The sequence below is a fragment of the Nocardia sp. NPDC050406 genome, assembly GCF_044459025.1.
In the GTDB taxonomy this organism is placed as follows: domain Bacteria; phylum Actinomycetota; class Actinomycetes; order Mycobacteriales; family Mycobacteriaceae; genus Nocardia.
Map to the genome: position 1 here is coordinate 2164536 of NZ_JBITIM010000002.1, position 46811 is coordinate 2211346.

Annotated in this window: 43 protein-coding genes, 1 rRNA gene and 1 pseudogene (1 of these 45 only partly in view); 25 read left to right on the forward strand and 20 right to left on the reverse strand. The window is 68.5% G+C overall.

Going from position 1 to position 46811, the window contains the following annotated elements:
• Window positions 1-1307, reverse strand: partial view of a VIT domain-containing protein gene (locus ACIBH2_RS23325; protein ID WP_397120641.1) — the 5' portion only. It extends 1045 nt beyond the left edge of the window; the window shows 1307 of its 2352 coding nt (coding positions 1-1307); it begins with the start codon at window positions 1305-1307; its stop codon lies beyond the left edge, outside the window.
• The gene (locus ACIBH2_RS23330) at window positions 1304-1858 is read right to left on the reverse strand and encodes a MerR family transcriptional regulator (protein ID WP_397120643.1); all 555 of its coding nucleotides are present in this window, start codon (window positions 1856-1858) and stop codon (window positions 1304-1306) included. Before ACIBH2_RS23330 ends, ACIBH2_RS23325 begins: the two co-directional genes overlap by 4 nt.
• 188 nt (window positions 1859-2046) lie before the next feature.
• On the opposite strand from ACIBH2_RS23330, the gene ACIBH2_RS23335 reads away from it, so the two are divergent.
• Window positions 2047-3249 (forward strand): argininosuccinate synthase, encoded by a 1203-nt coding sequence (locus ACIBH2_RS23335; RefSeq protein WP_397120645.1) that lies wholly within the window; start codon window positions 2047-2049, stop codon window positions 3247-3249.
• 240 nt (window positions 3250-3489) lie between these two features.
• Window positions 3490-4911, forward strand: coding sequence for an argininosuccinate lyase (gene argH / locus ACIBH2_RS23340; RefSeq protein WP_397120647.1), 1422 nt, complete (start codon window positions 3490-3492; stop codon window positions 4909-4911).
• 73 nt (window positions 4912-4984) lie between these two features.
• Here argH and ACIBH2_RS23345 read toward each other — a convergent pair whose 3' ends face one another.
• The gene (locus ACIBH2_RS23345; protein WP_397120649.1) at window positions 4985-5155 is read right to left on the reverse strand and encodes a hypothetical protein; all 171 of its coding nucleotides are present in this window, start codon (window positions 5153-5155) and stop codon (window positions 4985-4987) included.
• Window positions 5156-5395: 240 nt separating this feature from the next.
• On the opposite strand from ACIBH2_RS23345, the gene ACIBH2_RS23350 reads away from it, so the two are divergent.
• Entirely contained in the window at window positions 5396-5719 is a 324-nt protein-coding gene (locus ACIBH2_RS23350; protein WP_397120651.1) for a DMT family transporter, read from the forward strand.
• Window positions 5720-5729: 10 nt separating this feature from the next.
• Here ACIBH2_RS23350 and ilvA read toward each other — a convergent pair whose 3' ends face one another.
• A complete protein-coding gene (gene ilvA, locus ACIBH2_RS23355) occupies window positions 5730-6959 on the reverse strand; it encodes a threonine ammonia-lyase (RefSeq protein WP_397120653.1) in 1230 nt (409 codons plus the stop codon).
• 203 nt (window positions 6960-7162) lie between these two features.
• On the opposite strand from ilvA, the gene ACIBH2_RS23360 reads away from it, so the two are divergent.
• The 3 genes from ACIBH2_RS23360 to ACIBH2_RS23370 all read left to right on the forward strand — a co-directional run bounded on the left by ACIBH2_RS23360 (window position 7163) and on the right by ACIBH2_RS23370 (window position 9437).
• Window positions 7163-7627 carry an RrF2 family transcriptional regulator gene (locus tag ACIBH2_RS23360; RefSeq protein ID WP_397120655.1) on the forward strand — a complete coding sequence of 155 codons (465 nt, stop codon included), beginning with the start codon at window positions 7163-7165 and terminating at the stop codon, window positions 7625-7627.
• Entirely contained in the window at window positions 7624-8850 is a 1227-nt protein-coding gene (locus ACIBH2_RS23365; protein ID WP_397120657.1) for a globin domain-containing protein, read from the forward strand. The genes ACIBH2_RS23360 and ACIBH2_RS23365 overlap by 4 nt, the downstream gene beginning before the upstream one ends.
• A 62-nt stretch (window positions 8851-8912) precedes the next feature.
• Window positions 8913-9437: a hypothetical protein gene (locus tag ACIBH2_RS23370; protein ID WP_397120659.1), complete on the forward strand. Its 525-nt coding sequence runs from the start codon at window positions 8913-8915 to the stop codon at window positions 9435-9437.
• Here ACIBH2_RS23370 and idi read toward each other — a convergent pair.
• From idi to ACIBH2_RS23390, 4 genes are all read right to left on the reverse strand, one after another.
• Window positions 9434-10015 (reverse strand): isopentenyl-diphosphate Delta-isomerase, encoded by a 582-nt coding sequence (gene idi / locus ACIBH2_RS23375; RefSeq protein WP_397120661.1) that lies wholly within the window; start codon window positions 10013-10015, stop codon window positions 9434-9436. The two genes, ACIBH2_RS23370 and idi, sit on opposite strands and share 4 nt — an antisense overlap.
• Window positions 10012-10911: a geranyl diphosphate 2-C-methyltransferase gene (locus tag ACIBH2_RS23380; RefSeq protein WP_397120663.1), complete on the reverse strand. Its 900-nt coding sequence runs from the start codon at window positions 10909-10911 to the stop codon at window positions 10012-10014. Before ACIBH2_RS23380 ends, idi begins: the two co-directional genes overlap by 4 nt.
• Before the next feature lie 141 nt (window positions 10912-11052).
• On the reverse strand, window positions 11053-12690 hold the full coding sequence (locus ACIBH2_RS23385) for a family 2 encapsulin nanocompartment cargo protein terpene cyclase (protein WP_397120665.1): 1638 nt from the start codon (window positions 12688-12690) through the stop codon (window positions 11053-11055).
• Between the two features lie 15 nt (window positions 12691-12705).
• Window positions 12706-14112 (reverse strand): family 2B encapsulin nanocompartment shell protein, encoded by a 1407-nt coding sequence (locus ACIBH2_RS23390; RefSeq protein WP_397120667.1) that lies wholly within the window; start codon window positions 14110-14112, stop codon window positions 12706-12708.
• 411 nt (window positions 14113-14523) lie between these two features.
• Between ACIBH2_RS23390 and ACIBH2_RS23395 the strand changes: the two genes are divergently transcribed.
• The gene (locus tag ACIBH2_RS23395) at window positions 14524-17475 is read left to right on the forward strand and encodes an AMP-binding protein (RefSeq protein WP_397120669.1); all 2952 of its coding nucleotides are present in this window, start codon (window positions 14524-14526) and stop codon (window positions 17473-17475) included.
• A 71-nt stretch (window positions 17476-17546) separates the two neighbouring features.
• Here ACIBH2_RS23395 and rffA read toward each other — a convergent pair whose 3' ends face one another.
• Window positions 17547-18686, reverse strand: a complete 1140-nt coding sequence (rffA, locus tag ACIBH2_RS23400) for a dTDP-4-amino-4,6-dideoxygalactose transaminase (protein WP_397120671.1) — start codon at window positions 18684-18686, stop codon at window positions 17547-17549.
• On the reverse strand, window positions 18676-19737 hold the full coding sequence (locus ACIBH2_RS23405; RefSeq protein ID WP_397120673.1) for a glycosyltransferase: 1062 nt from the start codon (window positions 19735-19737) through the stop codon (window positions 18676-18678). Before ACIBH2_RS23405 ends, rffA begins: the two co-directional genes overlap by 11 nt.
• 297 nt (window positions 19738-20034) lie before the next feature.
• Between ACIBH2_RS23405 and ACIBH2_RS23410 the strand changes: the two genes are divergently transcribed.
• Genes ACIBH2_RS23410 through ACIBH2_RS23420 form a run of 3 tightly spaced genes read left to right on the forward strand, consistent with a single transcriptional unit; the run spans window position 20035 to window position 23001 of the window.
• Entirely contained in the window at window positions 20035-22305 is a 2271-nt protein-coding gene (locus tag ACIBH2_RS23410) for a hypothetical protein (protein WP_397121009.1), read from the forward strand.
• On the forward strand, window positions 22302-22769 hold the full coding sequence (locus tag ACIBH2_RS23415; RefSeq protein WP_397120675.1) for a GtrA family protein: 468 nt from the start codon (window positions 22302-22304) through the stop codon (window positions 22767-22769). The genes ACIBH2_RS23410 and ACIBH2_RS23415 overlap by 4 nt, the downstream gene beginning before the upstream one ends.
• 10 nt (window positions 22770-22779) lie before the next feature.
• Window positions 22780-23001: a Trm112 family protein gene (locus ACIBH2_RS23420; protein ID WP_397120677.1), complete on the forward strand. Its 222-nt coding sequence runs from the start codon at window positions 22780-22782 to the stop codon at window positions 22999-23001.
• Between the two features lie 4 nt (window positions 23002-23005).
• On the opposite strand, the gene ACIBH2_RS23425 is transcribed toward ACIBH2_RS23420, so the two are convergent.
• From ACIBH2_RS23425 to ACIBH2_RS23435, 3 genes are read right to left on the reverse strand one after another with little or no spacing between them, the layout of a single operon-like run.
• A complete protein-coding gene (locus ACIBH2_RS23425) occupies window positions 23006-23608 on the reverse strand; it encodes a TetR family transcriptional regulator (protein ID WP_397120679.1) in 603 nt (200 codons plus the stop codon).
• Window positions 23605-24396: an ABC transporter permease gene (locus tag ACIBH2_RS23430; protein WP_397120681.1), complete on the reverse strand. Its 792-nt coding sequence runs from the start codon at window positions 24394-24396 to the stop codon at window positions 23605-23607. The genes ACIBH2_RS23425 and ACIBH2_RS23430 overlap by 4 nt, the downstream gene beginning before the upstream one ends.
• Complete coding sequence (locus ACIBH2_RS23435) at window positions 24393-25124, reverse strand: ABC transporter ATP-binding protein (protein WP_397120683.1); 732 nt, start codon at window positions 25122-25124, stop codon at window positions 24393-24395. Before ACIBH2_RS23435 ends, ACIBH2_RS23430 begins: the two co-directional genes overlap by 4 nt.
• Window positions 25125-25346: 222 nt before the next feature.
• Between ACIBH2_RS23435 and ACIBH2_RS23440 the strand changes: the two genes are divergently transcribed.
• Window positions 25347-26405, forward strand: a complete 1059-nt coding sequence (locus ACIBH2_RS23440) for an NAD-dependent epimerase/dehydratase family protein (protein WP_397120685.1) — start codon at window positions 25347-25349, stop codon at window positions 26403-26405.
• 16 nt (window positions 26406-26421) lie between these two features.
• Here the strand turns inward: ACIBH2_RS23440 and ACIBH2_RS23445 are convergent, their stop codons facing one another.
• The 3 genes from ACIBH2_RS23445 to ACIBH2_RS23455 are packed head-to-tail and all read right to left on the reverse strand — an operon-like array spanning window position 26422 to window position 29619.
• Window positions 26422-27456, reverse strand: coding sequence for a sensor histidine kinase (locus ACIBH2_RS23445; protein ID WP_397120687.1), 1035 nt, complete (start codon window positions 27454-27456; stop codon window positions 26422-26424).
• Window positions 27446-28150, reverse strand: a complete 705-nt coding sequence (locus tag ACIBH2_RS23450; RefSeq protein WP_397120689.1) for a response regulator transcription factor — start codon at window positions 28148-28150, stop codon at window positions 27446-27448. The genes ACIBH2_RS23445 and ACIBH2_RS23450 overlap by 11 nt, the downstream gene beginning before the upstream one ends.
• A 5-nt stretch (window positions 28151-28155) precedes the next feature.
• Window positions 28156-29619: a hypothetical protein gene (locus tag ACIBH2_RS23455; RefSeq protein WP_397120691.1), complete on the reverse strand. Its 1464-nt coding sequence runs from the start codon at window positions 29617-29619 to the stop codon at window positions 28156-28158.
• 125 nt (window positions 29620-29744) lie between these two features.
• On the opposite strand from ACIBH2_RS23455, the gene ACIBH2_RS23460 reads away from it, so the two are divergent.
• The 5 genes from ACIBH2_RS23460 (at window position 29745) to ACIBH2_RS23480 (ending at window position 33660) form a co-directional block, all read left to right on the forward strand.
• Window positions 29745-30410: a glycosyltransferase family 2 protein gene (locus ACIBH2_RS23460; RefSeq protein WP_397120693.1), complete on the forward strand. Its 666-nt coding sequence runs from the start codon at window positions 29745-29747 to the stop codon at window positions 30408-30410.
• Window positions 30407-31240, forward strand: a complete 834-nt coding sequence (locus tag ACIBH2_RS23465) for a DUF2064 domain-containing protein (protein ID WP_397120695.1) — start codon at window positions 30407-30409, stop codon at window positions 31238-31240. The genes ACIBH2_RS23460 and ACIBH2_RS23465 overlap by 4 nt, the downstream gene beginning before the upstream one ends.
• A 200-nt stretch (window positions 31241-31440) precedes the next feature.
• Window positions 31441-32529: a molybdopterin-dependent oxidoreductase gene (locus tag ACIBH2_RS23470; protein WP_397121011.1), complete on the forward strand. Its 1089-nt coding sequence runs from the start codon at window positions 31441-31443 to the stop codon at window positions 32527-32529.
• A complete protein-coding gene (locus tag ACIBH2_RS23475) occupies window positions 32526-32942 on the forward strand; it encodes a hypothetical protein (RefSeq protein WP_397120697.1) in 417 nt (138 codons plus the stop codon). The genes ACIBH2_RS23470 and ACIBH2_RS23475 overlap by 4 nt, the downstream gene beginning before the upstream one ends.
• 13 nt (window positions 32943-32955) lie before the next feature.
• Window positions 32956-33660 (forward strand): flavodoxin family protein, encoded by a 705-nt coding sequence (locus ACIBH2_RS23480; RefSeq protein WP_397120699.1) that lies wholly within the window; start codon window positions 32956-32958, stop codon window positions 33658-33660.
• Between the two features lie 11 nt (window positions 33661-33671).
• Here ACIBH2_RS23480 and ACIBH2_RS23485 read toward each other — a convergent pair whose 3' ends face one another.
• The gene (locus ACIBH2_RS23485; RefSeq protein ID WP_397120701.1) at window positions 33672-35192 is read right to left on the reverse strand and encodes a multicopper oxidase family protein; all 1521 of its coding nucleotides are present in this window, start codon (window positions 35190-35192) and stop codon (window positions 33672-33674) included.
• 152 nt (window positions 35193-35344) lie between these two features.
• On the opposite strand from ACIBH2_RS23485, the gene ACIBH2_RS23490 reads away from it, so the two are divergent.
• Window positions 35345-36517: a low temperature requirement protein A gene (locus ACIBH2_RS23490; protein WP_397120703.1), complete on the forward strand. Its 1173-nt coding sequence runs from the start codon at window positions 35345-35347 to the stop codon at window positions 36515-36517.
• Here the strand turns inward: ACIBH2_RS23490 and ACIBH2_RS23495 are convergent.
• Window positions 36514-37233 (reverse strand): DsbA family oxidoreductase, encoded by a 720-nt coding sequence (locus ACIBH2_RS23495; protein ID WP_397120705.1) that lies wholly within the window; start codon window positions 37231-37233, stop codon window positions 36514-36516. The two genes, ACIBH2_RS23490 and ACIBH2_RS23495, sit on opposite strands and share 4 nt — an antisense overlap.
• Window positions 37234-37351: 118 nt before the next feature.
• Window positions 37352-37840: a MarR family winged helix-turn-helix transcriptional regulator gene (locus ACIBH2_RS23500; protein ID WP_397120707.1), complete on the reverse strand. Its 489-nt coding sequence runs from the start codon at window positions 37838-37840 to the stop codon at window positions 37352-37354.
• Between the two features lie 88 nt (window positions 37841-37928).
• Between ACIBH2_RS23500 and ACIBH2_RS23505 the strand changes: the two genes are divergently transcribed.
• The 5 genes and pseudogenes from ACIBH2_RS23505 to ACIBH2_RS23525 all read left to right on the forward strand — a co-directional run.
• Window positions 37929-38624, forward strand: a complete 696-nt coding sequence (locus ACIBH2_RS23505; RefSeq protein ID WP_397120709.1) for an NAD(P)-dependent oxidoreductase — start codon at window positions 37929-37931, stop codon at window positions 38622-38624.
• Window positions 38625-38727: 103 nt separating this feature from the next.
• On the forward strand, window positions 38728-39909 hold the full coding sequence (locus ACIBH2_RS23510; RefSeq protein WP_397120711.1) for an NAD(P)/FAD-dependent oxidoreductase: 1182 nt from the start codon (window positions 38728-38730) through the stop codon (window positions 39907-39909).
• Window positions 39910-39985: 76 nt separating this feature from the next.
• Window positions 39986-40894: an RNA polymerase sigma-70 factor gene (locus ACIBH2_RS23515; protein WP_397120713.1), complete on the forward strand. Its 909-nt coding sequence runs from the start codon at window positions 39986-39988 to the stop codon at window positions 40892-40894.
• A gap of 209 nt (window positions 40895-41103) precedes the next feature.
• Entirely contained in the window at window positions 41104-41727 is a 624-nt protein-coding gene (locus ACIBH2_RS23520) for a DNA-3-methyladenine glycosylase (RefSeq protein ID WP_397120715.1), read from the forward strand.
• Window positions 41728-41798: 71 nt separating this feature from the next.
• Window positions 41799-42224 (forward strand): annotated as a pseudogene (locus ACIBH2_RS23525) (Clp protease N-terminal domain-containing protein); the annotation flags it as partial.
• A 166-nt stretch (window positions 42225-42390) separates the two neighbouring features.
• Here ACIBH2_RS23525 and ACIBH2_RS23530 read toward each other — a convergent pair.
• A complete protein-coding gene (locus ACIBH2_RS23530; RefSeq protein ID WP_397121013.1) occupies window positions 42391-43953 on the reverse strand; it encodes a 2-isopropylmalate synthase in 1563 nt (520 codons plus the stop codon).
• 214 nt (window positions 43954-44167) lie between these two features.
• Here ACIBH2_RS23530 and ACIBH2_RS23535 point away from each other — a divergent pair, with 214 nt between their 5' ends.
• From ACIBH2_RS23535 to ACIBH2_RS23545, 3 genes are all read left to right on the forward strand, one after another.
• Complete coding sequence (locus tag ACIBH2_RS23535) at window positions 44168-44839, forward strand: FadR/GntR family transcriptional regulator (RefSeq protein ID WP_397120717.1); 672 nt, start codon at window positions 44168-44170, stop codon at window positions 44837-44839.
• Between the two features lie 29 nt (window positions 44840-44868).
• The gene (tyrS, locus tag ACIBH2_RS23540; protein ID WP_397120719.1) at window positions 44869-46149 is read left to right on the forward strand and encodes a tyrosine--tRNA ligase; all 1281 of its coding nucleotides are present in this window, start codon (window positions 44869-44871) and stop codon (window positions 46147-46149) included.
• Between the two features lie 575 nt (window positions 46150-46724).
• Window positions 46725-46811: ribosomal RNA gene (locus ACIBH2_RS23545) — 16S ribosomal RNA — on the forward strand; the annotation flags it as partial.

Here is a 46811-nt window from a genome sequence, read left to right on the forward strand (position 1 = left end):
CCCAGGGTGAAAATGCGAGTCCCGGTGAGCTTCGGCGAGATTCGCCGCAGAATCCGGTCCTCGTCGCCGACCTGACCATCGGTGACGACGACTAGCACCCGTTCGCGCTCCTCGTCGGCGCGCAGCATCTCGGCGGCCTCCTCGAGCGGCGCGGCCAATTCGGTGCCGCCGCGGGCCTCGAGGCTCGCCAGCCATCCCACGGCGGCGAACCGATTCCGGTCCAGCGCCGCGACGAGTCCGCGCTCCAGCCCCGTCGGCGCTTCCACCATGTGGTCGAAACCGAGTACGGCGAAGCGATCTCGATCGGTGAGCGCATCGACCACGCGTGCCGCCGCGCGTCGTGCGGCCACCATCTTCCAACCGCCCATCGACCCCGAACGGTCGAGCAGCACCACCACATCGCGTCCGCGTCCCGACCGCGCGGCCGCCAGACTGGGAACCAGGGTCACCTGCACGGTTTCGTCGGCGACGACCGCCGTGCTGGCCAGCGCCGAACCCGCACCGAAGGCCAAGCGCAGCACCACATCCCGATTCAATCGCTCACCGGGACGCAGCCGCACGAGCGTCGTGTCGCCCTCGGACTCCTCGGTCACGGCATGCAGGCTGGAACGCACCGCCACCGGCCCCAGCCCCGCCGCATCGATGGTGGCCGTGAGTGTGAGTTCGACGGGCGAGGGCTGGCCGGGCAGCAGTACGGGCGGAGTGATCCGGCTGGCATCGGGCACCGCATCGGTATCGAGCGCCGTCCCCGATCCGGCCTGCGGCCCGTCGATCGGTTCGCCCGGGATGTAGCGGGGCGGAACCACGAGGGGGAACCGCACTGTCGCCTCGCCGCCGTCCACGGGCAGCGGCCCGGTTAGGACGAGTGTGAGGGTGGCCTCCTCGCCCGGTTGCAGATTGCCGACGGTGGTGGTGAACACGCCGGGACGGTCCTCCTCGGCGAGCGCGGCGCGGTGACCACTGGCAATGGCCTGGTCGTAGGCGTCGCGGGCGGCCTGCCGCTCCTGCAACACCCCCTCGACGAGCCGCCCCGCGAGATCGGCGGTGAAGGACGTGACGGCGGCGCGATCCGGCAGCGGGAAGATGTACACCGCTTCGATTCCGGTGCTCAACGTATTCCGAAAGACCTGCCGCACAGTCGTTGTGGCGACCAAGCCGACGACCGACACGTTCACGTCCATGGCGACCAGCGGCAATCCGGTGTGCCCGTCGGCCGGGCGCAGCACGCCGGTGACGAGTTCGTCGTCGGTGCGCGGCCCGCCGATCCTGGTCAGCTCGTCGTCGGTAATGGCGGGAAGGGTGCTCATACGTGATTCCGTTCTGCGAGGACGAGGCCACGGCGTTCCAGCGTGGCGAGGAGTTCGCGGCCCGCGTCCCGAATGGCGGCGAGATCGTCGCCGTCCAGGGTGCGGGCGGGGGTGAACAGGACGGTGCAGCCCGGCGCGAGCGGCACCCCGACCGACAGTGCCGGGGCTGGCTCGGGAGCGGGACTGGGTGGCGCGCTGGCCAATTCGGGCTCCTCGGCCCAGAACTGCTTGCGCCGCTTGACCTCGTCGAGACGCGCGATGCCCTCGAGTTCGGTATCGGTACGGCCGGTGAGTCGGCGCTGTGCCGCGGCGAGGGTGGCCCCCTCGGCCTGCAATCGCTTGACCGCGATCACCTGCAACAGATGGCGGCGGTCGTAATAGGCGGTCCGCCCCCGCACATCGGCGGGTCGGTCGAGCAGACCGAGCGAGGCGTAGTACCGGAGCATGCGCACATCCGGTACCTCCGCGACCTTGCCGTTGGGCGCTTCGATACCGAGTCGTTCCACGGCCGTCGCAGCTTCCGAGGCCAGTTCCGCGATCGTCCACTGCATAGTGACACTGTCACATTGCTTTAGAACACTGTCAATGAAAATCTCTTGGAGGACCCCGGTTATGAATGGGCTTGCATCGTCATGCATAATCATTTGCAGGACGACGGCGCGGGCCGCGGCGCGGGACGCCGAGCGAGATCGCGGCCGGTCGGCATGACTTATACGCACAATCGAGGAGCACACCGACTATGACCAAGCGCGTCGTACTCGCCTACTCCGGCGGGCTGGACACCTCTGTCGCCATCAGCTGGATCGGCAAGGAGACCGGTGCCGAGGTGATCGCCGTGGCGATCGATCTCGGCCAGGGCGGCGAGGACATGAACGATGTCCGCCAGCGCGCGCTGGACTGCGGCGCGGTCGAATCCATCGTGGTCGATGCCCGCGACGAATTCGCCGACGAGTACTGCCTGCCCACCATTCAGGCGAACGCGCTGTACATGGGTCGCTACCCGCTCGTCTCGGCCATCTCCCGGCCGCTCATCGTCAAGCACCTCGTCGAGGCCGCCGAGTACCACGGCGCCGACACCGTGTCGCACGGCTGCACCGGCAAGGGCAACGACCAGGTGCGCTTCGAGGTCGGCATCGGCGCGCTCGCGCCCGACCTGAAGGTCATCGCGCCCGTCCGCGACTACGCGTGGACCCGCGAGAAGGCCATCGAGTTCGCGGCCGAGAACAAGCTGCCCATCAACGTCTCGAAGAAGTCGCCGTTCTCCATCGACCAGAACCTGTGGGGCCGCGCGGTGGAGACCGGCTTCCTCGAGGATCTCTGGAACGCGCCGACCAAGGACGTCTACGACTACACCGTCGACCCGACCGTCAACTTCGAGGCCCCCGACGAGCTCATCGTCACCTTCGACAAGGGCATCCCGGTCGCCATCGACGGCCGTCCCGTGAGCATGCTCGAGGCCATCACCGAGCTGAACAAGCGCGCCGGACGCCAGGGCGTCGGCCGTCTCGACATGGTCGAGGACCGGCTCGTCGGCATCAAGAGCCGCGAGATCTACGAGGCCCCCGGTGCCATCGCCCTGATCACCGCGCACCAGGAGATGGAAGCCGTCACCGTCGAGCGCGAACTGGGCCGCTACAAGCGCCAGGTCGAGCAGCGCTGGGGCGAGCTGGTCTACGACGGCCTGTGGTTCTCCCCGCTCAAGCGCGCCCTCGACGCCTTCGTCGCCGAGACCCAGCAGCACGTCTCCGGTGACGTCCGCATGGTCCTGCACGGCGGCAATGTCGTCGTCAACGGCCGCCGCTCCGACGAATCCCTCTACGACTTCAACCTCGCCACCTACGACGAGGGCGACACCTTCGACCAGTCCCTCGCCAAGGGCTTCGTCCAGATCCACGGCCTCTCCTCCAAGGTGGCGGCCCGCCGGGATCTCGGCAAGAAGTAGCCTCGACTCCGGACGGCCATGCGGGCGGCGGAAACCCGCCGCCCGGATGCCCTGTGCCACGATCCCTACGCGGACATCCTGCTGAGTGCCGTCGATTCGCCGGACTAGTTCCGTCGGCACGTACGTGGCATCCGCCGATCCGAGGCAGGTGGTCGCCAGTCGCGGCTGCGAGTTGACGGGCGAGGAAATGACCAGACACATACTCATGACAGCGATTCGACCCGGAGGAGACAGCCAGCCATGACCGAGCAGCACGGCACCAATGAGGGCGCGCTCTGGGGTGGTCGCTTCGCGTCCGGACCGGCGGCGGCTATGGCGGCGCTGAGCAAGTCCACGCACTTCGACTGGGCGCTGGCGCCCTATGACGTGCGGGCGTCGAAAGCGCATGCGCGGGTGCTGCACAAGGCCGGGTTGCTGTCGGATCGGGATCTCGCGGATATGCTCGCGGGGCTGGATCAGCTTGCGGCGGATGTGGAGTCGGGGGCGTTCGGGCCGCTGGAGTCCGACGAGGATGTGCACGGCGCGTTGGAGCGGGGGCTGATCGAGCGGGTCGGCACCGAACTCGGTGGGCGGCTGCGGGCGGGGCGGTCGCGCAACGACCAGGTGGCGACGCTGTTTCGGATGTGGCTGCGGGATGCGGTGCGGCGCATCGCCTTCGGTGTGCTCGAGGTGGTCGACGCGCTCGTCGCGCAGGCCGCCGCGCATCCGGATGCGGTGATGCCGGGCAAGACCCACCTGCAGGCCGCGCAGCCGGTGCTGCTGGCGCACCATCTGCTCGCGCACGCGCATCCGCTGCTGCGCGATATCGAGCGGCTGCGCGACTTCGACAAGCGGGCGGCGGTGTCGCCCTACGGCTCCGGCGCGCTCGCGGGCTCCTCGCTCGGGCTGGATCCGGAAGCCATTGCCGCGGAACTGGATTTCGACGCCTCGGCGGCGAACTCCATCGACGCCACCTCCTCACGCGACTTCGCCGCCGAGGCGGCGTTCGTCCTCGCCATGATCGCCGTGGACCTCTCGCGCATGGCCGAAGAGGTGATCATCTGGAGCACACCGGAATTCGGCTACGTCACCCTCGCCGACGCCTGGTCCACCGGCTCGTCGATCATGCCGCAGAAGAAGAATCCGGACGTCTCCGAGCTCACCCGCGGCAAGGCGGGCCGCCTGATCGGCAACCTCACCGGGCTCCTCGCCACCCTCAAGGCGCAGCCCCTGGCCTACAACCGCGACCTCCAGGAAGACAAGGAACCCGTCTTCGATTCGGTCGCCCAACTGGGACTGCTGCTGCCCGCCATCGCCGGACTGGTCTCCACCCTCACCTTCCACACCGACCGCATGGCCGAACTCGCCCCCGCGGGCTTCACCCTCGCCACCGACATCGCCGAATGGCTTGTCCGCCAAGGCGTCCCGTTCCGCGTAGCCCACGAGGCGGCGGGCGCGTGCGTCAAGGCGGCCGAATCCCGCGGCGTCGGCCTCGGCGAACTCACCGACGAGGAGTTCGCCGCCGTGGACCCCGCCCTCACCCCCCAGGTCCGCGAGGTCCTCACCGTGCAGGGCTCCATCGCCTCCCGCAACGCCCGCGGCGGCACCGCCGGTGTCCAGGTAGCCCAACAGCTGGAAGAAGTCCGCGCCACCGCCGCCGAACAGCGCGCCTGGCTGCGCTGAACCCCTACAACGACAGCTGCCCACGGCATCCGCTCTCGGATGCCGTGGGCAGCTGTATGAGCGGCGCGGTCGATCAACCGCGCCGGTAGTTCAGATGTTTGGCGGCCGGTACGGCGGCGCGGCCCGGCGTGCGGACCTTGCCACCGATCGGCTGCTGCTTGGCGGCCTTGCCGCGGCGCTCCCGCCGAGACAATGGCCGCTCATCGGCGGAATGGGCGTTCGGAACCTCGGAATGGGCAGGCACGAGTCCTCCTCGAAAAGTGTGTGGCCGACTCACCGACAGCGGTCGGCCGGAATCGGAATGCCGCAGCGCGGCAAGAGATCACGCGTCGAGTCGAAGCCGACGCGCGGACACGCTCAGAAGTAGAGGGGCAGCCACATGTCGACGACCGTAGCAAGGGCGCGTGGGCGCGCGCATTCCATTTTTCGCGCGCCCGGGGATCGGCGACACCGCCCGAGGTGTGCGGCTGGATATCCTCCCGCTATGACTCTGCTGTTTCTGGCGTTGGCCATTGCCTCCGAGGTGACCGCGACGGTATCGCTCAAGGTATCCGAGGGCTTCACCAAGCTGGTGCCGTCGATCATTGTGGTGATCGGGTACGGCGTGGCCTTCTATTGCCTGTCACAGGCTTTGAAGCGAGGGATGCAGGTCGGCGTCGCCTACGGCATCTGGTCCGCGGTGGGTGTGGTCGCGGTCGCGATCATCGGGGTGCTGTTCCTCGACGAGAAGCTGACGCTGGTGCAGGTCGGTGGCATCGGGCTCGTCATTGCCGGTGTGTTGGCGCTGGAATTGGGTGGGGCGCACTGAGATTCGGGATTCAGTCCTGAACTCGGACGGAGTAGCCCGCGTCGTCGAGGGTGGTGAGGACGTCCTCGCGGTGGGCGGGGCCTCGGGTCTCGAGGGTGAGCAGGACTTCCACCTCGTCTATCTCGAGCCAGGTGCGGGTACGGGCGTGGGCTACGTCGAGGACGCTGGCTCCGGTGCGGCCCACCTCGCCGAGCAGGGCGCTCAGGCTGCCGGGGCGGTCCGAGATCGTCACGCGCAGGGCGAGATAGCGGCCCGCGGCGCTGAGGCCGTGGCCGACGACGCGGGTGAGCAGCAGGGGGTCGATATTGCCGCCGGAGAGGACCGCGCAGACGGGGCCGCGCAGGCCGAGATCCTCGGGCGCACAGGTCATGAGGGCGGCCACGGCGGCCGCGCCCGCCGGTTCCACGAGCAGTTTCGCGCGTTCGAGACAGAGCAGCAGCGCACGCGAGAGAGCGTCCTCGTCGACGGTGACGATGGCCGAACCGTGTTCTGCCACATGGGCGAACGGCACCGCGCCGGGCAGGCCCACCGCGATACCGTCGGCCATGGTCGCCATGCGATCGAGCGGAACGGGTTTGCCCACGGCCAGCGACCCGGGCCACGCCGCCGCCTCCGCCGCCTGCACCCCGATCACCCGCACCGACGGCGCGAGATGATGGAGGGCGACGGCGATTCCGGCGAGCAGCCCGCCCCCACCGGTCGGCACCACCACCGTCCCCACCTCCGGCAACTGCTCCAGGATCTCCAAGGCCACCGTCGCCTGCCCAGCCACGATATCGGGATGGTCGAACGGGTGAATCAGCGTCGCCCCGGTCTGCCCCGCGAAATCCAGTGCGGCCGTGAGCGCTTCGTCGATGGTCTCGCCGACCTGATGCACGGTCGCCCCATACGCCTTGGTGGCCACCAGTTTCGGCAGCGACGCGCCCACCGGCATGAACACCGTCGACTCGATCCCGAGGGTGGTGGCCGCCCACGCCACCCCCTGCGCGTGATTGCCCGCACTCGCCGCCACCACACCCCGCGCCCGATCGGCCTCGGGCAGATTCGCGATGCGGTTGTACGCGCCGCGCGGTTTGAACGACCCGGTGCGCTGCAGGTTCTCGCATTTGAGTCGGATCTCGGTGCCGGTGCGCTCCGACAGCACCCGCGACGACACCACGGGGGTGCGCCGAATGACCGGCGAGAGCAGTTTCGCCGCGGCCTCGATACGTTCCAGGCTGACCAGATCCATGGCCGCCATGCTGCCAGCCGACCCGCCTGTTCGCCCGGTATGACACAGCCGGAACCCCCGGCGACCACGATGATTGCCGAACAATTGCGAGACAAGCCATTTGGTATCCGATAGCCCTGTGTCCCCGATTACATAATCCGCATTCGGTCGCGTATTAAACAGCACATGCCTCGAATGCGCTTTTTCGAGTCGCAATTACGTACCGTGAAATCATGCAGCTATCCCGGTTCACCGATCTCGGACTGCGCGCCATGATGCGGCTCGCGGTCAGCGGCCGAGCCGACGAGCGCGTCACCGCCAAACTCGTTGCACGACAGGTCAATGCCTCCGAGCACTATGTCGCCAAAGCAGTCTCCCGACTCGCCGAACTCGGCTTCGTCGCCTCGCACCGCGGCCGATCCGGCGGCATATTCCTCACCGACGAGGGCCGCGCCGCCACCGTCGGGCAGATAGTCCGCGCCCTGGAAGGCGATGCCGAAGTCGTCGAATGCCTCGGCGAACATCCCTGCCCGCTGGCCGGTAACTGCCGTTTGCGGCGAGTTCTCCGAGACGCGCAGGAGGCGTTCTACCAGGAGCTGGACCGCTACACCCTGGCCGACCTGGTAACCGCCCGCACCGTCGAGCTGCTGCATCTGTCGGCCCTCCCGGCCGCACTCAGGAATCAGGAGACATCATGACGACCGCACTGGATACCGCCCTGGACACCGCCGACGAGCTGGAGCCCGAACACGCGGCGGTCATCCGAGCCACCCTCCCGCTGGTCGGGGCCAAGATCGACGAGATCACCCCGCTGTTCTACCGCACGATGTTCACCGCGCACCCCGAGCTGCTGCGCGACCGCTTCAACCGCGGCAATCAACAGCAGGGCGCACAGCAGCGCGCGCTGGCCGCCTCCATCGCCACCTACGCCGCCCACCTGGTCGACCCCGCGCTGCCGCATCCGCGCGAACTGCTCTCCCGCATCGGCCACAAGCACGCCTCGCTCGGCGTCACCGCCGACGAGTACCACATCGTCCACGAGCACCTGTTCGCCGCGATCGTGGAGGTGCTCGGCGCGGACGTGGTGACCGCCGAGGTCGCCGCCGCCTGGGATCGCGTCTACTGGCTCATGGCCACCACCCTCATCGACGTCGAACAGGGCCTCTACGACCGCGCCGGGGTCGAGCCCGGAGACGTCTTCCGGCAGACCCGCGTGGTGGGACGCGTCGACGAACCCTGCGGCGTGGCCACCTTCGTTCTCGAATCCGCCGACCCGACGCGACCGCTCCCGGATTTCCGTCCCGGCCAATACATTTCGGTCGGCGCGCGACTGCCCGACGGCGCCCGCCAGCTGCGGCAGTACAGCCTGGTCAACGCCCCCGGCACCGGTCGGCTCGCCTTCGCGGCCCGCAAGGTCGAGGCCGAGGCGCAGGCCCCCGCGGGCGAGGTGTCGTCATGGCTGCACGACACCGTCGAGGTGGGGGACGACCTCGAAATCACCCTGCCCTTCGGCGATCTCACCATCGACACCGCCGCGACCACGCCGCTGGTGCTCATCTCCGCCGGAGTCGGCGTCACGCCGATGGTCGCAATCCTGGAGTACCTGGCCGCCAACACCCCGGCCCGTCGCACCGTCGTCCTGCACGCCGACCGCTCCGCCGCCGCGCACCCGCTGCGCGCCCGCGTCCGCACGCTGGTCAGCGACCTGAACAACGCCTACTTCCGGGCCTGGTACGCCGACGAGGGCCACGGTCTCATGGATCTGAGCGCGGAGGAGCTGCCCGCCGACGCGGACTTCTACCTGTGCGGCGGGACGGGCTTCCTCCAGACCGTCCGCGCCCAACTGCTCGCCGCCGGAATCCCCACCAGCCGTGTGCATGTCGAACTCTTCGCACCGAACGACTGGCTGCTCGACGGCTGACCCTCGCCAACGCGGCAGGTAAATGCGCAGGTAGAGCCATTTTCTGGGCTATTGTCGCGGCCGTGACGACCTCCGGGAACAGCGGTATCGCCCTGGCATTCTCGCTCCTCGCGGCCACCGCCCTGGCCGCCGCGCCGACGGCCGCCGAACCGCCCGTCGCGGCAGCCTGCCAGGGCGGTGACTTCCGCTGGACCGCCGTACACGGCGGCATCGATATGACCCCGAAGTGGATGACCTTCACCTCGGTGGGCACCCTGCGCGACTGTTCCGGCTGGCCCGGTATCACCGGCGGCACCTTCACCGGCGTCCACGACGCCATGGCCGACTGCATGCACCCCGCCGACGGACCGATCACCGTGCACATTCGCTGGTCCAACGGCGAACTCAGCACCGTGCACGGCCCGTGGCCGGTGACCATGGCCCAGCCCAGCATCGGGGATCTGGCCATCACCGACGGCGTGGGCCGCGGCAGCCGGGTCCGCATCACCGCGTCCTACGAGATGATGACGCCCGACATGATCATGGGCTGTATGGGACCCGGCGTCCGGACCGGCGTGGGCTCGGTCTCGGCCACCATGCTCGACTAGCGGCCCACCGAACCCGACCGGAAGGCCCGCTCGGCGTAGTCGAGAACCTGCGGCAGCCACGGCGTGTGCGCCTCCGGGGCATGCGCCAGGGAGGTGCGCAGCGCCTCCGGTCGCACCCAGGCGAAATCCTCGATCTCGTCCGGATTCGGTTGCGGCACAACCCCTTCGAGACGCCCGATCAGCACATGATCGTATTCGTGTTCGACCCGCCCCGTGGCCGGATCGGTTGCCTGATACCGGAATTCGCCCACCTCGGTGAGTTCGGCGGTGATGCCGAACTCCTCCCGCAGCCGGATACCCGCCGCCTCGGCCACCGCCTGCCCGGGCTCGGGATGGCCACAGCAGGTATTGGTCCACAGCAGCGGGAAGCGGGTCTTCACCGCGGCCCGCTGCTGCATGAGCATGCGCCCCGCCGCGTCGAACACCATGACCGAGAAGGCGCGATGCAGCCGCCCCGGCGCGGTGTGCGCCTGCGCCACCGGACAGCTGCCGATCGCGCGGCCCCGCTCGTCCACCAACTCGACGGGCAGCGCTTCGCGATCGGTCGCCGTACCGGTTGCGGTGCGTTCCTCAGTCACCTACCCACCTTATCGGCGGCGATCAACAGGTACTGGAAGCTGCCCTCCTTGTACGAGGTCAGGAAGGGCTTCTCCACGCCGGTGGCCAATTCGGAGTGGGTGCGCAGCTCCCAGTACGGGATGGTTGCCGGGGTGAGGTCGGTGACCGCGATGGGCACCAGATTGTTCGCGGCGAGCGCGCGGAAATACTCGCTGCGCGGATGGATATTGCAGCCGTAGTGCGCGTCGATCCAGCTCACCGAGGCCGAACGGCCGCCGGTCACGTCATTGGAGCAGCCGGTGATCACCACATAGCGTCCGCCCGGTTCGAGCAGCCGCGAGAACTCCGCGAACAGTTCGAACAGATCCACGTACATGGTGGTCTCGTTGGTCCAGATGCCGCGCATGGATCCGGCCTCGAATCCGGTGTCCAGCATGTTCTTGAAGTGGAAGTTCACCTTGTCAGTGACGCCACGCTCCTTGGCCTGGTCATTGGCGAATCCGGCCTGGTATTCGGAAATGGTGACGCCGTCGACCCGGCAGCCGAAGCGCTGATTGGCCATGAAACTGGTGCCGCCGCGCCCGGATCCGCCGTCCATGAGCCGGTCGCCGGGGCGCACATCGCCGAGATGGTCGAGCAGCAGGTCGGCCTGGGCGGTCTCGAGTCGGTGCAATTCCTTGACGAGGCGTTCCTGGCGGGTGTCCTCCGGGCCCTCGATGACCGACCAGTCCGGCTCGCCGACGCCGTAGTGGTGGTGGTAGAGCCCGTCCACCTCGCCGAGTTTGGTGTTCACGCGATCGTCATTGGGGTTGTTGTTCCAGTACGCGGCGACGGATTTCTGAAAGTCGGTGCGCAGGACCGGGTTCGCGCTCTCGGCCCCGGGGGTGCCGTCGGCGTCGTGGTGGAGCATGGTCATCGGAGATCATCCTCTCGATCAGGTCTGGGAACTCGGGCGCTGTCGGCTGGAGGAACACTGTGGGCTGGAGGAGCACTGTCGGCTGGCAGGCACTGTCGGGCCGCGTGGAAGCCGTGCGGAATGGCCGGAATACGGTGTGGTTCAGTCCCTTTCGTTGTAGCGACGGCTGTCGGCGTGCCAGGCGCGGTTGCCACCCATCCAGGCCCAGAGCCCGCCCAGGAAGCGGCGCAGTTCGGGCGAGCCGGTGGCCGCCAGGATGGTCGCCTCGGCCTCGAAGCGATGGACGAGTTCGTCGTGTACCACCGCCGTGTACTCGACCGCTTCGCGGCGTGAGCACTTCTCCTCGGCCGCGTACACCGTCGGCAGGTTGAATTCCCTTCCGTTGGAGAGGTCTTCGCGCGCCATGGAGTACAGGTCGTTGACCATCTGACTGGCCAGCGCCGCGGTGGTGGTCACCTTGCGCACCCGGGCATCGGTGTACTCGGCGGCCGAGAGTTCGTAGCCGCCGATGGCGTCCAGCGGTGCCATGCACGGCAGGAAGCTGTGCGGCTGCCGATTGGTGAGGTACTCCCACACCGGCGGCATCCGTCCCGCCGCCCGCCAACCCGCCTCCGCGGTGAGCGCGATGAACCAGCCCGCGATCTCGGTCCGCAGCCGCGCCACCTGGGCAGGGGAGGCGTAGTGCGACAGATGCTCGAAGGAGGTGCGGAAGGCCCGCAGAATCGGATCGGCTTGCAGCGCCTCTTCCAATCGGGCCTGGTAGCGCACCGGCAGGAACACCGGATCCATGGCGGCCATGGCCAATTCGAGTTTGGGCCCGAGTTCGGCCTCGGCGCTGGAGGGGGTGCCGTCCGGGGCGTGGTTGTCGGCATCCTCCTCGCAGTAGTAGTCGTCCACCGACCACTCCGAGACCGCGCATTTGGCGGCGGCGAGCAGTCGGTCCGCGTCGTCGCAGTCGGGATGCGCGAGCATGATCAACCGCCCGAAATCGGCCTTGTGCAGCTCGTCGAGGCGGTTCTCGTACAGGCCGATGTCCTCGGCCCACTGGATGATCCCCTCGTTCACCGCCGCCGCCAGCACCGGATTGTCGCGTACCGGCGGCGGGCAGTAGAGCGTCGGAATCGGCTGGCCTTTCGCCTTCCGCTGCACCGACGCGGTACCGATTCCCGTGGGGCCGTGCGGAATCGGAGTCGTGGCAGCGGCTTCCTCGGGCGGGGCCGTCGGTTCCGTGAGACGAGCGAGGTGCGGCGGCGAACAGGAGGTGGTGCCCAATCCGGTGGGGCGCAGCGGGATTCGGCACAGGGCCGACACCGTGGACGGTTCGATGTCGCCGGACGGCGCCACGGCGGCCGGAGCCACCGTGTCCGTCGCGGAGACGGCCGCGTCGACGAGCGCCTGCGGCGCTGGCGGCGGGGCGCTCGGCAACAGCCGCGCGGTCGCCGAGGTCGCCCCGATGCCGGTGGGGCCGGAGGGAATCGGTCGTCGCACCGCCGCGGCGGCGGTCGCCGGTGCGATGGCCGCCCCGCGCAGAATGCTCGCGGTGCCTAGTCCGGCCGGACCGGGCAGTCGGACCGGCGTCGAACCACTGTGGCTTCGCGCCGATGTGTCCTCTGGTGACTCGGAAGGCCCTGTGGCACTGGGTAATTGGGCTCCGCCGGAGCCACCACTCAGGTCGAGGGTGGCCGGGGGAGCGGCGGTGAGATCGGTCAGGAGTGCGGCGACCGCCGCCGCCACCTCATCGGTGGCAGGCGGGGACGCGGCGCGGGAGAGCACCGACATGGTCGCTCACCCCGGCTAGTCGGTCTGCCGGGCGACCAGCACATTGTCGAGAATGCCGAGCGCATCGGGAACGAGGACGGCCGCGGAGTAATAGCAGCTGACCAGGTAGGAGATGATCGACTGATCGTCGATGCCCTTGAACCGCACATTCAGGCTGGGCTCGTACTCGTCCGGAATTCCGGTCTGGTGCAGGCCGATGACGCCCTGATCCTTCTCGCCGACGCGCATGGCCAGGATCGAGGTGGTCTGCTTGTCGCTCACCGGGATCTTGCCGCACGGGAAAATGGGTACGCCCCGCCACGCCGGGATCTTGCGGCCGTCGACCTCCACCGGGTCCGGGTAGATCCCGCGCTTGGTGCACTCGCGACCGAAGGCCGAGATGGCCTTGGGGTGCGCCAGGAAGAGTTTGGTGCTGCGCCGCATGGACAGCAGCTCGTCCATATCGTCGGGCGTCGGCGGCCCGGACTCGGTGTAGATGCGCTGTTTGAGATCGCAATTGTGCAGCAGGCCGTAGTCGGGATTGTTGACCAGATCCGATTCGCGCCGCTCGTAGAGCGCCTCGATGGTCAGGCGCAGCTGCTGTTCGATCTGGTCCATCGGATCGTTGAACAGATCCGCGACGCGGCTGTGCACCCGCAGCACGGTCTGCGCCAGGCTCAGCTCGTATTCGCGTGGCGCGGAGTCGTAGTCGACGAAGGTGCCTTCGAGTACGGGTTCACCGGAATGGCCGGAGGAGACCATGATCTCGGCCTCGCCGTATTTGTTCTGCGGCCGCTTCGGCGCGGAGGCCATGGCGCTGAGTCGATCCCGCAGACTCGGTGAATTGTCCACCACCTCCGCCAGCGCGGCCCGTGGCAACACCAGAATCGTGGCGGGGGTGACGGTCTTGAGGGTGACCGGCCAGATGGCATTCGAATCGGTGAGCATCTCGTCGCCGAAATAGTCGCCGCCCGCGAGCATTCCGAGTTTGGTCTGCTCGCCGTATTCGCCGGTGCCTATCTTGGCTATCTTGCCGTGCACGATGAGGAACAGCTGCTCCATATGGTTGCCGAATTCGGCGATGACCGTGCCGGGGTCGAGATCGCGCTGTTCGAAACGCCGGGCCAGCGCGCCCAGTACTTCCTCGTCGTCGTAATCCCGCAATTGCGGCATTTCGGTCAATTCCATGGGAATGACCCGGGCCTTCGACCCGTCGATGACGAACTCCACCTCGCCATTGCCGACGGTATGGGTGAGTCGCCGGTTCACGCGGTAGACACCGCCCTTGACCTGCACCCATGGCAGTGACCGGGTGAGCCAGCGGGAGCTGATGCCCTGCATCTGGGGTTCGGATTTGGTGGTGTGCGCCAGCTGGTGGGCGGCACCGGTACTGAGGCTCTTCTGGACGTGGTTGTCGGTCTGGATGGGCATATCTATGGTCATGCTGAAGTCCTCACCCTCGAATTGCCGCCGGTGCGGGCGGCCGGTGATTTACGCGGCGATATGGCAGGCGGTCGATGGCCTGCTTTATGTCAAAGTGAATGAAATGACGTGCGCGACAGTGCGTTCCAGCGATTCGATGGTAGTTCGTCAGGTCCCCCGGCCGCAGCGGAACGCAGGAACATTCCTGCGGTCGCATTGCTATTGCTGACGTCCAGTATTTTTCTACGCTTCACCATGGAAGTACCGACCGGAATATTTCTCCCGATGGACCGCCGCGATCTCTCCGCAAACCGCGTGCTGACCGGGCATGGCGCTGCTCACAAGCCCCGCGAAGTAGGCTGGCGGTGTGGCAAGCTCATCTGAACGCGCCGGGGCGGGTGGCGCGGGTCACGTGACAGGGTACGTCTGGGAGTGGTCGTGAAATTCAATACGAAGTCCGTTATGGGGCCGGTGCAGCGGCTGGTCGCCACCGCGCAGAACGGACTCGAGGTGATCCGGTTCGGGGGGCTGGCGCACGATATCGAATCGTCTCCGTACGAGGTGGTCGAGCGCAAACGCATGTACCGGCTGCGGCACTACTTCCCCGACGACACCACCCCGGGTCGTCCCGTGGCGGTCCTGGTGCCGCCGCTCATGGTGAGCGCCGAGCTGTGGGACGTGAACGCCGCCGACGGCGCGGTGGGCATTCTCAGCGCCGCCGGAATCGACTGCTGGGTGGTGGATTTCGGCTCGCCCGCCGTGGAAGAGGGCGGCTGGCAACGGGATCTGGCCGACCATGTGCTCGCGGTGAGCAGCGCCATCGACACCGTCAACGAGATCACCGGGCACGGCGTCCATCTCATGGGGTACTCCCAGGGCGGCATGTTCGCCTACCAGGCCACCGCCTACCGGTACGGCAAGGGCGTGGACAGCATCGTCACCTTCGGCAGTCCGGTCGACATCGTGGCGGGTATGCCCCTCGGACTGCCGCACGGGCTGGCCGCCGATATCGCGGGTTTCCTCTCCGACCATGTTGTGAACCGGTTGCCCATCACCGATTCCATGGTGCGCCTCGGCTTTCAGGCCCTGGACCCGGTCAAGACCGCGCGGGCGCGCATCGACTTCCTGCGCCAGCTGCACAATCGGGAGGCGCTGTTGCCCAAGGAGCGCCAGCGCCGCTTCCTCGAGGCCGACGGCTGGCTCGGCTACCCGGGCCCGGCCCTCACCGACCTGCTCGAGCAGTTCGTGCAGCACAATCGAATGATGCTGGGCGGCTTCGTCATTCGCGACCACCCCATCTCCCTCGCCGAGATCCGCTGCCCGATCCTGGCCTTCGTCGGCGAGGTCGACGATATCGGCCAGCCCGCCGCCGTACGCGGGATCGTGCGCGCCGCCCCCAATGCCGACGTCTACGAGGCGAGCGTGGTGGCCGGGCACTTCGGCCTGGTCGCGGGCAGTGTCGCCACCCGCCAGACCTGGCCGCTGGTGCGCGACTGGGTGAAGTGGGTGAGCGGACAGGGGGATCTGCCCGCTCAGATCGAGCCCATGGTCGAACACGTCTCGCGTACCGGGCAGCGCTCGGCGCTCAATCGCGTGGTGCACGCCGCCGCCACCCTGGCCGAGGCCGGGACGGGCATCGGCAAGACGCTCGAGGGCGTCGCGAGCAGTACGCTGCGCGGCTCGGTCGAACTGACCGGTGAGGCCGCGCGGGCGCTGCCCCGCCTGACCCGGCTGGGCATGATCCAGCCGAACACTCGAATCTCGTTGGGCCGCTTGATGGCCGAGCAGGCCCGTCGCGGTCCGCAGCGCGAGGCCTTTCTCTTCGACGACCGCGTGCACACCCACGCGGCCGTGAACACCCGCATCGACAATGTGGTGCGCGGGCTCATCTCCCAGGGCGTGCGCCCCGCCACCCGGGTGGGCGTCGTCATGGAGACGCGCCCCAGCGCCATGGCCGCCATCGCCGCGCTGTCGCGTTTGGGCGCGGTTGCGGTGCTGCTCGCACCCGGCAGTGAACTCGCCCAGGTCGCCAAGCTCACCGACACCAAACTGCTCATCGCGGATCCGGAGAACCTGCGGGCCGCCGCGGCCACGGGGCTGCGCACCCTGGTGCTGGGCGGCGGCGACTCGCGCGGGCTCGATATTCCGCCCGGCGGCGAGGTGGTCGATCTGGAGCAGGTCGACCCGGCCAAGGTGACCCTGCCCGGCTGGTACCGCCCCAATCCCGGTCTGGCGCGCGAGCTGGCGTTCATTCTCGTGACCGGCACCGGCGACCGGTTCGACATCAAATACGTGACCAACCACCGGTGGGCGCTGTCGGCCTTCGGAACCGCGACGGCGGCGGATCTGGATCGCCGCGACACCGTGTACTGCCTTGCGCCGCTGTACCATTCGTCCGGCCTGCTGGTCAGCCTGGGTGGCGCCATCGCGGGCGGCAGCCGGATCGCGCTGGCCCGGTCGCTGGATCCGGCCCGCTTCGCCGAGGAGGTGCACCGCTACGGCGTCACGGTGGTCACCTACACCTGGACCATGTTGCGCGACATCCTCGATGCCGACACCTTCCCGAACGGCCATCCGCATCCGATTCGCCTGTTCATCGGCTCCGGTATGCCGCTGGGCCTGTGGCGGCGCACCCAGGAGCGCTTCGAACCCGCACGGGTGCTGGAGTTCTACGCCTCGATCGAGGGAGATGTGGTGCTGGCCAACGTCTCCGGGCAGAAGCTCGGCTCCAAGGGCCGCCCCGTCCCCGGCACCGCCAAGGTGGAGCTCATCGCCTACGATCCGGAGACCGACGAAATCCTGGTCGACGCTTCGGGTTACGCGCGCCGCTGCGCCGACAACGAGGTGGGCCTGCTCATCGGCACCGGCTCCGACACCGTCGACTTCTCGCGCGGCGGGCTGCGCGGGGTCTTCGCGCCCGGTGACGCCTGGATGCCCACCGAGAACCTCTTCCGCCGCGACAGCGACGGCGACTACTGGCTCATGGATCGCCGCGACACCGTCATCCACACCTCGCGCGGGCCGGTCTACACCCAACCGATCGTGGATGTCCTCAACGACATCACGGCGGTGGATATGGAAGTGGCGTACGGACTTCCGGCCGGTGACCGCACCCTCGCCGTCGCCGCGGTGAGCATTCGCGAGGGCTTCCGGCTGGAGCCCAAGGATGTCACCGAGGCGGTGCGCGCCCTGGCCCCGGATCAGCGCCCCGACATCATTCATGTCGTCGACGACATCCCGCGCAGCTCCACCTTCCGGCCCTCCACCCGGGCGGTGCAGGCGGCGGGCGCGCCCCGGCCGGGCGATCGAACCTGGTGGTACAACCGGGATTCGGAGGTCTACGAGATCCTCACCCCGGCGGTGGCCGAGCGCCTCTTCGCCTGAGCGATACCCGAAAACGCCTGGGGCCCTTCCGGATAATCCGGAAGGGCCCCAGGCGTACGCGAGAGTGAACCTCAGACGGTGAATTCGGTGACCGCGTCGATGACGCGGGCGATCTGCGCCTCGGTGAGCGCGGGCCACAATGGCAGGCGCACAACGGTTCCGGAGAATTCGGCGCTGCGGGTGCAGGGCACCGGCGTGCGCCCCAGCTTGAGCCCCGCCGGACTGGAATCCAGCGGCACATAGTGGAACGGGGCGACGATGCCGCGCTCGGCCAGATGACGAATCAGGTCGTCGCGGCGCTCCTCGGTGGGGACGCGCAGGTAGTACAGATGCGCCGTGTGCTCGCGGTCCTCCGGGACGGTCATGAGCCTGACGTCGTTGCGGCGCGCCCACTCCGGCAGTCCGGCGGCATAGCTGTCCCAGACCCGGTGCCGGTTGGCCTGAATCGTGTCGAACTCCGCCAGCTGGGCGTCGAGCACGGCGGCATTGAGTTCGCTGGGCAGGTAGCTGGAGCCGATGTCCTGCCAGGAGTACTTGTCCACCGCGCCGCGCAGGAAGCGGGCGCGGTCGGTGCCCTTCTCGCGAATGATCTCCGCCCGGGCCATGAGGATCTCGTCGGTGAGCAGCAGCGCGCCGCCCTCACCGCAGTGCACGTTCTTGGTGTCGTGGAAGCTGAGCGCGCCGACGGTGCCGATGGTGCCCAACGGCTTACCGCGCCACCGGCCGCCGAGGCCGTGCGCATTGTCCTCGATGAGGGCGAAGCCGTGCTCGCGCGCGAGCGTGAGCAGCCCCTCCATATCCGCGCCCACACCGCCGTAGTGAATGACCATGACGGCCTTGGTGCGCTCGGTGACCACGGCGGCGACCGCGGCCGGATCGAGATTGCCGGTGGCCGGGTCGATATCGGCGAAGACCACCGTCGCCCCGCGCAGCGCCATGGCGGTGGCCGTGGAGGTGAACGCGAAGCTCGGCACGATCACCTCGTCGTCGGGCCCGAGCTCCAGCAGCAGCCCGGCCATTTCGAGGGCGCTGGTGCAGGAGGTGGTGAGCAGCGCGTGCGGCGCCTCGGTGATGGCCTTGAGCTTCGCGGTGGCCGAGGCGGTGAACGCGCCGTCGCCGTGGCTGTGGTCGGAGTCGAGGACGGCCGCGAGGTTGGCCAGTTCGTGCTGGGCCCGGAACGGGCGGCTGAAGATGATGCGATCAGTGCTCACCCGGATCGGTCCCCCTCGGTGCGGTCGGTAGCGGTTCCCGGTCGTCCGGGCGCGGTGTCGGCGATTGCACGGTCAGGTACAGCGGCTTGCCCACCAGCACATGCAGTGCGACACCGAGGTATTCGGCGATCAGGCCGAGCGAGAACAGGATCGCGCCCGAACACAGCAGCATGACCATCATGAGCGAGGCCCAGCCCTCGGGATCGCCGCCGCTGTCGGTGAGCGCGTGGTAGACGACCCAGGTCGCCATGACCCCACCCGCCAGCGCCAGCGTCACGCCCAGCACACTCACCAGGCGCAGGCCGCGAGTTCCGCTGCACAGCACCATCTTCCAGAACAGCGAGAACAGGCGGCGGTAGTTGTAGCCGGACTCCTCGCGGCCCTCGGCGCGCAGCTGCACCGGCACCTGCGCGGTATTGCCCACCACCCAGGTGAGGGCGACATCGAGGTACACGCCGTTGGACGCCACCTCGGCCAGTTGGCGGCCGATATCGCCGCGAATCAGCCGGTAGCTCTCGAACCGCGTGGAATCGGGGAAGGCGAACACCGTGGCCAGGACGATCTTCGCGCCGCGCGAGGTGATATTGCGCAGGAAGCCGTGTGGGCGAGTGTTGACCGGCTTGGAGTACACGAGATCGGCGCGCTGGGTGAGCGCGGCGTCCAGGAAGTCGCCGATGAAGGCCGGATCGTGCTGGCCGTCCTCGTCCATGGTGACGATCCAGTCGCCGCGCGCGGCGGCCATACCGGCGATGGTGGCGGCGTCCTGGCCGAAATTGCGGCTCAGCCATACCGGGCGAACCTGCGGATAGGCGCGTTCGAGTTCCTTCAGCACCACATCGGAGCGGTCGGGACCGTGATCGTGCACCAGGATGATCTCGTCGACGCGATAGGCGAATCCGGCGGCGGTATCACGACTTCCGCCCAATTTGTCCAATTCTTCGACCAGGGCGGCAATGGTTTCCGCACCGCGGTAGACGGGGACCACCACGGAGACGCCGTGCACCCGCGTGGGCACGCTCTCGGACGTGTGGGTTTCGGACGAAATCGGCATCAACTGAATCGACTTTCGATGACGGTGCGTGCCGGTACTCCTCGCGTGGTAACAGAGCCCGAGCCGCCGTGAACTCTAACACGGTGCGGGTCTCGGCTTTCGGGACAGCGGGTCATCACCCGATCATCTTCGCCGCACCGCCCGAGCCGGTCTCGCGCGCCCCGCCGAATCGCGGTGCGCGGGGGCGATGCCAAGCTCAGGAACGCCCTGTAGGGTTTCGAACTCGTGGTGGAAAGTGGAACTGTCGACACGCGGCGCGAGGTGTTCCGGTGGGGAGCGATCACCGCGGTCGGGGTGATGCTCGGCTACGCGGCGGTCCTGCTGGCGAACGTCCGGCACTTCTATACCGACGACACCGAATCCCAGTACGCGCCCATGTGGGTGATGCTGGGACGCGCCATGCGCGACGGCCGGTTCCCGGTCATGGTTCCCGAGCAGTGGATGTCGGGGAACTACACCATGGAGGAGGCGGGCCTGTTCAACCCGCCGCAGCTGCTCATCGACCTGATCGCGCCCTCGGTACCCAATCTCGCGGTGTACGCGACCATCGTGAAGCTGCTGTTCTCGATACTCGCCGGGCTCGGCGTGTACCGCGTCTGCCTGGTCTACGGCGCGAAGCCGCACTGGGCGGCGGTCGCGGGAGTGGCCTTCCCGTTCACCGGCTTCTTCCTGTTCTTCGACACCGCCAGCTGGATGACCGCGCTCACCGGCACCGCGTACATGCTGCACGCGTGGGCCTCGTCGGTGCGCTACGTGCGCGGCAAGAGCGGGCCGATCCCGGTCTTCGTCTTCCTGTACCTGGCCATCTCGGTGCAGTACATCTTCCCGGCGGTCGAATCGGTGCTCATGCTCCTCGCCGTCGCGGTGGGGGAGATGGTGGTGGCCGAGCGGCCGTTCTGGAAACCGTTGGGCGGCATCGTGTCCGCGCTGGTGCGGCAGTGGTCGCGGCTGGGCGCGGCGGTGCGCGAACTCGCGCCCTGGTGGCACGCGGTCGGAAAACCGTTGCTGCGCCTGGTGGTCGCGGCCGGATGCGCCGGGCTGGCCGGGCTGCTGACCTTCCTGCCGTCCATGCTCTCGGCCAAGGTGAGCTGGCGCGGCACCTCGCAGATCAACAACGACCAATTCCTCACGGTGCCATGGTCGGAATCGCTGAACGCCTCGCTGCCCTCCACCATGCCCGCGTTCAGCTCGTGGTGGGGCTATGTGCAGCCGCTGCCGATGACCTATATCGCGTGGTTCCTGATTCCGGCGCTGGCCTTCGTGGACTGGCGCAAGGCGCGCGAGCACTGGAAAGAGTTCGTCTCCATCGCACTGGTCGCCATCATGGCGCTCATGTGGACCGCCGGGCCGGGCACCATCGGCCCGCTGCGCTGGCCCGCCCGCGTCCTGCCCATGCTGGCCATCGGACTGCTGGTGCTGGTGTGCGTGCTGCTGGGCCGGTTCGCGACCGTCCGGGGCTGGCGCGATCGCCTGATCGCGGCGGGCGTGTTGGTGCTCGCGCTGTGGGTGCGCACCTTCTCCGCCGACCCGCACGATGTGCTGTGGCATGTGCTGGCCGCGGCCGTGGTGCTCGGGCTGGTGGCGGCCTGCGTTTGGCTGGCGCGCACGCGCGGCGCGGCGGCGGCCGCGCTGCTGACCATCGCGGCCATGTTCCCCATCGCCTACTACCAGGTGTGGAACGTACAGCCGAACATCATGTCGTGGAATCTGCCCGCCGACCGCGACGAGGCCAAAGCGGCGTTCCCGAAGTTCAGCGGCGGCACCACGATTCAGCTCGGCGACCGCGGGCTGCTGGGGCCGAACGACAAGTCACTCGACGGCGCGTACGGCTCGCTGGTGTTCGGGAACTACGCCAAGGACCTGGAGCTGAACTATGTGCAGGGCTATACGCCCAACGGGCACTTCTACTTCGGTGAGATGACCTGTATGCGGTGGGACGGCAGCGTCTGCCCCGACGCCTACCGCCGCATGTTCACCCCCGAACCGACCACCGGGCGCACCCTCGCCGATCTCATGCTGATCGACCGAGTGGTGTTGCAGCGGGCCATGTTCCCCGACGCCGACGCCCAGCCCGCGCCGCAGGGATGGCATTGGGCGTCGTATCCGGGCCACGAGAAGTGGATCTCGGTGCTGGAGCGCGACGGCGGGCCGATCTCGACGGTGAACGGGCGCATCGCGGACGCGCACAACGTCACAGCGACCTCGGTCTCGGAATCGAATACCTCCAGCAGCGTGCGGGTTTCGTCGGAGAACGGCGGGCGCGTGGTCTTCGCCCGCCTGGGCTGGCCGGGCTACCGCGTCACCCTGGACGGCAAATCGATTCCCTTCACCACCGTGGCGAAATCCTTTGTCGCCGTGGATATCCCCGCCGGAACCAGCAATGCCGACCTGGAGGTGACCTGGCGGCCGCCGGGCTGGAAGATCGGCATCGCCACGGCCGCGGCCGGACTGATCGGCCTCGGTGTGCTGCAGTGGCTGTGGATCCGCTCGCGCCGCGACGACGAGGACGATTCCGGCGACGGCTCGGCCGAAACGCCGGAACGCCAACTGGCGGGTGCGGTGTCGTGAGCACGGTGGTCGAGACCCCCGGGCCGCTGCTGCGGCTGGTGCGGCGGCAGGAGGTCGCCTACGCCATGGTCGGCGGGTTCAACACCGTGCTCGGCATGGCGCTCACCGTCGGCTGGCTGAAGGTGCTGGGCGGTGCGGTGTCCCAGCCGGTGGCGGTGGCGCTGGCTCCGGTGCTGACCTACGCCATCAGCATCGTGGTGGCGTTCGTGCTGCACCGCACCATGGTGTTCCGGGTCCAGGGCAAGGTGCTGCGCGATTTCGTGGCCTTCGCCGCCGTGAACTCCGTCGGCCTCGGCCTCAATATCGTCGGATTGCAGCTCGCGGTGTCGCTGCTGCACGCACCCGAGACCCCCGCGACCATCGTGGTCATGGGACTGGTGGCGGTGGTGTCGTTCTTCGGGCATCGCCACATCTCGTTCCGGCGCTCGGACCACGATTCCCAGCCCGTCCCGGCCACCCGGTAGGTTAGGCGTCATGTCGGAGGAAATCCTGGACGCCACCCTGCTCAGCCTGCTCGCCTGCCCGCAGGACAAGGGCCCGTTGCAGCTCGTCCGCGACGCGAACGGCGACAGCCTGCTCTACAACCCGCGTCTGCGCCGCGTCTACCCGATCGACAACGGCATTCCGGTCCTGCTGGTCGACGAGGCCCGCGACGTCTCCGACGGCGAGGACGCCACCTTCACCGCACAGGTCTGAGCCGTCAGGGCAGCTCGCCGGTGAGGTAGCGCTGCACCGTCGGCCCGACCCGGGCGGCGAGTTCGTCCACGGTCATCGAGGCGATCGGCTCGACCTCGAGGACCTTGCGCGTGATCAGCACCCCGATGAGCTGCGAGGCGGCCAGCACCACCCGCTCGGCTCCGGTGCCGGGCGGTGAATCCACCCGTCTGCGAACGTCTTTCAGCGCCACCTCCAACAGGAAGGTGCGTGCCAGCGCCGGTTCACCGCCACCGAGCAGGCTGCGGAAGGCGGCGACGGCCTGCACGCCGATGGGGGAGTCCCAGATGCCGACCACGGTGCGCACCACCGTCTCGCCCAGGACCTCGTCGGGCGCGGCGAGGATGGCATTGCGAATGATCGCCGGATCGGCCGGGATATCCAGTGCGGCCGTGAGCAATTGCTGTTTGGTACCGAAGTAGTGATGCACCAGCGCCGGATCCACACCCGCCGCCGTGGCGATGGATCGGATCGAGGCCCGGTCGAAGCCCACCTCGGCGAAGCGCACCCGGGCGGCGTCGAGAATCGCCTCCCGGGTGCCGGACCGTCCGGGCCGCCGCCCGCTGCGCCCGCCGCTCGCTGCCGTCACGCGGTGCGCCTGCGCAGCGTCGCCGCGCCGAGACACAGTGCGGCGGCGGCGAACAGCGCCACGATGGCGAGATCGCGCCACATCTCACCGGTGGCCCCGGGATGCCGCGACACCTCCTGCAGCGCCGAGACCGCGTAGCTCAGCGGCAGCGCGTTGCTGATCACCTCCAGCCAGCCGGGCAGGTCGCCGCGCGGCACCAGCAGGCCGCACAGGAAGAACTGGGGTCCGACGATCACGGGCATGAACTGTACGGCCTGAAACTCGGTGCGCGCGAAGGCACTTGCCAGCAGCCCGAGCGCCACCCCGAGGACCGCGTCCACCACGGCGATCAACAGCACCAGCCACACGCTGCCCGCCGCGCGCAGATCCAGCAGCCAGAACGCCACCAGGCACGCCACCCCGGCCTGCGCGGTGGCGGCGACGGAGAAGGCCGACCCGTATCCGGCGAGCAGGTCCAGCTTCGACAGCGGTGTCGTCATGAGCCGCTCCAGGGTGCCCGAGGTCCGTTCCCGCTGCATGGCGATGGCGGTGATGAGGAACATGACGATGAACGGCAGGATGCCGAGCATGCTGATGCCGACCCGGTCGAACAGCCGCGGCACGCCCGGCGGCGGCTGCGGGGAGTCCTGGTAGACGAAGTACAGCAGGGTCAGCAGCAGGGCGGGGACCAGCAGCAGCATGGCCACGGTCCGGTGGTCGGCGCGCAATTGCCGCAGAATACGCACGGTGGTGGCGACATAACACCGCAGCGGGCGCGGCCCGGCCGGTCGGGCGAGGGTGGCGGTCATGACCGTCCTCCCATCTCGATGAGGGCGAGAAACGCGTTCTCCAAACTGGATTCGCCGGTATCGGAGCGCAGTTCGTCGGGGCTGAGTTGGGCGAGCAGATGCCCGTCGCGCATGAGCAGCAGTTGGTCGCAGTGCTCGGCCTCGTCCATGACATGGCTGGACACCAGTAGCGTGCGGCCTTGGTCGGCGAGGGCGTGGAACTGCTTCCACAGGTCCACGCGCAGCACGGGATCGAGCCCCACGGTGGGTTCGTCGAGGACCAGCACCTCCGGATCGGCCACCAGCGCGCACGCCAGCGACGCCCGGGTGCGCTGCCCGCCGGAGAGCTGATTGCCGCGCTGGGCGGCATGGTCGCCGAGGCCGACCGCCTGAATGGCCGCGTCCACCTGATCGCGCGAAGCACCGTACAGCGCACCGAAATACGAGACATTGTCGGTCACCGTGAGGTCGTCGTAGATGCTCGGAGCCTGCGTCACGTACCCGACCCGCGAGCGCAGTCCCGGCGAGCCCGCCTCCTCGCCTAGCACTCGCACGGTGCCCGACTCGACGATCTGGGTGCCCACGACGCAGCGCATGAGCGTGGTCTTGCCGCAGCCGGAGGGGCCGAGCAGACCGGTAATGCTGCCGTGCGGCACGGTCAGCGAAATATCGTGCAGAACCTGGCGTCCGCCTCGGTCGACCCGCAGGTCGTCGACCTGTACGGCGGGCAGGGAATTCGGTGCCGTCATGGGTCACCCTCAATTCATCGAGTGTTGAATTCACTACGTGATGAATTCTGCGCCCGGTGGGGGCCAAGACGCAAGCCCCTGCGTGTGTCGGCGCGCGACGCGCGGTGTGGTGTGACCAATCGCTGACGTATTCGCCGTAGTGGGCCTGTCGTGTGGCCCAGGCGGCGAAGCGGCGACGACAATCGCGGGCGACATCGCTGCCGCACCTCATGGAGGACGTTCGTGCGCGTATTACTGACCGGCGCCGCCGGATTCATCGGATCGCATATTCGGCATGCCCTGGCGGCGGCCGGGCACGAGGTGATCGCCGTCGACCTCATGCTGGCCGCCGCCCACGGTCCGGCGGCGCTGCCGCCCGACGGGGTGGAGCTGGTGGATGTGCGTGATCCCGACGCGCTCGACCCTCGGCTGCGCGGTGTCGACGCGGTGTGTCATCAGGCCGCCGTGGTGGGCGCTGGGGTCAGTGCCCAGGACGCGCCCGCGTACGCCAGTCACAACGACTTCGGGACTGCCGTGCTGTTGGCGGCCATGGAGCGGGCGCGCTGTCGTCACCTGGTGCTGGCCTCGTCCATGGTGGTCTACGGCGAAGGGGCCTATCTCGACGCGGACGGTGCGCCGGTGACGCCGCATCCGCGCCGCCGCGAGGACCTCGATCGCGGTCGCTTCGATCACCTCGACGCGGACGGGCGGCCATTGACCTGGACGACAGTCGGCGAGGACGCGCCGCTGCGCCCGCGCAGTCTGTACGCCGCCAGCAAGGTCGCGCAGGAGCACTACGCGCTCGCGTGGGCCACGGCGACCGGGTCGACGGTGACGGCGCTGCGCTATCACAATGTGTACGGGCCCGAGATGCCCAGGGACACACCGTATTCCGGAGTGGCCGCCATCTTCCGGTCCACGTTGGAAGCGGGGGAAGCGCCGCGCGTGTTCGAAGACGGATGCCAGGCCCGGGATTTCGTTCATGTGCGCGATATCGCGGCGGCCAATCTCGCGGCCCTCGAGCGACCCCTGGGCGGTTTCGTTCCGCTCAATATCGCCTCGGGGCATCCGATCACGATCGGCGAGGTGGCGTCGGTGCTGGCCTTGGCGCACGGCGGCGAGGAACCCGTGATCACCGGGCAGTACCGCGCGGGCGACGTCCGCCATATCGTCGCGAGCCCCGAACGCGCGCGCCGCGCACTGGATTTCATCGCCGCGGTGACGCCGACGGCGGGACTGGCGGAATTCGCGTCCGCGCCCTTGCGTACGGCCGCCGCGACGGGTGCGCCGAGCTGGCGCTGACGTCCGTGGCCGCCGCTCAGGGCGTGCCGTGCTCGCGCAACAGCGGTAGCCGCACCTCGAATCGTGCGCCGTGCGCGCGGTTCTCGGCCTTGATATCGCCGTGGTGGGCGGCGACGAGCCCGGCGGCGATGGCCAAACCCATACCGCTGCTGCTGCCCAGTTCGGCCGCTCCCGGAGAGCGGGCGGCGCTGCCCCGGTAGGCGACCTCGAAGATGCGCGGCAGATCCGTGTCGGCGATACCGGGGCCGGTGTCGTCGACACGCGCCCACGCGTAGTCGTCGGTTCGGCCCGCCGATATCTCGATGCGCCCGCCCGGCGGGGTGTGGGCGATGGCATTGGCCACCAGGTTGGTGAGCACGCGGGTCAGGGCACGGTCGTTCCCGGCCACCACGAGCTTGCCTTCGGGTTGTGTTGTGCCGAGGGCGATTCCGGCGCGCTCGGCGGTGGGCCGGTTGGCCGCCGACACCTCGTCGACGAGTTCGCGCAGATCCAGCGGCTCCAGGGAGAGCCGCAGCGCCCCCGAGTTGATCTTCGACATCTCGAACAGGTCGTCCACCATGGCGGAGAGCCGATTGGTCTCTCGCACAATGCGATCCGCGTACTGCTGCACCTCGTCGGGGCGCGCCACCACACCGTCGGACAGCGCTTCGCCCATGGCGCGGATACCGGCGAGCGGGGTGCGCAGGTCGTGGCTGACCCAGGCCACGAGTTCCCGCCGCGAGCGTTCGGCGGCCCGCTCCTGCTCCCGCATCTGCTTCTCCCACACCATGGTTCGCGCCTGCGCGCGACCCAGCACGATGGCGGCGGGCAGCGTCACGGCGGCGACCACCCCGAGCACCGTGGCGGTGCGGGCGAGCGCGTCGTCGAACATGAGCCCGCTCACCGCCACCACGCCGCTGAGCGTGGCCAGGGTCGGAATCAGTACGAGCAGGGCCGTACTCGTGGCCATGGCGCGATTGCGGGTGTAGCGCAACAACACCGCGCCCACCGCCACCACCGGCAGCGATCCGGCGAGGGCGTAGAGGATCATCCCGGTGGTGTCAGTCGGCACCGTGCGAACCCTCGCTCGTACCGGAATCCGCCCGGCCCCAAGCGTATCCGCGCCCCCACACGGTGTCGATCCGGTGTGCGGCGCCGAGCTTGGCCCGCAGCCGCTTGATGTGCACGGTGACGGTGGACAGATCGCCGAAGGTCCACCCCCACACCTCGGCGAGCAGTTCGTCGCGGCTGAACACCCGATTCGGATGGGCCAGCAGGAAGGCGAGCAGATCGAACTCGCGCGCCGTCAAATCCACCGGCGCACCGGCGATCCGCACGGTGCGGGCGGCCTTCGCCAATTCGATCGGCCCGCTGCGCAGCACTTCCTCGCCCGTGGTGGCGGGTTTGGCGCGGCGCAGCACCGAGGCCACCCGCAGCGCCAGCTCGCGCGGGCTGAACGGCTTGGTGACGTAATCGTCGGCCCCCGACTGCAATCCGAGCACCCGGTCGTCCTCCTCGCCGAGCGCGGTGAGCAGGATGATCGGCAGTTCCGGATGCGGTCCGGACCGCACCATGCGCACCAGGTCGATGCCGTCCGGCGGCGGCATCATCACATCCAGGACGGCGAGGTCGATGTCGTCGCGCCGCAACACCTGCGCGGTGCCGGGCCCGTCGGCGGTCTCGATCACGGTCATGCCGTCCCGCTCCAGATACCGCCGCACCACCTCCCGCACCACGGGGTCGTCGTCGGCCACCAGAATGCGCATGCGAATCACCAGTTCGTCAGGATGAGATGAGCGATGACCAGTGTGCCGAGCGCTTGCGCACCCAACCAGACCCGGGTGTCGCGCCGCGGCAGCAGCGCCGTCCCCGCGAGCACCCACACCGAGAACGGCAGCCAAATCCGTTCCGTCTCGGCCTTGCTCAACCCACTGAGGTCGGCGAGCAGCAGTGCCGCCAACCCGGCCGCGGCCAGGAGCGCGGCCGGGTCGACGGCGGCACGCCAGCGCCGCACCGACTCGACCAGCGTTGCCGTCGAGACACCGCGTGCGTCGGCGAGCGGGGGCGCGGCGGGATCGGTCGCGGTCGCATGTGACGGACTGTTCCGGAGGAAGGGGCGCGGGTCGAGTCCCCGGATAACGCGGTGCAGCGCGGCGGCCGAGGCGAGACCGATCGCGCAGACGGTCGCGGCGAGGTTTCCCCACACCCAGTACGAGAACGGCCGCTCACTGGCGATGCCCTGATAATACCGTTGCACCACAAGGTGATAACCGTCGAACCACCAGAATCCGGCGGCGGTGAACAGTCCGACCACGACCAGCATGCCCACCGCGACCGGCACGACCGGGCGGAAGCCGCGCGCCGCGAGGACCGCCAGGGCGGGGACGGCCATCAGGACCAGACCGTAGCTGAGGTAGAGGCCGAAGCCGAAGAGCAGCCCGGAGCCGAGTGCCGCGGCCAGCCACCCCTCGCGCTGACGGGTGGCCACCGCCAGCAGGGCCACCGCCCAGGCCGTCACCCCCGCGAAGAACGCGTCCGCGGAGACCGCGATCCAGAGCGCGGCCGGGGCGAGGACGAGGAAAGGCGCTGCGGCGCGGGCGCGTTCCTCCGCGCCCAGTGCGCGCAGCGTCACCAGGATCGCGACGGCCGCCGCGCATCCGGTCACGGTGCACAGGGCCGCCGCCCAGGCTCCGCCGCCGAGTCCGATGCGGTTCATCAGCACGAAGACCAGCAGCGCGCCCGGCGGGTGACCGGAGACGTGTGTGGTCCACGAATCGGGTTGGAAATCGAGTATGCGGCCGGAGAATCCGCGCAGCATGGACCCGATATCGGTGACGCCGGGAACCTCGTGCAGGTATTCGTCGCGGGTGGTGAGCCGCCCGGCGAAACCGCGCTGCCAGCCGTCCACCATGGCCAGCGCGACGGCCCACGCCACCGCCGCCACCCACGTGGTGGCGAGGAGTTGTCGCCAGGAGAGCCGCCGTGCCGCGCTCGGGCCGTAGACGACGACCACGGCGGCGAGGGCGATCGCGGGGCCGGTGCCCCACCCGATATGCGGCAGCCATTCCCCGAACAGGGGCGCGGCACCGGCGTAGAGCCGATCCCGCCACTGTTTGCCCATGATTCGCGGCACCAGGATGGCCGCGCCGACGAGTACGGCCGCGACCGCCGCGCACCAGAGGTCGGCGCGGCGCGAGACACGAGAGGGGAGCCGGGTGGGGGCAGTCGTCCGCACGGAGACCACCCTAGGCCGCCTCACCCCGGAATCCGATGCGTACAAGGCATCACCACAGCTCTCGTCATACTTTCGTCACCGGTTTCCTACGGTCTTTTCGGCCGTCGCGGCTCTACGGTCTAGGCGTGACCGAATCGAACGAGGCATCCCGCGTCACGGTGGTGATCCCGTGTCGCGATGAAGAGGGCGCACTGCCCGGCGTACTTTCGGCAATCCCCACCGGCTATCGGGTGATCGTGGTGGACAACGGTTCCACCGACGCCACCGCTCAGGTCGCCCGCGCCGCCGGTGCGACCGTGGTACCCGAGCCGGTACCCGGCTACGGCAGCGCCGTGCACGCGGGGGTGTTGGCCGCCCGCACCGATATCGTCGCCGTCCTGGACGGCGACGGCTCCATGGATCCCCGCGAAATCCCGTCCCTGGTAGCCGAATTGACCCCCGACGTCGATATGGTCGTGGGCCGCCGCCGAGCGGCGCACCCGCGCGCCTGGCCCTGGCACGCTCGTCTGGGGAATCTCCTGGTCGCCGCGCGCCTGCGCCACCGCTACGGCCTGCCCGTGCACGATATCGCCGCCATGCGTGTCGCCCACCGCGCCCGACTGCTCACCCTCGGCCCGCTGCACCCGCGCTCCGGTTATCCCCTCGCACTCCTGGTCGCGGCGGCCGCCGCCAACTGGTCGCTCATCGAACGCGACATCACCTACCGGCCGAGAACCCATGGCGCATCGAAGGTCTCGGGCTCGGTGCGTGGCACGGTCCACGCCATACGCGACTTCTGGAGTGTGCGATGACCACCCACCGCCCGCCCGCCCCGCCCGAGACCGAGCGATGGGGAAAGATCGATCATGCGAGCGAACAACCGCCGTCACCGCACCGGGCTGAAGGCACGTGGCCGCCCGAATCGGCCGTCGCGCCGGTTGTTCCGGCGGCCGCTGGCGAGCGGGCATTGCCGGTCACCGTGCTGGTCGTCGCCAAAGCGCCGATCGCGGGATTCGCCAAAACCCGCCTGACACCGCCCATGTCGCCCCGGGAAGGTGCGCGGTTGGCGGCGGCCGCACTGCTCGACACGCTCGACGCGATGCGCGCCGCGAATGTCCGCGAGCGGGTGGTGGCCTGGACCGGCGAACTGTCCGACGCCGAGGAGTCCGACGACATCGCCACGGCCCTGGCGGATTTCACCGTCGTACCGCAGCGCGGTGCGGGCTTCGGTCAGCGCCTGGCCGCCGCACACGCCGACGCCGCCCGCTTCGGGTTGCCGATCGTGCAGATCGGAATGGACACCCCGCAGGTCGGAGCCGACCGGCTGACCGCCGCGGCGGCACTGCTGACCGGCCCCGCCGACGCCGTCCTCGGCCCCGCGGCCGACGGCGGCTGGTGGGCGCTGGGCTGGGTGAATCCCTGGGCGGCCGCACAACTCGCGCAGGTGCCGATGTCGACACCCCGCACCGGTGAACTGACACGGGATGTATTGCGCCGCAACGGCTATCGAGTCCACGGCCTGCCCATGCTGACCGATGTCGACACCTACGACGACGCCGTCACGGTCGCCGGGCAATCCACCGGCCGCTTCGCCAGCACCTTCCACCGCCTCGCTGCCCTGCACGCGACGGCCGCGCCATGACTGGCAAAGACAGCCCCGGACCGGCGGAGGAAGTGCCGGAACCGCGGCAGGCGGAGCCGAGGGCTGTGGCCGAGAGTTCGGCGGAAGGCGGCACCGCTGCACCCCTGGAGGTTTCCGAGGCGGGTGCCGCTGTGTCCGCGGCGGACGGGCCTGGCGTGACTAAGTCGAAACTGCTGCTGCCCAGTGCATTTGCCGAACGCATGTCGCCCGCGCGCGGCCCCGCTGTCGCGGCGCGAGTAGGAATAGCCCTGGGCCTCGCCATCACCACCTGCTTCCTCACCGGTCTGCTGAGCCACTGGATCCAGCACCCGCCCACCTGGTTCGTCTGGCCCGCGCACCCGGTGTGGCTCTACCGCGTCACCCAGGGCACACATGTCATCTCCGGGGTGATCGCCGTTCCGCTGCTGCTGGTGAAGCTCTGGTCGGTCTATCCGCGCCTCTTCGCGCGGCCGCTGTTCGGCAATCCGCTGCGCGCCCTGGAGCGGGGATCCATTGCGGTGCTGGTGGGTTCGGTCACCTTTCAGTTGGTCACCGGGCTGTTCAACACCGCGCAGAACTATCCCTGGAAGTTCTTCTTCACCACCACCCATTACGCCATGGCCTATATCGCGGTCGGAGCGCTCGCCGTCCATCTCGCGGTCAAACTTCCGGTCGTGCGCGAGGCGCTCACGCGGCCGACACCCGCACCCGCCGGGGGAGTGTCGCGTCGCGCGATACTCGGCGGCGCGGCCTTCGCCGCCGTCGCGGCGGGCATGGCGGTGGCCGGGCAGACCGTTCCCTTCCTGCGCTGGGTCTCGGTGCTCGCCCCGCGCAGTGGTGAAGGGCCGCAAGGCGTTCCGATCAACCGCACCGCCGCCGAAGCCGGGGTCGGCGAGCGCGCTACCGCCGCCGACTACGCCTTGACCGTCATCCTCGGCGACCGCCGCCGCACCTTCACCCGCGCGGAACTGGCCGCCCTGCCCCAGCACGACGCCACCCTCCCCATCGCCTGTGTCGAAGGCTGGAGCGCCTCCGCGCACTGGTCGGGTGTGCGCCTGCGCGACCTCCTCGCCGCCACCGGCGAATACCGCGGCGGCACCGTGCGATTCACCTCCTTGGAGGGCGGCGGCCTCTACCGCACCTCGAATCTCCCGCGCCCGCACGTCCTCGCCGCCGACACCCTGATCGCCTTGCGCCTCAACGGTTCCGAGCTGAATCTCGACCACGGCTACCCTTGCCGCCTCATCGCCCCGAACCGCCCCGGCGTCCTGCAAACCAAATGGCTCTCGACCATCGAGGAGCTCCCATGACCGCCGTCCGCGTGCTGCTCGCCACCTTCGGTCTCTGGCTCGCCAGCCTCGGCATCGCCGATCTACTGCACATGAACCGCGCCGACCTGCTCTCCGTCGGATTCTGGTTCGCGGGCGGCATTCTCGTCCACGACGCGATCTTCGCCCCACTGTGCGCCGCCCTCGGCGTCACCGCCCGCCGCCTGCTCCCACCGCGCGCCTGGGCGCCCCTGCTGTGCGGCGCGGTCGCCACCGTCACCCTCGTCGCCCTGGCCATCCCCGTCCTGGCCCCGGGCGGCGCGAATGCCGACAATCCCACGATCCGCGACCGCCCGTACCTCCTCGGCCTGACAATCGCCGTGGCCACGGTATGGGCGCTGGTCGCCCTCGCCGCCCTCGCGCCGCGCCGCCGCACCGACCGCACCCTCGACTGAAAGGACCACCGCCATGGCGGACTTCACCGACCTGCGCGCCCTGTTCCTCAACTGCACGCTGAAGCGCTCCCCGGAACGCAGCAACACCCAGGGCCTCATCGACCTGTCCGCCCGCATCATGGCGAAGAACGGCGTCACCGTCTCCCAGATCCGTCCGGTGGACCACGACATCGCCACCGGCGTCTACCCCGATATGACCGAGCACGGCTGGGCGACCGACGCATGGCCCGCCCTGCAACGCCAGGTCATGGACGCGCACATTCTGGTGCTCGCGGGTCCGATCTGGTTGGGCGACAACAGCTCCGTCATGAAACAGGTCATCGAGCGGCTCTACGCCAACTCCAGCGTCCTCAACGACGCCGGACAGTACGCCTACTACGGCCGCGTCGGCGGCTGCCTCATCACCGGCAACGAGGACGGCATCAAACACTGCGCCATGAATATCCTCTACAGCCTCCAACACATCGGTTACACCATTCCGCCGCAGGCGGATGCGGGCTGGATCGGCGAGGCCGGACCGGGACCCTCCTATCTCGATCCCGGCTCCGGCGGGCCGGAGAACGAATTCACCAACCGCAACACCACCTTCATGACCTGGAACCTCATGCATCTGGCGCGAATGCTGGTGGACGCGGGCGGATTTCCCGCGCACGGCAACCAGCGCAGCGAATGGGACGCGGGCTGCCGATTCGACTTCGAGAACCCGGAATACCACTGAACCGCGAGCGGTCAGTGTCCACCGTGATGGGACGGCGCGGCCGCCGCACCACCCGGCTCGACCACCACGAACTGCCCCATCATCCCTTGATCCTCGTGCCAGATCAGATGGCAGTGGAACATGTACGGCGTCCCCGGATCGGCCGGACCGTCGAACCGCAGCGCGAGCCGCACGGTGCTGCCGGGTGCGATGTACACGGTGTCCTTCGGCCCGCGCAGCACGGCGGGCGGCGGCGACCCGTCCACCGACAGCACCCGGAACTGCACATCGTGCACATGGAAGTTGTGCGGCATCCCGTCGATATTGCGCACCACCCAGGTCTCGGTGGTGCCGCGCGTGACGGTGGCGTCGACGCGGCCCATATCCATCTGCTGCCCATTGATCCGCGCGAACTGAATATCGAAGCCGCGCTCGCGCACCGAATCGGATCCGTCAGGAGTCTGTGCCCGCACCTGCTCGGACGGCAATTCCGTTGCGGGACGCAATGTTTCGGCCGCCCGCAACTGGAGGATGTCGAACGAGTCGTCCCCGCCGGAGAACCGCTGATCGAACGATGCCAGTCCGGCCTCGAGCGGATACCCCCGCAGCGTCACCCGTTCTCCGGGGCTCATGCGCACCACGACCTCCGCCCGCTCACCCGGTGACAACTGCACCCGATCCACCGGCACCGGCCGCTCCAGCAGCCCGCCGTCGGTGCCCACCACCGCGAACCGGCGGTCATCGGCGAAGCCGAAGTTGTACATGCGCGCGGTGGAGGCATTGAGCAGCCGCAGCCGAATCAGCTCGTCGCCGACCTCGCGATACGGCGAGAGCGTCCCGTTGACCAGGATCCGATCGCCGAGAAATCCCACATCCCGGAAGATCGCATGCGCACCGTAGAGCTGCCCGTTCCGAAACCGCGCGTCCTGCACGATGATCGGCAGATCGTCCACGCCGTAGGTGCGCGGCAACCCCACCGTCGCCGAGTCGGCGTCATCGAGGATGAACATCCCCGCCAACCCGCGCCGCACATGAGATTCGGTCTCCCCGTGCGGATGTGGGTGGTACCAGAGCGTCGCCGCGGGCTGGTCGACGACCCACTGCGGCGTCCACGTGGCCCCCGCTTCGACGGGCTGATGCGGCCCGCCGTCCATGGCGGCGGGCAGATGCATGCCATGCCAATGCACCGACGAGGTCTCCGGTAAACCGTTGCGCACCACGACCCGCACCCGCTCGCCACGCCCCGCCCGCAACGTCGGCCCGAGATAGTCCCCGTTGAACCCCCACGTCGGCGTCACCGTGCCCGGCTCGAATTCCCGCTGTCCCGAACGCATATCGAGCTCGAACACCCGCGTCCCATCCGCCTCCACCCGCGACTGCGCCAGCGGCGGCACCGCCAACTCCCGATCGAAATCGACTGTGCCGACCGTGGATACATCCGCCGACGAGTAGACCCACACGAACCCGCCACCTATGGCGAGCGCACCGACGAGCAGACAGGCCGCGAGGCCGAGGAATATGCGTCGCACTCGCGACCCAAGCACCGATGACATGCGTAAACGCTAGGAAAATCCAGCTCGCTCCCACATCGGGTGCCGCCCGGATTTTCACCCCCTCCCGACCCCGAGAATTCCCCGATACGGGCCTTCCGACGCACCGGCCCCGCCGCATCGCATTCACGCCAGCGCACCTCTACTCTCGGCACGTGACCAGCGACAACCACGCCACCGAGGACGAGGCCGAAGGCGGGCAGCTCCGCGCCTCCACCCTCGAACTGTTCTTCGACCTAGTCTTCGTCTTCACGATCACCCAGCTCACCCACGCCTATACCCATCACCCCGGTTGGGCGGCGTTCGGTCAGGTCGTGCTCATGTTCGGTGTCATCTGGTGGATGTACGACGGCTACATCTGGCTCACCAACGAAGTCGCCCCGAACAGTTCGGTGCGCCGCACCTGGCTGCTGGTGGGCATGTTCGGGTTCTTCGTTCTGGCGCTCGCGGTTCCGGGCGCGTTCAGCGGCTCCGGCATCACCTTCGGCCTGGCATACGTGCTGATCAATCTGGTGCACACGGGCTTGTTCTATTCGAACGGGGGCTCCACCGTGACGGCGACGGTCGTGCGGCTGGGCATCTGCAACGGCGTTTCCGCCGGACTGGTCCTGGCGGGCGGCTTCGTTCACGGCTGGCCGCGCTACCTGCTGTGGGCGCTCGCGCTGGCCGTGCAGATCCTCACCCCGTACCTGATCAACCCCAGCGGCTTCGTCATTCGCGCCACCCACTTCTGTGAGCGGCACGGCCTGGTGGTGATCGTGGCCATCGGCGAATCCATCATCGCCGTCGGTGCGGGTCTGGCCGGGCGGGACATCACCCCCGGACTGATCGCCATGGTCGCGCTCGCCCTCACTCTCGCCTATGTGCTGTGGTGGGCGTTCTTCGGCTTCGACGACGAACGCGGCGAACAGGCCCTCGACGCGCTCCCCGGCGTCCAGCGCGGTCGCCCCGCCGTATTGGCCTACGGCTACGCGATTTTCGCGCTCATGATCGGAATCATCCTGACCGCGGCCGGAATTCAGATGAGTATCGCGCACGGCAACGAATCCGTGCCCGCCGGTGCCGCGCTGGCGCTGTCCGGGGGAGTGGCGTTGTATTTCGTGGGGCAGTGGGCATTTCGGCTCGTGCTCGGCCTACCCCGACCGTGGTGGCGGCTCGTCGCGGCCGTCGCGACGGTGGCCACCGCACCCATCGGCGTGGCCTGGGTGGCCTGGGGTCAGCTGGCCGTATTGGTCGTGGTCGCCTATGGATTCGTCATCGCCGACGATGTGGTCGGTGTGCGCCACGGCGACCACAGCCGATACCTGCCCGCCCGTCGAAAGAACTAGCGCGGCTCCGGCAGCGCGCAGCCGTCGGGGCCGCACACCTCGCCGTCGCCGAGCGACTCGAGCACGGGCGCGTGGTCGCGCCACGCCCGTTCGAGGGCCTGAGCGAAGACCTCCGGCGGCTGCGCGCCGGACACCCCGTAGGTGCGATCGAAGACGAAGAACGGCACCCCGCGCGCACCCAACCGGGCCGCCTCGGCCTCATCGGCGCGCACCGCGTCGGCATAGGCGTCGGGGTCCGCGAGTACCGCGCGTACGTCGCTCTCCTCGAAACCAGCCGACACCGCCACCTCGACGAGCCGTTCGCTGTCGCCGAACAGCGGCCGCGCATCCGCGAAATTGGCCTCGTACAACGCGTCCAGCAGCGCTTCCTGCCGCCCCTGCGCCAGGGCGAAGTGCAGCAGCCGATGCATGTCGAAACTGTTGCCGAAGTCGCGCCCCTCGGTCCGGTAGGTCAACCCCACCGCCTCGGCCTGCGCGCCGATTCCGCGTTCGTTCGCCGCCGCCTGCGCCTCACTGATCCCGTATTTGGCGGCGATATGCGGTACCACCGCATCGCTGTGGCCGCGGTCCAGGGTCGGATCCAACTCGAACGACCGATGCACCACCTCGACAGCGTCGCGATGCGCGAACCCCGCGAGCGCCTCCTCGAAGCGCCGCTTGCCCAGATAGCAGAACGGGCAGTTGATATCGGTCCAGATTTCGACCTGTACGGCCATCACACCTCATTCGACGGTTTCGGCGCGGACGGAAATCCTCCGGCCACGGGTGCGCGGCACCACCCAGGCCAACCGCGTGACCTGGCCGAATGTTCCCGCGGTGACCCGGAACACGGAGTCAGCGCGCCAACTCCTCGGCTGACGCCTGCCCGGCGGCGCAGGTCTTGCGCAGGAAGTCCGCGATGACCTCGAGTTCGGTCGCGGAGTACCCCGCGCAGATCTCGTCCATCCGGTTGTTCATCCCGGCGAACGTCCGATACAGCTCCGCATTGCGTTCCCGCACCGTTCGCAAGGTGACCGCGCGGCGGTCGGTCGAGTCCGGATCACGTTCTCGCACAATCCATCCGCCGCGCTGCAGCCGGTCCAGAATCCCGGTCAACGTCGCCGGGTGCAGCCCGGCCCGCCGCGCCAGCGCGCTCGGGGTGAGCGGGCCGTATCGAGCGATGAGATCCAGGCAGGTCCAATCCACCTCTTTGAGTTCGATCCGCCCGCCGAAACGCCGGTTGAGCAGCGCGAGCTGAATGTTCAAGTCGCGCAACCCCTCCTTCACGGCCACCGTGAGCTGACGGCGCGGCCGCACCGTATCTCCATCTCGTATGGAACTCATACTTTACGGCTCCCGAAATTGATTGTATGGTTTCCATATCATACGACTCGCGGTACGAAGCGAGGTCGTGTCTCGGAAGGAACTCGTCATGCGAATCTGTGTCTTCGGCGCGAACGGACCCACCGGCCGCCTGCTCACCGAACAAGCCTTGGCGGCGGGTCATCGGGTCGCCGCCGTCACGCGGCGGCCGGAATCCTTTCCGCTGCACCATGATCGACTCGACGTGATCGGCGCCGACGTCTTCGATCCGGCGGCCGTCGCGGCGGCCGTGGCGGGCAGCGACGCCGTGGCCTCGACGCTCGGGGTGCCGTTCGGCAAGGAACCGATCACCACCTATTCGCGCGGTGTCGGGAATATCGCGGCCGCCATGAGCGCGCACGGCGTGCGGCGACTCGCGGTGGTCACGTCGAGCGCCGTGGACCCGCATCACTATCCGGATGCTGGATTCCTGTTCAACCGCGTCATGCAGCCCTATGTCACGCGCGTGCTCGGCAAGACCCTCTACGACGATATGCGGCGGATGGAAAACCTCGTTCGCGCAACCGATCTCGACTGGACCATCGTGCGGCCCAGCGGCCTCTACGACCTGCCGGAGGTCACCGATTACGCCATGGTCGAGGGCCGTGCCGACGGACGATTCACCGCCCGCGTCGACCTGGCCGCGGTACTGCTGCGCGTTCTCGAGGAGGCGGCGTTCATCGGCAAGACGCTCGGCGTGGTCACCACCGTCGACAACCCCACCATGCTCCAGGTGATCCGCCAGGAAGCCTTCGCCAAGCACTGACCGCACAGCAGTGACGCAGGTCACACTCGATGGTTGTCACGTTCCGCCGGGCTGTTCTGTCCCATAGCCGACCACGACGAACGAGCCCCTTGGAGCAGACGCCATGAGCACCAACAAGACCCACGAGATCGTCATCCTTGGCGCGGGGTACACGGGCATGCTGACCGCGGCCCGACTGGCGCGGCGCACCCGGCGGCAGCCGGTGCGGATCACGCTGGTGAACCCCTCGGCGCGCTTCACCGAGCGGCTGCGGCTGCATCAGGTCGCGGCCGGACAGCAGCTGAAGAACTTCCACATTCCGGATCTGTTCGCCGGATCCGGTGTGGAGTTCCATCAGGCGGCGGCGACCGCGATCGACACGGCGGCACGCGCCGTCACCCTCGACGACGGCGCGACGATGACCTACGACACCCTGGTCTACGCGCTGGGCAGCCGCACCGATACCAGCCTCGTGCCCGGCGCCGCCGACCACGCCTGGACCCTCGACGATCCCCGTCTGGCACACCGCTTCTCGGTGCGCCTCGACGAAATCGCCAGCGCCGGAGGCGCTGTCACCGTCTGCGGCGGCGGGCTGACCGGCATCGAGGCGGCCACCGAAATCGCCGAGAGTCACCCGAATCTCACCGTCACATTGATCAGCGCGGGCGAACCCGGCGCGATGATGGGGGAGAAGGCGCGCGCCTACCTGAACCGCGCACTGGATCGCCTGGGAATCATCCGGAAGGTCGGCGTGCGGGTGACCAAGGTCCTGCCCGACGCGGTGCGGCTGGACACCGGCGAGACCGTCGATTCGGATCTGACCCTGTGGACCACCGGCGTCAAGGTCTCCGCACTGGCCGCCCAGGCCGGAATCGCGACCGACGCGAAGGGCCTGATCATCACCGATCCGACCCTGCGCTCGGTCTCGCACTCGGAGATCCACGCCCTCGGCGACGCCGCCGCCGTGCGCATGGCCTGGGGCCAGGTCCACGGCACCTGCCAGACCGGTGTTCCGCAGGCCGCCTACACCGCCGCCGCCATCGCCCGCATCCTGAAGGGCAAGCAGCCCAAGCCTTTCCGCATCGGCTACTTCCACCAGCCGGTCAGCTTGGGCCGCAAGGATGCCGTCATCCAGTTCACCAAGGCCGACGACACCCCCAATCGCTGGTACCTGAAGGGCCGGGCCGCGGTCATCTACAAGGAGCAGGTGAGCAGCACCCCGCCGATCGCCTTCAAGGTCGGCCAGCACATGCCCGTGCCCGTCAAGCTGTCCACCGGTGGACGCGCGACCCGGCGGCCCGCCTGAACCGCCCCGACCGGTGCGGCCCACATCCGGCCGCACCGGTATCGGTCTCGGTTCCCGACCGGTAATCATGATTGCCATGCAGGACGACACCCGCTCCGCCGACCTCGCGCCGATCGACCCCTTCGTCGAACACCGACGGCTGCTGTTCGGCACCGCCTACCAGATGCTCGGCAGCGTCGCCGACGCCGAGGACATCCTGCAGGACGCCTGGCTGAAATGGCATGCGGTGGACCAGGATTCGGTCGAGCACCCGAAGGCCTACCTGGTGCGCACCGTTACGAACCTGGCGCTGAGCCGCCTCACCTCCGCCCGCGCCACCCGCGAGACCTACGTCGGTCCGTGGCTGCCCGAACCGCTGATCGCCGCCCCCAATGCCGCTGAAGAGGAGACCGAGATGGCCGACAGCGTATCGACCGCCATGCTGGTGGTCCTCGAGACGCTCGGCCCGGTCGAACGCGCCGTCTTCGTGCTGCGCGAGGTCTTCGGCTACTCCCATGCCGAAATCGGCGGCTTCCTCGACCGCCCCGAAACGACCATCCGGCAGATCGCGCATCGGGCCCGCAACCATGTGCACGCGCGCCGCCCCCGCTTCGACACCGACACCACGGTGCGTTCGGAGATCACCGACAAATTCCTGGCCGCCTGTCGAGGCGGAGATGTCAACGCGCTCATGGAGGTTCTCGCACCCGAGGTGACCATGTGGAACGACGGCGGCGGCAAGGTCACCGCCGCGCGCCGTCCGGTGCACGGCCCCGACCATGTCGCGCGCTGGATGATCGGCGTGCTGGACAAGCCCATTGTCGCCGGTATCGAACTGCGGCCCGCCCTCATCAATGGCGAGCTCGGCATTCTCGGCGAGATCGGCGGATACCCGGTCGGCGCGATCACTTTCGACGTGCTCGACGGGCGCATCCAGAACCTGCGATTCCAGGTCAATCCCGACAAGATGGCGCATCTGCGGCCGGTGGCCGACAACGAGCGGTAGACGATGGGCCCGGTTCCCGACGCCGTTGTCGAGAACCGGGCCCGAATCCCCATGCGCTGTGCGGGTGCGCGATCGCGCACCCGCGGCCCTGCCGGTCAGCGCACTCCCTCGATGACGGGTTCCAACTGACGGCACCCGCCCTCATCGGGGGACCTTAGCGGATGGTTAGCCGAAAGCAACAGACGGCGTATCGGGAACAATGGATTCTCGTGAATGCCGAACACCTCGCCGTCGAACCCCTGCTCGCCGCCCGCCGACTGCTCGGCGCGACCCTGTGGTCGGGTGAGGTGGCGATTCGCCTGGTGGAGGTCGAGGCGTACGGCAGCGATCCCGCCGGACCGTGGCCCGACCCGGCGGCGCATTCGTATCCCGGCCCGACCGCGCGGAACAAGGTCATGTTCGGTCCGGCAGGAATGCTGTACGTCTACCTCAGCTACGGCATGCACACCTGCGTGAACGTCACCGCCGGACCGGACGGCACGGCCTGCGCGGTGCTGGTGCGCGCGGGCGAGGTGATCGCGGGGCACGATATCGTGCGCGGCCGCCGCCCGGCCGCCCGCAAGGACGCCGATCTGGCGCGCGGCCCCGGCAATGTGGGCAGCGCGCTCGCGATCACCTTGGCCGACTACGGAACCGCGCTGTTCGACACCGCCTCGCCCATCCGGCTCGAACTCGCGCCCGAACTCACCGACCCCTCCGCCATCGCCGTCGGACCGCGCGTCGGCGTCAGCCTGGCCGCCGATATCCCTTGGCGGCTGTGGATTCCGGACTCACCGGCCGTCTCCGCCTACCGTCGCAGCCCCCGCGCGCCGCGCCTGGAACGCCCGGCCTGACGAGAAGCCCCCACACCACCGCGCACAGGGCTACCGTGGATAGCACACCGTGCTCCCTATCAGGTGGTGCCATGTTCGAACGCTTCAGCGATACCGCCCGCCGTGCCATCGTGCTCTCCCAGGAGGAGGCCCGGCTGCTCGGACACGACTACATCGGCACCGAACACCTATTGCTCGGGCTGATGGCGCAGGACGGCGCGGCCGCGGCGGTGCTGCGGGCCATGGATATCGACCTGGCCAGCATGCGCCGCCGCGTGGACGCCATCATCGGCAAGGGCGACCGGGAGCCCAGCGGCCACATCCCGTTCACCCCGCGCGCCAAGAAGGTGCTCGAGCAGTCGCTGCGCGAGTCACTACAGTTGCGCCACAACTACATCGGGCCCGAACACCTCCTGCTGGCCCTGGTCCACGAGAGCGACGGCGTCGCCGCGCAGGTCCTGACCGCCGCCGGTGCCGACGCCGCCCGCGTGCGCAAGGCGACCCTGGAGACCCTCGCGACCGCCCCGCCCCGCCAAGACGTCGCACCCAGCGTCGAAGACCAACTGCGCGCCCAGATCGCCGTGCTGGAAAGCCGAGTCGCCGAACTGGAACGACGACTCGGCGAATCCGATTCCGGCACAGGTGATGTCGGCACTTGAGGGGTGACTCGCCAGGCGGGTCCGCTCACGCCGATACGGCTCGAGCCGCGGTGTCCGTTTGGGCGGACGCCGCATGCATGGCCGCTGTCGTTGCGGCCGTGGGGGACTCGTCGATTCCCACCGCCCACCCCGCGCCGTCGTCGGTTCGATATTCCAGATAGGCGACCGTGGACCGCGCACCGTCGCGCTCGAGTGTTTGGTGTGTCACCGCCAGCACCTCCACCTCGGCGGTGGGGTCCTCGGGCCCGTGCTCGGGCATGTAAGCGCTGGTGAACAGCTCCCACAGCCGTGCCGCCGTCACCTCCACGCCACTGTCGTCGGTGTGGCGCTGCACCTGCCGCGCGAAGTCGATCTGCAAACGCCGCGGCAGATCCAGGCCGAACTCGGTCTGCAACAGATACGCGATTCCGCCCTTGCCGGACTGCGAGTTCACCCGCACGACCGCATCGTAGGATCGGCCGACATCGGCCGGGTCGATGGGCAGATACGGTACCTCCCAAGCGATTTCACGCTCCGAAACGCCCAGCCGCCGCGCCCGCTCCCGATGTTCGGCGAACCCCTTCTTGATCGCGTCCTGATGCGTCCCGGAAAACGCCGTGTACACCAGATCGCCCACATACGGATGCCGCTCCGGAATCGGCATGCGCGTGCAGTACTCCACCGTGCGCCGAATCCCGTCGATATCGGAGAAATCGATCATCGGATCCACGCCCTGCGCATGCAGATTCAGCGCCAGCGTCGCGATATCCACATTGCCGGTGCGCTCCCCATTGCCGAAGACGCAGCCCTCCACCCGCTGCGCACCCGCCAAGACCGCCAACTCCGCGCACGCGACGCCGGTGCCGCGGTCATTGTGCGGATGCACCGACAGGATCACGCTCTCGCGCCGCGCCAGATTGCGGTGCATGTACTCGATCTGGTCCGCGTACACATTGGGCGTCGCCACCTCCACGGTCGCGGGCAGATTCAAGGTCACCGGCCGCTGCGGCGTGGCGTCCCACAGCGTGGTCATGCGGTCGCAGATGTCCAGGACGAAATCCGGTTCGGTCAGCATGAACACCTCGGGGGAGTACTGGAACCGCACATTCGGCATATTCCCGGCCAGCTCCAGAATGTCGCGGCCACCGGCAACGATCATGTCCGTCAACGCTTCTCGCGAGGTGCCGAGCACCACCTCGCGCCAGGTAGGCGCGGTCGCCGTGTACATATGGATGACAACCTGATTAGGGATCCCGCGAATCGACTCCACCGTGCGTTCGATGAGATCGCGTCGCGCCGGGGTGAACACCACGATCGTGACGTCCTCCGGTGCCAAGCGCTCCTCGCCGATCAACCGCACGAAATCGAAGTCCGTCCGCGAGGCACTCGGATAGCCGACCTCGATCTCCTTGTAGCCCATGGCCACCAGCAGTTCGAAGAAGCGCCGCTTGCGCGCCGGATCCATCGGCTCGGCCAGCGCCTGATTGCCGTCGCGCAAATCCACCGGCACCCACAGCGGGGCGTCGGTGAGGCGGTTCGACGGCCAGCGCCGATCGGTCAGCGGTACCGAAACCCGTTGGAACACATCGCGATAGCGGTGCGACGGCATGACGGAGGGCTGTTGACGATTCCAGATCAGGGGAGTGGACACTGCGATTCCTTCGCGTCGGTGAGAGATGACCGGCGCAGCACGACGACCCGCGGACGGGGTGCCGGTCGATCAGACCCCGTCGCGGCGACGAAGGAGAAGCAGTGCGCTGAAGGGCATGTGGCCTAGAATAGAGAGAAAGAACTCCTCAGACAAGTAGAGAGGTAGAAGAGCTGTGTCGCAGGTACAGAGGCATCCGCTCGCAGCTCAGACCGCCGAGGTGCTGCTGCGTCGGATACGCGCGGGTGAGTGGGCGCTCGGCCACAAGCTGCCCGGCGAAACCACCCTCGCCGCCCAACTCGGCGTCGGCCGCTCCACCCTGCGCGAGGCGATTCGCGAACTCGCGGGCAAGGGCGTGCTCGAAAGCCGCCAGGGCGCAGGCGTTTTCGTCACCGCCCTCGATGTAGTCGAGGACTGGGACACGGTGCTGCGCCGCGCCGACATCATCACCGTCATCGAGGCGCGCATCGCCATCGAGGCCGAGGCCGCCGCCCTGGCCGCCCGCCGCCGCACCCCCGCCGACCTGCGCGCGCTCTGGCGCGCCCTCACCGCCCGCGCCGAAGCCGGAACCTCGATCGAGGCTCTCGTCGACGCCGACACGGCCTTCCATCGCACGGTCATCGCCGCCGCACACAACGACATCCTCACCCAGATGTTCGACGCCTTCGTCCCGCGCATCCGCCACGCCATGGTCGACATGCTGCGCATCCGGCCCATGGCCGATGAGCGGGCCGACCACCACGCCCACGAAGTACTGGTCGACGCCATCCGCTCCCGCGACCCCGAAGCCGCCGCCACCGCCAGCCGCGTCCACCTCAACGCCCTGAGGTCCGCCTTCGAAAATTGATTTCACCGGGGATGGCAGGATGGGGATTCGTGAGCGGCGACATCATCGATGAATTGACCTGGCGCGGACTGATCGCACAGTCCACCGATCTGGACGCCCTGCGCGGCGACCTGGCCAAAGGTCCGCTGACCCTCTATGCCGGATTCGATCCCACCGCGGCCTCCCTGCATGCCGGACACCTCGTCCCCCTGCTGACGCTCAAGCGTTTCCAGGCCGCGGGCCACCGCCCGGTCGTGTTGGCGGGCGGCGCGACCGGCCTCATCGGCGACCCCCGCGACGTCGGCGAACGCACCATGAACTCCACCGACACCGTGGCCGAATGGGCCGGACGCATTCGCTCCCAGCTGGAGCGCTTCGTCGACCTCGACGACTCCCCGACCGGCGCGGTCATCGCCAACAATATGGATTGGACCGGCCCGCTGAGCACGGTCGAATTCCTGCGCGACGTCGGCAAGCACTTCTCCGTCAACGTCATGCTGGCGCGCGACACCGTCAAGCGCCGCCTGGAATCCGACGGCATGTCCTACACCGAGTTCAGCTACATGCTGTTGCAGGCCAACGACTACCTCCAGTTGCGCCGCAACTACGGCTGCCGTCTCCAGGTCGGCGGCTCCGATCAGTGGGGCAACATCATCGCGGGCGTGGAGCTCAACCGCCGCGTCGACGGCGAACACGTGCACGCGCTGACCACTCCCTTGGTGACCTCGGCCGACGGCAAGAAGTTCGGCAAGTCCACCGGCGGCGGCAGCCTCTGGCTCGACCCGGAGATGACCAGCCCCTACGCCTGGTACCAGTACTTCGTGAATACGGCCGACGCCGACGTCGTCCGCTACCTGCGCTGGTTCACCTTCCTCTCCCGCGAGGAACTGGACGAGTTGGAGCAGGCCACCGTCGAACGCCCGCACGCCCGCGAGGCCCAGCGCCGACTGGCCGCCGAGATGACCACCCTCGTCCACGGCGAGGACAACACCCGCGCGGTCCAGCTCGCCAGCCAAGCCCTCTTCGGTCGCGGCGAACTGCGCGAACTCGACGAGTCCACCCTCGCCGCCGCGCTCACCGAGGCCGCGGTCGACGGCAAGGTCGCCGAGGCCGCACCCACCTCGACCATCGTCGACCTGCTGGTCTCCTCCGGACTGTGCGAGAGCCGCGGCGCGGCCCGCCGCGCCGTCAACGAGGGTGGCGCATCGGTGAACAACGAGAAGATCGCCGACCTGGAGTGGACGCCTGCCGAGGCCGACTACCTGCACGGTCGCTGGCTGGTGCTGCGGCGCGGCAAGAAGCACTTCGCTGGCGCGCGCCGGGTGGATTAGCCGCCACCAGGCATTTCGCCGATACGGAAACAAGATCGCCGAGAGCTGAGTCACAAACCAGTGATTCCGCCCGGCGATCTTGTCGTTTCCGGCTCTGGTGACCTGCGAAAACACCTCCGCGACCAGGCGATTTGACGTTCCGTTTCCCGGCACGTAACTTATTCCAGGTCAGAGCGACACGGACACCGACCAGGGGCCGAGACGCCGAGCCACTGAGACTTCTCAGTAGGTTCTGCGAAGCCCCTTGGAACACGAGGTAGTACGAGGAGCGCCTGGCGTGAACACCAGGCCGAAACACGGGCTTGACTCTGCGGAGCAGCGCGGTTAGGCTGGAAAAGTTGCCTCACTGGACATCCGATCAACTCGGAGCGATGGTGTGTGCGTGTGTTCTTTGAGAACTCAATAGTGTGTCGATGAATGTCAGTGCCAATTATTTATTGGTTCCGGCGCTTACACCCCCGTGTGGGTGTCGGACATTTAGTCAGCAAATACTTTTGCTGGCGTTTGATTTTGCCAAGGTTTTCGGACTCTGGTTAATTCTTCCGATTAGCTCTTCGGAGCAAAGTCGAGAGTCTTCAACGGAGAGTTTGATCCTGGCTCAGGACGAACGCTGGCGGCGTGCTTAACACATGCAAGTCGAGCGGTAAGGCCCTTCGGGGTAC

Bases quoted from the DNA above. Each gene is read 5' to 3' on its own strand.
- ACIBH2_RS23480 (WP_397120699.1), top strand. From the start codon at position 32,956: ATGGCGGACTTCACCGACCTGCGCGCCCTGTTCCTCAACTGCACGCTG.
- ACIBH2_RS23470 (WP_397121011.1), top strand. From the start codon at position 31,441: ATGTCGCCCGCGCGCGGCCCCGCTGTCGCGGCGCGAGTAGGAATAGCC.
- ACIBH2_RS23500 (WP_397120707.1), bottom strand. From the start codon at position 37,840: ATGAGTTCCATACGAGATGGAGATACGGTGCGGCCGCGCCGTCAGCTC.
- ACIBH2_RS23465 (WP_397120695.1), top strand. From the start codon at position 30,407: ATGACCACCCACCGCCCGCCCGCCCCGCCCGAGACCGAGCGATGGGGA.
- ACIBH2_RS23405 (WP_397120673.1), bottom strand. From the start codon at position 19,737: ATGCCGATTTCGTCCGAAACCCACACGTCCGAGAGCGTGCCCACGCGG.
- argH (WP_397120647.1), top strand. From the start codon at position 3,490: ATGACCGAGCAGCACGGCACCAATGAGGGCGCGCTCTGGGGTGGTCGC.
- ACIBH2_RS23485 (WP_397120701.1), bottom strand. From the start codon at position 35,192: ATGTCATCGGTGCTTGGGTCGCGAGTGCGACGCATATTCCTCGGCCTC.
- ACIBH2_RS23510 (WP_397120711.1), top strand. From the start codon at position 38,728: ATGAGCACCAACAAGACCCACGAGATCGTCATCCTTGGCGCGGGGTAC.
- ACIBH2_RS23330 (WP_397120643.1), bottom strand. From the start codon at position 1,858: ATGCAGTGGACGATCGCGGAACTGGCCTCGGAAGCTGCGACGGCCGTG.
- ACIBH2_RS23350 (WP_397120651.1), top strand. From the start codon at position 5,396: ATGACTCTGCTGTTTCTGGCGTTGGCCATTGCCTCCGAGGTGACCGCG.
- ACIBH2_RS23380 (WP_397120663.1), bottom strand. From the start codon at position 10,911: ATGACCATGCTCCACCACGACGCCGACGGCACCCCCGGGGCCGAGAGC.
- ACIBH2_RS23430 (WP_397120681.1), bottom strand. From the start codon at position 24,396: ATGACCGCCACCCTCGCCCGACCGGCCGGGCCGCGCCCGCTGCGGTGT.
- ACIBH2_RS23410 (WP_397121009.1), top strand. From the start codon at position 20,035: ATGCTCGGCTACGCGGCGGTCCTGCTGGCGAACGTCCGGCACTTCTAT.
- ACIBH2_RS23435 (WP_397120683.1), bottom strand. From the start codon at position 25,124: ATGACGGCACCGAATTCCCTGCCCGCCGTACAGGTCGACGACCTGCGG.
- ilvA (WP_397120653.1), bottom strand. From the start codon at position 6,959: ATGGCGGCCATGGATCTGGTCAGCCTGGAACGTATCGAGGCCGCGGCG.
- ACIBH2_RS23335 (WP_397120645.1), top strand. From the start codon at position 2,047: ATGACCAAGCGCGTCGTACTCGCCTACTCCGGCGGGCTGGACACCTCT.
- ACIBH2_RS23385 (WP_397120665.1), bottom strand. From the start codon at position 12,690: ATGTCGGTGCTCTCCCGCGCCGCGTCCCCGCCTGCCACCGATGAGGTG.
- ACIBH2_RS23475 (WP_397120697.1), top strand. From the start codon at position 32,526: ATGACCGCCGTCCGCGTGCTGCTCGCCACCTTCGGTCTCTGGCTCGCC.
- ACIBH2_RS23450 (WP_397120689.1), bottom strand. From the start codon at position 28,150: ATGCGCATTCTGGTGGCCGACGACGACCCCGTGGTGCGGGAGGTGGTG.
- ACIBH2_RS23495 (WP_397120705.1), bottom strand. From the start codon at position 37,233: ATGGCCGTACAGGTCGAAATCTGGACCGATATCAACTGCCCGTTCTGC.
- ACIBH2_RS23420 (WP_397120677.1), top strand. From the start codon at position 22,780: ATGTCGGAGGAAATCCTGGACGCCACCCTGCTCAGCCTGCTCGCCTGC.
- ACIBH2_RS23365 (WP_397120657.1), top strand. From the start codon at position 7,624: ATGACGACCGCACTGGATACCGCCCTGGACACCGCCGACGAGCTGGAG.
- ACIBH2_RS23530 (WP_397121013.1), bottom strand. From the start codon at position 43,953: ATGCCGTCGCACCGCTATCGCGATGTGTTCCAACGGGTTTCGGTACCG.
- ACIBH2_RS23515 (WP_397120713.1), top strand. From the start codon at position 39,986: ATGCAGGACGACACCCGCTCCGCCGACCTCGCGCCGATCGACCCCTTC.
- ACIBH2_RS23505 (WP_397120709.1), top strand. From the start codon at position 37,929: ATGCGAATCTGTGTCTTCGGCGCGAACGGACCCACCGGCCGCCTGCTC.
- ACIBH2_RS23360 (WP_397120655.1), top strand. From the start codon at position 7,163: ATGCAGCTATCCCGGTTCACCGATCTCGGACTGCGCGCCATGATGCGG.
- ACIBH2_RS23390 (WP_397120667.1), bottom strand. From the start codon at position 14,112: ATGACCATAGATATGCCCATCCAGACCGACAACCACGTCCAGAAGAGC.